This window comes from Chryseobacterium sp. CS3K3.1 (genome assembly GCF_059515165.1).
Map to the genome: position 1 here is coordinate 1 of NZ_JCAKRV010000011.1, position 57,306 is coordinate 57,306.

Consider the following 57,306-nt stretch of genomic DNA (forward strand, 5'->3'; position numbering starts at 1 on the left):
TTTTATCTCCGATAAAACTTAATAATGCTAATAAAGGCTTTGAATGAAACCGGTAATTGCGAAGTAATCTTGCTGAAAATCTTTAATTTTCTTGCGTCTTAAAAAGCAGCATAATTTTATCTTCTTTGCGCCTTTGCGTTGTCCAATTAAGAATATGAATAGAAAAAGCCTCCAGAAATAGATTCCAGAGGCTTGATAGTATATTTTAAATAGGGTTATTCTTCCAGTTCTTCTTTCTTTTCTTCTTCTTTTTCAGGGAAGATAACGGATAAAAGAACAGAGATCACCAATACACCTCCTACGATTCCTAATGAAACCGGAGACGGAATATGAATCCATGGCGCAATAAGCATCTTAACTCCAATGAAGGACAGGATAATCGCCAATCCGTATGGAAGTTTGCTGAACATATGAATAAAGTTTGCCAGCAGGAAGTATAATGATCTTAATCCTAAAATTGCAAAGATATTCGATGTATAAAGGATAAAAGGGTCATTTGAGATTGCAAAGATCGCCGGGATGGAATCTACAGCGAAAAGAACGTCCGTAAATTCAATAACTCCTACTACCACTAAAAGAGGAGTTGCCATTTTAATTCCGTTCTGAATGGTAAAGAATTTATCTCCATCATAATTGTCTGAAACTTTCCAGAAACTTTTGATCAGCTTTGCTCCTGCCGTATTGCTGTAATCTTCATCGTCATCATCGTCACCGTCACCCCAGGATTTGATTCCTGCATAGACAAGGAATAATCCGAATAAGGTCATGACTACGTTGATTTTCACTGCTTCACCGAAGATATTCATTTCAGGAAGATAGGTAAGATTAATCAGTCCTACTCCTGCAAAGATGAATATAGCTCTGAAGATCAGCGCTCCGATAATCCCCCAGAAAAGGACTTTGTGATGAAGATGTTTCGGAACTTTAAAGAACCCGAAAACGAGGATAAATACAAATAAATTATCCACAGACAAGGCTTTTTCAATCCAATAGGCAGCCTGATACTGTGTAAATTTCTCTACTGCCAAAGCATGGCTTTCAGGGCTTCCGTCGGTATTGAATACCCAATATACCACCCCTGAAAAAACCATGGAAAGCGAAATCCATACGATAGACCAGATGGTAGCTTCTTTGGAAGAGACTTCATGACTTTTTTTATTAAATACCCCTAAGTCCAGGAGCAGCATGATAACGACCGTTACTGCGAATCCCCACACCAGACCAGGGTGCAGTTCTAAAATACTTTGATGTTCCACTTGAGTTATGTTATTATATGATAAAAGCAATAGATGCACAGAGTACAAATATTGCTATTTTATTTATCTTTTGATTGACAATTGATTATAGATAATTCATCTGCACTGTCTGGATCGTCTGCTCCAGCTTTTTATCTGCTGTAGGATCTCCGATCGCATTGAATTTCCATTCTCCGTTTCTCTTGTAGAAAACCCCCATTACCATGGCAACATGTCCACTGAAAGATGCGTCATTCGCAATATCATATTTTGCAAAAACCTCTCTTACATTGGTAGGAGATCCTTCATAAATACGGATAGAAGCAAAAGGAATAGTCCCGAAATCCTGACCCCTGTAGCTGTTCAAAACCATTGCCACATGCTCAACATTCGGTTCCAGCTGGCTGAAATCTACCGTGATTACTTCATTATCCAATCCGTCATCTCCGTTTACGTCACCGGTAAGGTCGTCTCCGCTGTGTCTTACAGATCCGTTTCTGGATTTAAGATTTCCGAAATAGATTACTTCTGTAACGTTTTTGTTTGAATCATATAAAATACAGCTTCCGTCTAAGTCTACTGCTTCTTTCTTTGTTCCGAAAAATCCTTTCTTTTCGATTGCTCCCCAGTTGATTCCTACACAAGCCTGGGAAAGCTCAGCTCCATTTTCTTTTTTAAGGTTAATTCTCTGACCTTTTTGTAAGTTGATAGCCATCTTTCTATGTTTAGTTGTTATTTACTTTTTTGCAAAAAAGGTAATCTTCTTTGCTTTTCAAATTTCGTTCTAGTTATTATTCAAATTCAAATTAAGCATTGCCCGCAGAATATTCGTTTCTTCGTCGAAGTCAAATATCTTGCTCATAATATCCATATTTTCGAGGTTTTTAATATAATCTTTCAGAACTCCTTCCACTTCAGCTGGCAAAGTACGCTTTCTTTCGTTCATACTATGTTCCAGCTGCTCGTTTTTGCTTCTCAGCTGATCAATAATGGAACTCTGGTTAGACTGATTTTCGGAAATATCCAGCTTATCCAGTTCTTTGTCGAAAAGATACAATTTCTTTTCGTCTACACTGAAAATAAAATAATCATCAGACTGAAAGATTTTAAAAAGTTCATAATCGTGGGTTCCGATAAGGTAACCACATACGAAACGAACTTTAAATCCCTGTATATTAAGCCTTCCCAACAGTTTCCTTTCAATGGAATATTCTTTATACTGATAGGAAGGAAAAGGATCAGGTTTCAGCAGTGTTTCATCTGCCTCCGATCTGTAAAATTCCTGGGCATATTTTTTATGAAAGTACAGTACATTGTCCCAATTGGCCGTAAAACGATCTTCCGTCAGGTCTTTATACACTGTTTTCAAGTGCTGCGAAAAGACACCGCTGTACATTTTTCTGTCGGTCTCAAAACTATCTACCCTTCTTTCTTCAAAACCTGAAATATATTTACTGTTGATGTTAATTTCATTGATGACCGCCAGCATGTCATTTTCCTTCTGTTTTTTAATTTTAGTCAGAAGTTCTATAAGGCTGTCGGTATACTGCAGGTGGAAAAGTTCCAGTTTATTATAATCTAAAGCCGTATTTTCCTGGAACAGATTGTGGATAATATCCGTTTTGATGTAAATAGATATAATATCAATATGTTCAAAAAAATTAGCGAGAAGCTTAAGCTTTGTTAACCTTCTTTTGCTTTGCGACAATATGGTTGCTGCATCATCCCCCACCTTGGTATCCTATAAATTAACCTCTGACATTTGCTTTTAGTTCGTGCTCCAATGTCTGAAGATCCTGATCCAGTTTTCTTCTGTTGTCAGCTCCCTGTTTCTGGATTTGTTTCACTTCATTCAATGTATTGATCAGCATTGATGTTGTTTCTCTCAATGTTTCCACCGATACGATAGTCTGCTCGTTGGCTCTGGCAACATTCACTGAATTCTGGCCAAGACGTTCTGCATTCTTTCTTAAAATCTCTTCTGTAGTAGAAGATACTTTTTGCTGGATTTCAATATTCTGCTGCTGTCTGTACATCGCTACCGCAAGGGAAAGCTGGTTTTTCCAAACCGGAAGTGTAGTGGTAAGAATCGTCTGTGCTTTTTCAGCGATAGAAACGTTGTTGTTCTGTACCAGTCTGATCTGAGGAAGTGACTGCATCATAATCACACGAACCACTTTAAGATCAGCCATTCTCCTGTCTAGCCTTGCAATGAAATCTCTTTTATCTGCAATCTGATAATCCTGATAAATCTGCGGATTAGCTTCCATCTGAGCAAGCTCGCCTGCCGCTCTTTCCATTCTGATATTACCTGCAATGACAAGCTCTTCAATCTGCTTGATAGAATTCACATTGCTTTCAAAAATAGTCTGAAGTACAGCGTTATCTTTTGTAGAGGTGATAATTCCAGCATTTACTTTATAAGAAATCTGCTCGATATTGTTGATGATCTTATCGTATTTTGCAAAAAGATTTTCTACCTGAGTCATAACCTTTTTCATGAATGGCAATTTGCTCAGGAAGCTTTTCACTTTATTTCCGTTAAGCTCTTCTACATCTACATAGTTAAGCTCTACCAAAAGGTCGTTGATAAGCCCACCAACTTCTCCTGAGTTTGATCTTCTTACATTTCCTAAGAAGCTGTCACTCTGGTTGGTTAATGTTTTCTGAAGCTCTGCCCCGAAATTCACGATGGAACCAGGGTTGGTCTCGTCAATAGAGTTCGCAAGAACTTCATATTTCTGACGTTCTTCTGACTGCAGCTGTGTCAGATTTACATTTCCCTCTCTGTCCACAAGAACTGCCGGTGCCGCATTCTGAGCGGGCTGAGCCGGAGTTGGGGGAACCATTGGAGTCGGTTCAAAGGTTTTAAGGGGTTCTATTGATCCTAGCGGATCTATGGGGTGATTTTCCTGATTGTCCATGATTACTTCTGATAAATTGATACAAATTTCTCAAGGCCGTCTCGCTGTCCTGCACCTACAGCCTCAAATTTCCATTCTCCGTTTCTGTTGTAGATTCTTCCGAATTCTACAGCAGTTTCGATTGAGAAATCTTCGTCCAATTCGTATTTTAAGATTTCTTCATTCGTATCTGAATTAAAAATTCTGATGAAAGAATTTCTTACCTGTCCAAAGTTTTGTTTTCTTGAATCTGCTTCGTGAATTGTTACTACTACCGTAATTTCTTTAATAGCACTGTCAATTTTAGTAAGATCAATTTTGATCTGCTCATCGTCACCTGATCCTTCTCCTGTAAGGTTATCGCCTGTGTGGATTACAGATTTGTCCGGAGACTCAAGGTTGTTATAGAAAATAAAGTGATTATCTGAAACCAATTTTTTGTCGTCCCCAAGCAAAAACAAAGACGCATCAAGGTCGAAAGCTGTTCCTGTAGAAGTATTATTGATATCCCATCCTAAACCTACAGTAAATTTAGGTGCGTTAATGTTTTCTCTTTGTCCTTTTTGTAAGTTAATAGCCATAATATAATTCCGTTTGTGTTAAAGTATTGATGTTATTTTCGTATTCTTTTATTAAATGATAATTGTTACTGATCGCCAGCTCTAAAAGCAGGTCCATCTGTTCCTTTTTTACTTGAGACGTAAGATAATCAAAATTACTTGATTCCAGGCCTAAAATATATTTTACAATCCTTGTATTGAACTGAAAATTTTCTTTATTCATCACTTCTGCAACATGATTTACATTTTTTACAGCATAGTAGTTGAAAAAGTTTTCAATTTTCGGGTCAAGGTCAAAATTCATCAGTTCTGCATAATACAGGAACATAAAGTCTGCCTCAACATTATATTCATTAAGGATTCTGTTGACTGTATATTCATGACTTCCCGTGATTTTGATATCGTCTATAAAAATACAAAGTTTTCCTCTCAAAAAATCCTTATCGATATAATAAGTATCATTGGCGATCAGATTTTTGCGGTCTTCAAAATTAAGATTCCCGTAATCTGTGATATATGTATGATTACGATTGATTTTCGATAGAATACTTGACTTTTTTCCTTTTTGAAACAAATAAAAATCAAGATGCTTCTTAAAGTAAAAACATAAGAAATTAGAGGCCGTAGGAATCGCCATATAAGGACTTGGAAGCACTACAATCTCTTTATCCGTCTCTAAAAGTGCTTCGTTGCCGGAAATAAATCCGTCAAATAATTCTCTTGCAAATTTTTCAGCATACGACTTATCGCCATACTTGAAATAACTGTATTCCGCAGGTGAGAACGTAAACTCGTCTGCCGAATGAATGTGGTGTAAGCTGTATCTTTTATTCATGTTTATTTTTAGTGTTTAAGTAAATGGGCACTGAAGCCAAAGTTCTTTGCTCCCTGATAATCTGCCACCGGATTATCTCCGATATGCAGGATCTGATTCATCGCCAAATCCTGATCTTTAATATTATTCTTCACTTCCTGAAAAATAAGCGGATTCGGTTTGGAACAGTTGATTTCATCAGAATAAATATGGAAATCTATGTACTGATCCAGGTTTTCGTGAATCAGGAATTTCCTCATTGTTTTTCCTTTGATAAATCCAGTGTTGCTTAGAATATTTATGGTCTTTCCCTGATTTTTAATATCCTCAAAAAAATCGTGAATATTTTCAAAAATCACCACTGGCTTGTATTCCAGAAACAATTCTTCACTTTTGTTGTAAAATTCATTGAGTTTTTCTTTATTCAATTGTTTTACATCAACATCCAGCGAACCGAGAATCATCAGATAGATCTCAAAAGTATCGATATTACCACCTGTTACTTCGTTGATGGTATTGCAAAGGTCATCATAATACTTTACTGTTTTCGCAACCTGTTCTATAGGCTTATCTACGTTAAAAAATGAGGAGAACAGCTCAACTCTTTTTGCTTTAAATTCAGGATGAGATTTGATTAAAGTGAGCCACAGGTCAAAGGAAAAATGACAGTGGTTATGGATGTCGATATCTGTTTTCAATAGGTTTTAAGTTAAAAGTTTTTATTTAGCTTCCTGAAAAAGATTTAAAATTTTCTAATCATCAAAAAGTGTTCACGATACTATTCTTCCCAAAGATAAAATATTTATCATAAAAGCATTACGTTCAAGTTCTGTTTTAAGATATTTTTATGAAATTCTATGGATTTAAAAGATTCTCAGAAGATGATTTCAAAAGTGTTTAATATCCGTTCACGAAAAAATATTTTCAAAAATTCTTTGAAAATCAAAAAAAAATTATAATTTCGCAACCGATTAACAATCAACAATGTCAACAAAAATGATAAATATTATAACGTTAAGCAATCCTGTCAGAGCTGTGTTCTTTGGCAGCACTGAATATTTATCTGAATAGTTCTATAGATTTTTTATACCAAAAAATATATTGAAGACCTGTCTATTCAGATAGGTCTTTTTTGCTGCCCTATTTTCAGACTTTAACAAATCCAAAAACTTCTGTTGTTTGTTAAGATCTCTGAAAATTTCACTTTGATACGAAATACGAAAATGTTTTACCGGCTTTATAAGATCGGAGTGTATTTTGTGCTCAATTTTTTCAGAATATTTTCCAAACACAGATCTAAAAATCAACAATTAAAATCAAACAAAATGAAATACAACACACGAAATATAGGGATTATAGCACACGTAGATGCAGGAAAAACAACGTTATCAGAAAGGCTTTTGTATTACACAGGACTTATTCATAAAATCGGTAATGTAGATGATGGAAATACCACCATGGATAAAGACATCCAGGAAAGAAACAGAGGAATTACCATTTCATCGGCTGCAGTTTCCACACAATGGAAAAAAGATAACAATGTTTATAATATCAACATTATTGATACGCCGGGACACATTGATTTTGCAGTAGAAGTAGAACGCTCTCTAAGAGTTCTGGACAGTGTAATCGCAGTTTTCTGCGCTTCATCAGGAGTTCAGCCACAGACTGAAAATGTTTGGTTCCAGGCTGAAAAACACGGCACATCCAAAATCTGTTTCATCAATAAGATGGACAGAATCGGGGCAGACTTCTTTGCGGTTCTCAATGAGATAAAAACCAAACTGAATGCTGTTCCATTGACCATTCAGATTCCGATTGGAGCTGAAAACGATTTTGAAGGTGTTATTGATCTTATCAAAATGAAAGCCTTATACTGGACGGATGAAAATGGAGAAACCATTATGGAAAAGGAAATTCCTGCTGTTTCTATGACAGAAGCCCATGAATATAGAGTTAAATTAATGGAAACTCTTGCAGAGAATGATGAGATGTTCTTTGAAATTTTTATGGATACTGAACAAACAGTCACTGTTGAAATGCTCTCAGAAGCGATACAAAGAGTCTGCAGATCCGGATCTGCCGTTCCTGTTTTATGTGGTTCAGCCTTTAAAAATAAGGGAATCCAGCCTCTTCTTGATGCTGTCGTAACTTATCTTCCGGCACCGGATCAGCTTGCTGACCTACAGGGAAGAGATCCTCAAACGGAAGAAACGGTAACAATGGAAAGAAATGAGGAAGCACCTTTCTGGACTTGTTTTCAAAGTGGTGATTGATAAACATATGGGAAGACTGGCTATGCTTCGTGTCTATTCCGGAAAAATCACATCCGGAGATACGATACTGAATGTAAGAACGGGTGAAAGCTTCAGGATTTCGAGAATTTTACAGATGCAGTCGGATAAAACATTATCAATGGACGAAGCTAAAGCAGGAGATATTGTTGCTTTGACAGGAATAAAAGATGCCAAGACCGGTGATTCTCTATCTTCTCTAGAAAAGCCGATATTACTGGAAGCCATTACCATTCCGACTCCTGTGATCAGAGTTGCTATCGAGCCGAAAACCAATGGTGATGAGAAGTCTTTCGGTTTGGTATTGGCCAAAATACAGGAAGAAGATCCTTCTTTGGTGGTTGAAAGAGATCCGCAGACCGGAGAGACTTTATTGAGTGGATTGGGAGAGCTTCATCTCGAAGTTACCCTAGAGAAAATCCGTCTGAATCATGGTATTGAAATCAATCAGGGGAAACCTAAAGTTTCTTATCGTGAGATCTTAACGGAAACTAAAGTTCACCGAGAAAAGTTTTCCAAACAAAACGGAGGAAGCGGCCAGTTCGCTGATATCACGTTTGAGATTGGCCCGGGAAATGATAATGGATTGGAATTTATCAATATGATCAAAGGTGGAGTTATTCCGACTGAATTTATTCCTTCTGTTGAAAAAGGATTCAGAGAAGCTATGGAGTATGGACCTTTGAACGGATATCCTCTGGAAAACATGAAGATCACCCTTCTTGACGGTTCCTTCCACGCTCAGGATTCTGCAGCATTTGATTTTGAGATTGCAGCAAGAGAAGGATTCAAAGCTGCAGCAAAAGGATGTAGCCCTAAGCTGATGGAGCCTGTCATGCAGATAGAAATTCAAAGTATTGAGGAATATACAGGTGCTGTCACTGCGGATATCAACAGAAGAAGAGGAATTATTACTTCTATTGATGAAAAATCCGGAAGAAAGATTTTTGCAGCGGAAGTTCCGTTAGCCTCAACGTTCGGGTACATTTCAGATCTGAGAACATTGACAAGCGGAAGAGCTTCCATCAGTATGAAATTATCACGCTATGCTTTAGTGCCTGATTTTATCGCCAATACATTAATAACCTAAACAAGCAAGGACTGTAGATTTTTTCTTACAGTCCTTGTCTTGTTTGTGAATGGTCAATTGTCAATTCGATGTGCTGTCAATTTTTTTTTACTATAAAAATTCACCATTCACTTGCGAAGCAAAATTCACTCATTGACCTCTTCCTATTTTTCCGGCATCACCTTATAGGTAGGATCTTCCTGAATATTAACTTCCACTACTGCTTCTGCATTTTTTAATACTTTTCTGCAATCTTCACTGAGATGACGCAGATATATCGTTTTATTCTGCTGCTTATAACGTTTGGACAATTTATCCAGCGCATCAATAGCACTCATATCTACAATACGGCTTTCTTTAAAATCTATAACCACCTGATCCGGGTCATTCACAGGATCAAATTTATCTGTAAACGCTGTTACTGAACCAAAAAATAAAGGCCCATATATTTCATAGTACTTCACCCCGTTTTCATCCACATGTTTTCTCGCTCTGATTCTTTTAGCATTATCCCAGGCAAAAACCAATGCTGAAATGATCACCCCAACCAACACTGCTAGAGCAAGGTTGTGTAAAATAACAGTAATCAGTGCTACAGTAACGCCTACAAAAATGTCCGATTTCGGCATTTTATTCACAATCCTGATTGATACCCACTGGAAAGTGCTGATAGCAACCATCATCATCACTCCTACCAGAGCAGCCATAGGAATTTTCTCTATGACAGGTGCACCAACAAGAATAATTATCAAAATAAGCAGTGATGCTACAATTCCTGATAGTCTTGCTCTGGAGCCTGCATTAAGATTTACCAATGTCTGTGCTACCATTGCACAACCACCCATTCCACCAAAAAAGCCGTTGGTAATATTAGCCAATCCCTGAGCGACAGACTCTTTATTGGCACTTCCCTTGCTATTCGTGATTTCATCTACCATCGATAATGTCAGAAGAGATTCAATAAGACCGACCCCGGCCATAATTAAAGCATATGGAAAAATAATCTGTAAAGTTTCCAGAGAAAAAGGGACCTTCGGAATATGAAAATCCGGAAGATTTCCACTGATATGAGCAATATCTGCAACCGTTTTTGTTGGAATATTAAATCCGAGAACTACTGAAAATACGATGATAATAGCTACCAGAGAGGCAGGAACCACTTTTGTGATTTTTGGAAAAAAGTAAACGATAGCAATTGTAAGGGCAGTTAAGCCAGCCATAATGTACAAAGGCATTCCCTGCAGCCAACTTACTCCGCCATTACTGTCTGTGATTTTGAACTGTTCAACCTGTGCCATGAAAATAATAATAGCCAATCCGTTCAGAAATCCGTACATAACAGGCTGTGGAATCAGTCTCACAAATTTTCCAAGTTTAAAGATTCCTACCATCATCTGAAAGATTCCGGCAAGTGCAACGGTAGCAAAAAGATATTCTATCCCATGAGATTGTATCAAAGCAATCAGTACAACGATCGTTGCTCCTGCTCCACCGGAAACCATTCCAGGACGACCTCCTAAAACTGCGGTTACAAGTCCCATCATAAATGCAGCATACAGCCCTGTAAGCGGAGACAAACCAGCCAGAATAGCAAATGAGAGAGATTCAGGAATCATAGTCATTGCTACCGTAAAGCCAGCCAGCAGTTCGTTCTTATAATTGATTTTCTTCGAAAAGTCGAATAAGCTTATAGTATTTTTCATTGATATGCAAATGTATGGACTGTGTAAATGGTATACAATTTTTTCTTTTTATGATTTTTTCATGATTACAGTTATCACTTTAAACAATTTACATATCGACTTTTATAATATGTTAATTTTACTTAAAATAAATAGATAAAGTATGATTTTTACATTTCTAGCTGTTTTTACTTCTTATTTTTGTTTACATTTGAAAACGAATAAGCGATTATTTGGTACTAATTAAAAAATTCGATGCGCAAAAAGCTGTTTATCAACACATCAACAGCCGCAGCTCACAGAATTCTATCAAAACCTTAATAGGTTATATATTATTTTACACAAATGGCAGGAAGAGAGTTTGAAAGAGAAGAAGAAAAGACCCCATTGAAAATAAAGAATATATCCAAATTATATTAAGGTGATCCCTACCCGCCTGTTTTACAATATTTGGTAAGCTATAATGCGTTTCTAAGATAGAGTCTTACGAAAGGTATTTTTTAATCATAATTTCTTTTCTTTACCAATTTCAAGCTATCGTCAGCTATTTACCACCACACAAAATAATACACATCACCTATTTTCGTTTTTTATATATAAGTTTAAACAAAAGAATAATATTCAGTAAAAATGTTATATAAAGAAATCCATATTGGGAAATTTATTAAGGAGAGAGTTGATGAAAACGAAATAACAGTAGAGAGAATATGCAAATTTTTAGGCAAAGATGAGGAAACTGTTGAGATGATGTACGACAGCAGCTCAATGGATACTGATCTTCTTTTAAGATGGAGCAAATTACTGGAATATGATTTTTTCAGACTCTACAGTTCACATTTAATTTTATACGCACCGCCTTCTGCAATTAACAAAAACAGCCAAAAGTCTGAAAAGACGCCTTATTTCAGGAAAAACATTTACACTCAGGAAATCAAAGATTTTATCATGAAAAGGATTATTTCCGGTGAAATGACCCAAAGCGAAGTTATCAAGGAATATTCAATTCCAAAAAGTACGCTTCACAGATGGCTTCAGAAGAGCGATAATGCCAACTGATAAAGAGATAAAACATGCGCCCAAATTACAAAAGAATTTATCAGGATATGCTAAAGATGGAATATCCTGAAAAGCTGAAAGATCCGAAAATCAAAGAACTTCTTGAAAAGCTTCACACCAGTGATGATGTACTTAAATTCAATGAAAAACTGTTCAAGCAGTCCAGAGAAAATCAGAAACTGAAAACCTATGACAGGCAGACGATGTTAAAACTGCTTCAGTATCAGAAAAAACATGGCCACTCAACAAGCTATATGTCAAGGAAATATAAAATAAGCCGGACTACGCTTTCCAAATGGAAAGGAATGTTTGAGAAAGAGCTTGAAGATACAATGAAAAGTGCCGGTACATAATCTACCGGCATTTTTTAAAGGTAATAATAAGGAAAAAACCGGCTGTCGTTGGCCGGAGTCGAACCGGATAACCTTGCCGGTATAACCGGCTTCGCTATTCCTCCCGTCATTATAGTACGATGAATTTTTTCCTAACGACACTTCAAAATGGTAATATAAAGAAGCTGGAAGTGGGCAGAAGAAAGGGGTTAAAGCCTGAAAATCTATCTGACTTTATAGAAAATTACGATACAAAGATCTTTCAACGTCCCACTTCCGGCTTCTTGTATGATAAAACAAGGCGAAAAACGAATAATGTAGTCGTGCTCTAACCAGCTGAGCTACTCTTCCTATATAAACTGTGTTTTTTGTTGTGGAAGAGACGGGACTCGAACCCGTGACCCCGTCGTGATGAGCGAAGTAACATTTTTCTACGGCACTTGTTTGTTTTTATTTTTCTTCTTCAGCAATATATGTTTTGACAATAGGATGAATCCGGGCATCTTCAGAATAATAGCTTAAACCAAACCCACGCCATCCGGAGGACCAATAGAGAATCATTTCTTTCAGATAAGGAATGTATTTGGTTTCATCATACTTAAAGTTTTCATTGAATATTTGTTGTACCTCATCAATAAGTTCCGGATAAAACCTCTTATCTTCCTCATCATATATATCTGTATAAATATCAAGATGATCTCTTAGTTCATATAGTAAGTAAGTTCTGAAATCCCAACCCAGAATAACAACATCCGAACCACTAACGCTTACTACAGGATTCCATTTTAAATTGTTGTTTTCTACAACACAAGCTGAATCCCTGACAGGTAATAATTGGGGAAGCTTTGAAAACCATTCGTCAAAAATTTCTTTTTTTCTCTCCAAAGATTTAGGCTTTATTCCCCAGGATTTCAACCAAACATGATTGACACTCATAATATCATCCCACATCCATTTGTAAACAGAATTTATCTGACCGATAATTTCTGTTTCATTCTCTAACCAATTATAAAAGAAAGTACATTCTTCTGCAATCAGTGTCCCTTCATCTTCATATTCAACAATTTCTTTTTTGTCAATTGCATGAAGAATCTTTAGAAATTCTCTGTGTTCAGACGTAAAGCTCACCTCATATTTTCTTTCAACCTGATCAATCTGTTCTTCAGAAAGCCCTTGCCATTTGGCACCGTAAAATCCTTTAGGACAATTTTCATCATTTACAGACCACAGTTTTTCTGTGCGTTCTTTGACCCAGTATAAAAATTCAGTCAGATTACTTGGTATATGCATGGTTATTCATTTTAAAATAAAAAAGAGGCAGGATTCGAAAAGACTTGTACAAGATCACTTTAATGACCTTCTGGAGTCGAACCAAATTAAACCGAAGCAGGTCTTTTCTACGGCACTCTTTTACAAATCAAGGTAATATTTTTCAGAATCTTCCGTGCATTTGCTCTACCTGCTGAGCTACCTCTCCTTTTCGGGGGAGAAGGCAGGATTCGAACCTGCGACCCAATGTTTACTCAATCTCGAAGTATGATTCTAAGACGACACTTGATTTTTATGTTTATTCATAGTTATTAGTTTCTTATACAAATTTATATTCTTGCTGCGCATTCTTTTTATGCAGTTGTTTTTCTATTAAAAACCAAGCAATGAATAATAAGAGTAATTGATGTTCAATTGGAAGTTGACGATGAAACTCTTATCAACGGCATTGGTTGCTACCGGGCAATCTGGTGAAAGACTCTGTCAGTTTGGAATCGGAGGAGGTCTTTCTAACGGCACCAGTATTATTAACACTGCAAAATTATATTGTGAGTACGCAATCTTTTTACGTAGTTGATTTTTATTGAGAAAATAATGATGAAATAATTTCAAAAAGTTTAAAAATCCCTAAAATCGGAAGTAAAATAATGAATCCGATCAATAAAAAGATTCCTATTTTACTTAAAAAATCTGTTTTGTTTTCTGAATAACTGCCTTTCTCTCTTGTTTTGATTTTGAAAACAGGAATCTGTTTTGTGATTTTAAGACTATGTTGTTCAAGTTCAGTGATTACTTTCAATGCATATTCATCAAGCAGTTTTTTATCTCCTCTGAAAACAATATCTTTTAAAATGGCATTTCCAGAATTGCTTAAAGACTTTCTGTAAATCTCTACTGCATTTTCCATTTCATTATTCTCTGGTTTAGAAAGAATCCAAAATTTACCTGCTTCATCAAGAAATCCTGCTTCAAAATAAATCTGTCCTAATCTTCTTCTTAGGGAAAGGTCATTAGGAAACTGATTAATCATATTTCTTAATCTGTCGCATGCTTTTTTCTTTTGTCCTTCTTTAAGATCATGTTCAATTCTATATAATAAATTTCCCATAATTCATATTAAAAATAAATTAGTTCCCATTACAATAAATTAATTTTATCATTTAAATCTGGCATTATTTTCTTCGCTATTTCTATTAATTCTTGATTATTATTTTTTAATTTCTCTTGATCTAAAATTTTAATTAAAAACCATTCAAGATCATTAGTTATTTTTAAAAAATCAATTATCATTTCTGCTGTTTTATCCCCATCAAATTGAACAATAGTATTATAATACAATTCTAAGTTGTCACTGATATGTCCGCTAATGTTATTGCGGATAATACTCATTTTATTATCATAGCTATATCTATTTTTGAAAGCTTTTATTGAGTTATTTATACATTTAAAATCTTCAATTATAGATATTGTTAAACCACTGGAAACTTCATTAAGAAATTGTCTATATTTATTATATGTTTTAAATGTTTCAAAAATTGTTAAATATGCATTTTTAATACAGTATATTTTTTCCCAATTATTGGAAGCATTATATAAAAACTTACTTGTAACTGTTAAATCAAGATTAGAAATAGCAATTAATGAAGCAATATCATTTATCTTTTTAATAAAGTCAAATCCTTTAAGATCATCTTCACTAAATCTTATATTTAAACGCACTTTAGTATCTTCAGTTATGCTATTCGATTTTTGAATGACATCTAAAAGATTGGTAAATACTTGAATTGACTTATCTGCTGAATCATTAAAACTTTTGTTCATAATCTAATTATTAATAAAGTTATATTTTTATTTTAAAAGCAGTGCCTGTTACAGCACTACTTTCTGAATCATTTTTACTGCAGACTTTTTGTCTTCCAACGCGTTCAGTACATCAAAAATTTTGTCTGACCAACCCGCAATAAGATGTACATCATTTTTTCTAATATCAAGCGGCTGTGTACCATAACCCGCAAGGTCAAAAATATACAATTTTGCATTGGGAGCGATCGCTTTGTATCTGTTCCACAGGTTTTCAAAAGAGTTTCTGTTTCCACTGCTGTCCCACAGCTGGGTATCGGTGAAAAGCATTACCTTATCCACCTGTTCTCCTCTTTTGATCAGATCTTCGATCACCAGATAACCATTGGTGGAATATCCTACTTCACCTTCACGTTTATAGAATGCATCCACGTTCCTTAAAATACCATTTTTTGGCATGGGAACTCTTAGCCAACGGTCACCAAAGATACCTGTCACCACATTTTTACATTGCGACTGCAGGATCATAGACATCAGCAAACCGATATCATACAGTAAAATCTTACTTTTACCGGAAACCGCTTTCTGCATGGAACCCGATACATCGGCTGCAATTACCACTGAAGTATCAAAACCAAAACCTTTGATATTTTTAGCACTTACCACTACAGCATCTTCCAATGCTTCCAATACTGATGACAGGTATGGAGAATCTATTGTTTTCAGTTCTCTGTAAGCCGCCAGGAATCGGAATGGGAGCTGTTTCGAGTTGGAGACGGCTCTTTCATCAGAAAGATACCTGCAGACTTTATTCATTGCATCTGGTGATACACCTGCTTCCAGGATATTTCTCAGGTTTCTCATCGTTGCCATATACCCCAATTTGTTACTGAAGATCAGTTCTTCCCATTTGTTTTTGAAAGCCAGTTTTCTTTCTGCATCATTAGCAAACTTTGTCTGGCCCAGAACGGAAAGTTCAACTTCCCATGTATAAGGCGTTTCCAGTGTATTGTTGGCAATTTTGTTGAAAACTGCTTGTTGGTTTTCATCCTTAGCTTTCGGGTGAATCAGAAATAATGCATCTTTCAGGGTTACTTCTGCTTTTCTGTTGTATTTGGCAAACTGATATTCATCAAATTTATTGAATGATTTTACCAATCCTTTCTGAATCTGCTTGGATAGTTTGTTCAGCTTCTTTGTATCGGTTCTTTTATTGGCAAGCTGGTAGTACGCCAGCAATTCTGTGATTTCATCCGCTCTCTGCACGACTCCATCTACGGTTTTGCTTACAAGGTCTGTACCGGAAATCTGCTTTGCCAGTTCAGTTGTCAAAACCAATGGAATAGATCTTAAGTACATATCTTTTCTTGCATATACGGCCAGCTTTGCCACAAATTCAGGATCATTTTTTTTGATCAGAGACTGTATTCTTTCCAATCTGTCATTTCCCTTCTCATAGTTGGCATCTGACAGCCCTGTTGTAACAACAGCACTATACAATTCTTCTGCAGGTGTCATCGCATAGGCTCTGGCACCTTCGTAGTTTGGTACTACTTTAGTTTCTTTTTTTAAAAAATTAAATTTCATGGTTACTGTTTTTATTGTTAACATGGAAAGGATTGATACTTCCTCTCTGATTTCTGATGCAAAGTAAAAACAGTATTACGCAACCTTTTTGCGTAGAATATTTTTATTTGATTTTTTTTTTAATTTTTAAAATGATTCTCGCAGATTATGCAAGATTACGCAGATTTTAAGTTTTGGATAAAGCCGAATGAATGAGATTGTTATAAGGCGGCTAAAGCCCATCCCTGATGGTTGAGAAATAAAACCGCATTCATCATTCATCATTCATCATTCATCATTCATCATTCATCATTCATCATTCATCATTATAAAATCCTTCTATCACTCGTTTTCATTAAAGAAATCATCTGTATTCCATTTTTCACTAAGGCTTTTCTAGCTTTGCTATGATTAAAAATTAAGCTATGATTAAAGGAATATATGAAACCCATATTCAGGTGAGCAATCTGGAAAATGCAATACAATTTTATACAGAAGTGCTGGGATTGAAACTTGCGCATAGAGATGAAACCAGGCCCATTGCTTTTTTATGGGTTGGAGAAGGGAAAGAATTTATGCTCGGATTATGGGAGCAGAAGGAGAATTTTCAGACCAGACATTTTGCTTTTTCCTGCAGTAAGGAAGATATTTTGAATTATTCTGTAGAGTTTCTTGAAAAAAAGAATTTAAAACCTTACAACTTTCTGAAAAACGGAAGTGCAGAGCCTATGGTATTTGCATGGATGCCTGCACTGGCTGTTTATTTTAATGATCCCGATGGAAACCAGCTTGAGTTTATTTCTGTTCTGGACGGAGAAGGGAGACCGGAATCAGGTGTACTCAGCTATGAAGAATGGATGCAACAGACTGGCCAATAATAGAATTTTTACAATACAGAGGCGTAGGATTTTTATGCCTCTGTATTATCAGCAAAATAACCAAATAAACATCAGCAGCATTTAAGCATTGACCAGTTTTTTCACTGCCAGGACATGTTTACAGGGACCTCTCTCACCCTGATATTTACTGAACCATTCGCAGGTACAGCGCGCACGCTCATTTTCAATGATAACTGTGTGATGCACACCCGTTCCTTTTACTCTAGCTTCTGTTCTTGTTTTATGATGATTTAAAATTTCTACTTTTCCGTCTTCAATCAATCTTTCAGCATTTTTTATCCGGGGATTGAGTCCGATAATACGGCTTAATTTAAAAGGAAGCCTGCGATAGAAAAATTCCCTGTCATCAAGATCGTAACCGAGTAATCCCATTGCAGCAAGCCTGCCGGTACTATTTTCAACTTTGTCAAAACTGATATTCTCTTCCAGAGCAAGTGTGGCAGGATTAAGGGACTGGTTGGCATAGGCATATTTATCCAAGGCATCAATCCATTCGTCGGGAACATCCGAAATCAGGCTATCTAACACTGCGCCTTCCCCTGAGAAACCTCTCCAGCATTCTCTAGATAAAGAAAAACTGAAACGGATATTCCCCATACTGAGCTGCCATGTTACGGAATGCATATTGGCATGTGCAAATACCTTCATAGAATCAATATAAGGAAGAAGAGGCTCTAAAAGACGAAGCCTGTGAATTCCTCCTATGCAAACAGAATCTGTAGATTGTACCGGAGAAAAGATGGGTTTATTTCCGCGTACAATCAAGTAATAATCTGACTTTACCACTCCTTTCGGCATTCCTCTAAACAATTGCTGCGTCTGGATTCTATTGAAAGTGTAGCGTTTCACTGATTCTGATAAATAGACCTGAACAGTCCCCAATCCTTTGATCCATTTTACAGGCAATGGAACTTTTCTTTCTATTATTTTATTTTCTTCCTGATAAAGCCCAACTTCTTTTTGCCCTACAGAAAGCATAATTTTTCCATTCGGACGGATACTTCCCAAAGCATTTATCATAGGCTGATTGAAATCCACATTTGTTGTTCCGCTTTCAAGAAACTCACCATCCAATCCATCAGGCATTACATCTACTCTTGCATACACTCCTGCACAATGGGAAAAACCTTCAAACCTTACTCTTTCATTTCCTGCTGTCACTATAGGATCTTTAAGGTGTGCCATCTGAAGCGGCGACAGATTAAAACTGGATTTCACAATGTTGGAAAGTGTGATCAGACATCGGGCCAAAATAAAGGGCTGCCCTACATTTCCCCAAAAGAAACAGGGGGCATCAGTATTTTTATATACCTCATTGTATTTGGCGAGGAACAGCTCTTCAAGCGCACCTGTCCTAACTAAAGAGGATGCACCTGAATAGTTGTAAATAAACGTATCTTCCATGATCTATTTTTTCAGGAGTAGATTACAGATTTTTTTAAGGCTGGAGTTTTCTTTCCAGTGGTTTAATTTTTCAAGTATTTCTTTAGGAACCAATGAATGATTCAATGCCAATACTTCATGGTAAATTTCCAGAATTCTTTTCAGATTGGTAACCGGTTCTTCCATTTGAAGTACAATATTGGTAATCAATTCCTCGAGAGCAGAGTTATGATTTTTACTCACATTCAGCATGTGATGCTGCATAAGATCTGTCAATCTTTTCACCGGTGCCCACTCCAGTTTTTCGTGCAGACCAATCACTCTTCCCAGCCTTGCGTTATCCATCATCTGACAGGAAACATGTTCAAGCCAGATTTCAGCAGCAGTTCCTCGGATGGTTTTATCACCATCCAGGAAAATAGTCCCAAGAAACAGATAACCAATTTCATCCAGAGGTTTCTTGATCTGATACAGTGTATTAGCAGTATTCAAAACAAGGTTTCTTTCAAAAACTTCTGCAATTCCTGAATAGAAAAGACAGTACTTGATTACTTTCGCCAGAGCATTGGCAGGCGTATTGGGAAAGCACAGCATCAGTGCAGGAATTTCATTAAGCTCTTTCTGCTCTGCTACAAAATATTCCAGGAACAAAGGTTCTTTTCTTTTTTCAAGATGATATTTTGGAATCGTAATATTCAGCTCTACCGGATAGTATGAGTTTTTCTTATTGTCAATGGTCTTCCATTGGTAAGCCCCTGAAAAGAATTCCACAGGAATATTTTCATATCCGAAACTTCTGAATTCTTCAAAAACAGTGTCAGGTGAACGTGTAATTCCGGCTGTCATCCACCATGAAGGGTGTATAAACTTGCCTTCCGGTTTTTCATTTTTACCAAAGAAGAAAAGCAGTAATTCTCTATATTCCCCTTTTAGTCTTTTCTCTGTTTCTGCAATAGCTTCTGAAGTATCATCCAAAGCGCAGCGCTGCAGGGCCAGCTGGATATCCAGATGATGAGGCTCTGTATTATTATTCTGATAATTCTCCAATCTCTCAACGAGAGTCACAGGGGAAATCCAGCATGGTGCATGGGTGATAGGAAATAACAGAGGCAGTTTATCCCCGGATTTTATTTTTTCAACAGCATATACAGCAATCTCTTTAAAAGCCTGTCTTGCAGGACAATCTGCTCCAACATCTTCTATGGGACCTAATTTCTTCTGATAATTGGAGTAAGACTCTCTTGTCATTTCTTCCTCCCTTGTTTTCTGGTATATTTTTTCCAGATTCTTTAGCTGAACCGGATATTTTTCCATTAAAGCCAGCCCATAATTGATAATAGCATTGCACAGCAAAACATTCAGATAAGGAACTTCCCATTTTGCAATGGTTTTACAGGCCTTTAAAAATACAGGTTCCATCAGTTTCACTGAATCTTCATCCACATCTCCGGCAAACCTGATAAACCCCGTCAAAGCAATATCACAATGATAGCTATACGGATCGTCCATTGCCAAAGGCAGATAGAACATCAGATCTTCAAAATTCTGAAGTACCTGCACTGCATTTTCATCTGTAGCCAGCAATCGTTTTTCCGAAGCTATAGCTTCCAGTTCCGGCTGTTTTTCTTCAATATATTTTACTAAAAACGGACGTACATTCGTCAATATATTATCTGAATAGTGAGAAAGTGCCTCAATCATATTTTCTGAAGCCGGTATGTATTTAAGAATGATCTTTGCTGCTTTTGACTGTATGCCATCATCTTTACTGACAAACGCTGTACTTAAAGCCACTCCGAGCATATCCGGATCTACCTTCTTTCTCTGAAATATTTTTTCAGTAAGTCCCAGACTGGAAACCACCACTGTTTTTACTTCTGAGCTCAGCAAATTCGGAAGGTAATGCGAAAATTCTTCATTTTTAAATTCAGCAGCCCCAACAATTTTTTTCAGGTGGGATAATATTGTATTCACGGCTTTTGACTGTGAAGAAACAAGTCCTGCAAGCAGTTCATCCTGCAGATCAGCTAATTCTTCTTCCGTTGGTTTTAATGATGTAAAAGCATCCATAAACCAGCCCGTGACATTTTTATTAAAGTTTCTGTTGGAAGCCAGAAGGCATTCTTTCAGGAATCTTTTCCTTTCTATTTTCTTCTCAGCAATGAGCTTTTGAACAATGGGAAACCATTCTTTACGGAAGGGTAAAGATTTGGAAGGAAATTCACATAAATACCAGAAATGTGTATTAAGTGTTTCAGGATAACGGTCAAGATCAGCCGGATAATTACTCAGGTGATGTCCCAATAATTCAGGTTTGGGCTGTACATATCCTTTCTCTGACCATCCTAAAATATCTTTATAATTGAAGGCTGTAAATTCTGCTTCAACCGATTCATTGATAAAGTCTGAAAACCAGTCCGGGCATCCCCATTCCAATATCTGCTCGGTCTGTTCTGCATTACGGAAAAGGCTCCAGTAATTTTTACCAAAATTCTTTTTGTCCATACATACAAAAGAAGCTATATCTATAATGGAATGCTGGTTCACAGATCCTGCCGTGTGGTAGGAGTTTTTAGTCATTACAATTTTACTGATCTCACGGTCCATTTTCTTGATAGAGGGTATCAGTGTTTTCCTTTCTTCAATGCTAAGCTCTTTTAGAAAGGGAATAATCTCATGTACTTTTTCCTCATTAAGGATCTCATAAAGTCTTTCTTTCATGGGCTTTAATTTGATGTATAAATTTGTTTCAGGTTATTCATTTTTTTCCATTCTTCAGGCAGTTTGATAAGAGCTTTCTCTGGTTCAAACCCATTATACTTTAACAGTTCATGATAGAGCCCGTAGTTTTTGTTATTAAAAACCGTTCTCCCAGCTGCTGAAAGAATGGAGGTCAGCAGTTTTCCTTTATATTTTTTAAAATGGTTTGAAGACCGTTTGTTAAAAAGGGTCTCAAAAGCCGTAACACAGGGAGTTTCATATTTATTAAACAGTCCCGGAGACAGAAATAAATAAGGCCTCTCCATGAAAAGTAAATTCATCTTCATTTCAACATTTAAAACTTTTTCAAATCCTTCACTACAACATTAATACACAGTATTTTATAACAGCAGTTTTTTCCTGTGAAAACAAAGTCTTTAAAACAGGAAGTCCTATATAAAATTGTCATCAGTCCATCATCTTAAAGATCCGGACAAAAATTGAATAAATTATTTAATAAAAAATGTTTTCAGGGATGTAACTTTTAAAGAATCCGATAGCAAAATCAAATGATATCTTGTCTATCCGGATTTTTTTTGTACTGATGACCTGCTTTGCAGCCAAACAACAGTTTAAATATTTTACATCAAAACTTTCATTACCAAACATCAATTTATTCTCATTGGCTAAAATAAAAAAAAATGACTGACAGACAGTAAATTATCCCATAAAAGTGATTTTTTTAACAAATATTAAGTTAATAAAACAATAGTTGGTAAAGCTCTCAGCACAATAAAAATAATTCCCTGTTTAAAGATATAAAATTAAAAAAATTAGCTAAAAGCTCTATATCCTGATATTTACACAACATTTGGTGTCTTATTTTTAGTATTGATGATGGCTTACAACAAAATTATTCTACCGTACCGATACGTTAATTTTTTTTAAAATAATAAAAACAGGATTGTAATTCCCTAAATTTTATATATTTGCAAAACAAAATACTTGACAACTCAAATACTTTTCAATGATAAGCACAGAATTATTACTTTTAATAAACATCAATAAGCTACAGTCTGTAATTGCCAGAAAATTTGATTCTCTGAGTGTTCATGGCCTGGGATTCAATGACTTTGTTATTCTTTATGTGCTCTATTCTTCCTCTGAGAGCAGAATGAGGAGAATAGATCTTGCTGAAAAAATAGGTCTTACGGCATCAGGAGTCACCCGGTTATTGAATCCATTGGAAAAAATCGGACTGGTATCCAGAGAAAGCAACGAAAGAGATGCCCGCGTAAGTTATGTGGTCATCACGCCTAACGGCAAAAAGATATTTGAAGAAGCTAAGCTAAGCGCTGAGAATATTACTAAAGAAATTCTTTCTTCCAAAAAAAATAAATCGCTGCGCATGGTCAATGAACTTTTATTTGATTTGGGAGGAAATATACAATAATGAAAAGATGAAAAATGCATTAAAGAAACAGCTAAGAGAAAAGGCAAAAGACCATACAACAACAATGGGAGTTCTTGCTGTTACCAACAAATTAAATGGTAAACAATATGTTCAGGCTTCGTTACATCTGGAAGCGCTGGTGAATAAGATGAAATTTCTGCTAAACGGAGGCATGTTTACAAATCCTCAGTTACAGAAGGAATGGACAGAATCGGGAAGTGATTCTTTTACCTTTGAGTTTGCCGTTGTTGTTCCGGATCAGAACAATGAATTTATCAATTATCGTAAAGAAATTCAAAAGGCTGAACAGTCTTATATTTCCGGACTCACTACAGAATTATATTAAAGTGATGGCAAAAAAATATCTATCTCCTACTTTTGAGGCAGGTAAACATCTGTTTACTAAAAATATACAAGGGGCCATTATTAATCTTAATCTCATCAGATTAAAGAAGGAAGCAGATTATTCTGAATATCCGGATCTGAAGCCCAATGAAAAATCAAGCGGTTGGGATGCCTATCTTACCTATATCAGGGAAACCGAACCTTATTTAAAGGAAAGCGGCGGAGAAATTTTATTTATGGGAAAAGGAGATCAGTTTCTGATAGGTCCTGAAAGTGAATATTGGGATCTGTGCCTCTTAATCAAACAAAAAAGTGTTAATGATTTTTTCGGTTTCGAAAAAAATGAAGCTTATATGAAAATCGTGGGTCATAGAATGGCTGCAGTAGAGGACTCAAGGCTTTTACCATTGGAAGAAATAGTATTAAATACACAAAGGGATTAAATGAAAACAGTCAATATGAATGAGGTGGAATTATGCTACGAGGTCTTTGGTGAGAAAAATCCGGATACCATTGTATTAATTTCCGGATTGGGAAGTCAGATGATCCGTTGGGATATTACATTCTGTGATCTGTTGGTTGAAAAAGGATTCAGGGTTATTCGGTTTGATAACAGAGATTCGGGGAGTTCCGTTTTTAATGCAAAAAATGAAATACCTTCTGATAAAAGCATTGAAGAGATTTTTGCAATGCTCAGTAAAGAAGGGATTTCTTATTCTTTAATGGATATGGCGAATGATGTTATTGGTCTTCTTAATCATTTAAATATTGAAAAAGCTCATATTGCAGGACGTTCCATGGGAGGAATTATTGCACAGCTTTTAGGTTCCTATTATCCTGAAGAGTCTTATCATTGACGATCATCATGTCTACTTCTATGAATCCTTCTCTTACCAAACCTGATCCGGAAGTGATGGCTATGATGACACAGGTGTCTGCTGATCCTGTTCTTCAGAAGGAAGAGTATCTAAGAGAAAAGATCCGTTTTGCAAAGAAAATATCGGGCTCGGGATATATTTTTGATTCGAATCAGGAAAAAGCTTTGCTTGAAGAGGAACTTATACGTTCCAGAACCAAAAACGGAATTATCCGGCAGCTTTTAGCAATGGGTTCCTTTCAGTATAATCCTGAAGTGCTGAAGAAAATAACGGCTCCGGCTTTAATCATTCATGGAACAGACGATCTGATATTTCATCCTGATTGTGGAAAAGATATTGCGGATTCTATTCCCAATGCCGAATGGCTTCTTATTGAAGGAATGGGACATTCTATTCCGAGGGAGCTTTATGGCTTCATCATTGCAAGAATCTTTAATTTAACAAAATAAAAAAAGACTGCCTCATCATTTTGAGACAGTCTTCATTTTTAAATATCTGTTTCAATTTCAGTATTTAATAATTCTTCAGGCACCAATGCAGAATCTTTGCAATGTTTTTGGCATCATCTACTCCTCTGTGGTGGGTACCTTCTAAAGTCATACCCAATTCACCCAAAGCTCTGTTCATTCCTACACTTTTCCTGATTGTAGGATGAATTTCACCAAATAATGTCTTCACATTAATGTGGTCATCACTCATGGGATAATCTGTGTAGAATCTTCTTGCCTGATTCTGAAGCATATTCAGATCGTAGTTTCCATAGCTCGCCCATGTCAGTTCTTCCGAATCATATTCTGCTCTCAGGATATCGAAAGCATCATCCAGCATAATACCTTCATGATCCAGCATATTTTGGGTAATTGTAGTCAATTCCGTACAGAACGGACTAACTTTTGAATGCTGGGGTTTGATTAAAATTCCTTCATTTTTAGAGATCTTACCGGTTTTTGCATTCATGATGCATACCCCTATTTCGATGATCTCGCTTTCCTGACCTCTTGGCGGCCGGTTTTCCCAACATGTTGCTTCAAGGTCTACTATTAATATATTTTCTGTTGTTTTCACTTGTTTAAAATTTAACTGTTAAAGATTGGAAGAGGGATGCAGAAGAGCAAAGTTTTAATAGTGTCTCATTTACTTCCAGCCTCCAGCATCAGTCTTCCAGCCTATTTGTCATTTACAGAATCTTACTTAAAATTCTGGCTGTATTATAAGCATCATCTGCTCCGCTGTGATGAGTGCCTTCAAAATCCATATTCAAATAACTTAAGGCTCTTTTAAGTCCTATTTGTTTATGCAGTCTGAAATGTCTTTTAAATTCATGCATCACATTCATATAGTTTTCTGAAAAAGGATTGGTTATCCCGAGCCAGTCACATTGTTCTATGATCTGCTCTCCGTCAAAGTTTCCATATCCTGCCCAGGTAAGCGGTACAGAATGGTATTGATCCCTGATTAGTTCACAGGCTTCTTCGAAATAAATTCCTTTTTCTTCTATCAGTTGCGGCGTAATTCCTGTCAGTTGTGTACAGAATCTGTTGATTTCTGACCGTTCCGGAATGACATAGATGCTTTGTTTCCGGGAAATTGCTTTTGATGTTAAGTTTAATTTGCAAATTCCTATTTCTATAATATCGACCTGTTGCCCAATGGGAATTCTGTCGTTTTCCCAGCATGTAGCTTCCAGATCGATAATGATTATCTCATTGGTTGTTTTCATGATCTTTTTAGAAATTAGAAGCTAGAGGTTAGAATTTAGTTAGGTTTATACTTCTCATATCCTCAAGCTTCATTTTCATTGTTAATTCCTGGGAGCAAATGGAGGTGTCCATTTTTTCCTCTTCATTATTTCTTTGACTTCCTCGTAGGAAACCGGGTAAAAATTGTGGCAGTCTACCCCAACGTCAAAACTCAGTACCATCTCATCATCCGGCAATGTTCCGTGCGAGTGACCGTATAATTGCCAGACCCCACGGTGGGAACCATTCCAGGTACGCATGGCGTAATGGAAAAGAATGATTTTCTGCTTACCGTTATTTTGATCCGGTTCATCAATTCTCAGTTCGTGGTAATCTCTGATGGAAGCAAATCGTTTAGGATAAGTGAGGGCCGCTCCTTCATGATTGCCTTTGATCAGATGGATATTACCATTTAAGCGATCTAAAATCTCTTTTGTAAAATCCGGTTTTCCTAAACTCATGTCTCCTAAATGGTAGACTGTATCACCGGGCTCAACTTTCTCATTCCATCTTTTAATAAGTTCTTCATTCATATGGTCCAGAGATTCAAAAGGCCGCTCTGAAAATTTTATAATATTCTCATGACCAAAATGATGGTCTGCTGTAAAAAATATATTGGGTTTCATTTTTTTAATTGTTTTTTTAACTACAAATTCCTTCTGTCATTCTGAATGAAACGAAGTGGAATGAAGAATCTCTAGTACTTTAAACAGATTCTTCCTTCGTCAGAATGACACATTCAATGTTTAACTTAGTAGTTTTTGTTTTAATAATTATTTTTAATTAATTCTTGCGAAACGCTTTATAAAAAGCAGTTTCTATTTCTTCCTGATCACTTTCCGTATATCTTCTCGAAAAGTGAATAGGAATGGCTTCTTTCACCTGACATTCATTCATAATTTTTCCTGATGCTGAAGCAAAACTATGATAGTTGATCTTTGCAAATTCCTGATCAGAGTCCTTGTAGAATGTTTCGATATACACCAAATCCGCTCTTCCGAAAACCGTTTTTATTTTGTCATAATTGTCCTCGGCTACTGCATGATCCATGATAACACCCAATTTGTAACCTTCATTAAGGGTTAATAAGTGGAACAGATCTGTTGCTTTGTAAACATTCCCTTCGATTTCAATCTCTTTCTCTGTATCCTTATTTTCAAATGCAGTCTTCAGCTCACCAATCCACTTCCCTTTTTTGAAATCTGAAGCATTTTCACTGAAGCTTACCGTGTCTTTTTCTTTAAACAAATAAGCAATAGAATCTGTTTTGTGATCCAGAATAGCAAAGTCAACGTTGACATATTCATCTTCAAACAGGAAATTCTGAGTGTTGATCAATTCCAGATTCCATTGTGGTGGACGGAGGGTGTAAACATTAATTTCTTCTTTTGAAATAATTTCACGGATTTCATATTCGATGGCTTTTTCATCAATCAAATTCCATGTGTAAGATTTTAATCTTGCTTCAACCTGTAGATGGATATTTTTCGGTCCGCAAATCACTACTTTTTCACCACTTCCGATCTGATGTCTGAAAATTCCATCGAAATTTGAAAAGTGATCAATATGGGTATGACTGATGAATACTGCCGATACGGCCTGTACTTCTTTCACGGTCAGCAAACTTGCTTCACCACAATCACATAAATAATGTTTTCCTGAGTTCGGAACTTTAATTAATATACTGATGTCTTCTTTTAAAAGACTTTTTATTTCTGCCTGTAACATAGTTTTTTTCTTTTTAAAACCATAAACATTTTTCATTCTGAAAGAATCTAAATTTCATTTTTCCGTTTTTGGTTGTTGAGATTCCTAACTGCTTAATGAAAATCAAAGATTTTCTAAAATGGTTTTTACGGCTAAGTTTATACATAAAAAAGTTTCGGTAAAAAATTACCGAAACTATACTTTAAGAGTCATCAACTCTTCTTTTATAAAATCAATGACTAAAGAATTCAACTTTTTGTTGATCCTTTTCTGCTCTTCTTTTTCAATAGCCATAAAAGCTGCCGGGAAGTCTTTATCGAAGTCTTCTAAAATATCCTGCGCAAAAAGGCCAATCACTTTACCTATCATTTTAGGCTCGAATTCACCGATTTTGCTCACCACATTATTCAATCTGTTGGCTGTAGCATATTTTTGGATTTCCTCCCAGATCTCCTGAGCTTTTTCGCTGAAGTGAACCTGTTTCTGAACAGTTTTCGCTTGTTTTTTAACCATTTTTGATTTTTCTACCCATTTTTCATTCTTGTTTTTCAGAATGATTCTTGCGCCGTTCCCAAAGTATTTGGTCTTCAAAGTTTTTACAATGGTACCTTCACACCTATTGTTCTCTAATTCAGGTAGTCCAAGCCATGCCGGAATTTTTGAATTGAAAACATTAGGGAATTTCAAAGCTTCTTCAAGACTTCCCTGAAACAAAATTTTAGCATAGAAAAATCCTGTCTCTTCAAAAATCTGATTGACAAGGTCTGTATCCAAATAGGTAACTCCATTCAGTTTAATATCGAAAGCGTAAAATTCGTTGTAAGGGGCATATTCAATACCTTTCTGTACTTTCACAGCATCTTTTACGGATTCTACTTCTTTATGTTGGTAACCTCCACCGAACAATTCACCGTAGATCACTACAGTTTCAACATCCAGGTGGATGGTTTTTACTTTTTGAAACACTTCTATTACATTTTTTCTGTAGCGTTCCAAAATCTGATGGGCATTGAAAAATTTCTCATCTTTTTCGATGAAAGCAGTTCTCTTCGCGATTTTAATTTCCTTTCCGTCGGTAAAGAAAGAGAAATTAGCGCCGTGAACTTTTTCCTGTACGATGAAAACCTCATCCCCAAAACCCTGCATCCTGATCTGTTCGATCACGCGGGCCTGGTAAGCATTTTCTATAGCATTATATGTTTTAAAAATCATTTTGTTTAGTTTTTAATCATTTCTGATTCGTTTTTCTGCATCTGGGTAATATGTCTTTGGGCATGGAGTGACAGAAAATAAATATATTCATATACATTAATTTTCCCCAGGTCATTCACTGTCATTGTCGTTTTATACAAGAGTCCTTCCCCATTTTTCATGACTTCAAGATAGTTTAAACATTGAAGGTATTGTTGGCTTATTAAGCTTCGGATTTCATTCAAACCCAATTCTCCTTTCGGCTCCATATGTTCTGGTCTTATCCATTCAAAAGCACCATATTCACCTACTTTGTCAAAATTTTCTTTATTGAAACTGTAGTTTTTTATTTCAGATTCAAGATTGAGATGTAAAGAATTTTTCATTGCTTTTATGAATCCTTTTTCAATAAGGATCATCAGATAAAAATTCGTAAGATAAATGTGCTCTAAAATCTGATGAATCGTCCAGCCTCCGTTTGAAGACTGATGATTCAACCTTTTTTTATCTTTTTGAAACCATCCGTCTACATTATCAAATGTGAGCTTCAGATGTGCTTTTATATCTTCAATAAATCTAAAAATTTCCATTACAATTCTTTAAAGTTTTGCAGCAGGCTTAGGATATTTTCCTTTCCTACCGGATTCATGGAGTGGCAATAGAATTCCGGAAGGTCCAGATAATTGTCCATGCAATATTCTATAAGCCATTTGGCACAGTCGTATCCTGTTTTCTCAACAAATTCCTGAGAATTCTGTTTCAAATAGTGCTCGTCTGCAAGATCATGGTCAAAAGATATCATTTCCGGAAGTCCTTTTTCCAAGATCCTGTTGACAAACTGTTCGTAATTCCGAACAATGTGCCAGTCACTTCTGAGGAAAATATCCTGGTTCGTATAATGATAAGCCTCGATCGGATATCTTATATCATCCAGAAATAATAATCTTTTTGTTTTTTCCATGATTTAATTTTTATAAACTCTTTAAACTTCCAGCTCCTCACATCCTGCTTCCATCTTTCTTACACCATCATATCAGCACAATTGGAACTGGCGAAAGCAAAAGGCTTTGCTTTAAACACATATCCCATTCCCAGAATATATCCCATGGCATCTTTTAATGCTACGTTGGATTTAAAATCCGGGTCGGTATTAATGTCTGCGTGTACCTCCATTTCCACACCATAAGCATCCAGCACAGAACAGATTGCGTATGCAATTTCAACGGATTTGTTGACTTCATTCAGCATTCGCTCCTTGATACTGATACTCTGTATTTCTCTTTCTTTTCTGATAAAGGTAAACGCTCCTTTTCCCTCACGAATAAACACTACAGCCGTAGCATAACTGATGGCATCTCCGTATACGTGGGAGTCTGATCCCACACATACTTTCAGACGGTGTCCGTTGGCCTGTTCGCGAATGATGGCTTCTTCTACCAGCTGTGTGATAGAGTGCTGGAAAATTTTTCCACTCATATTCTGCCATGTTTGTTGTTGCGTTTCCATTTTTTCTACATGTTTTAAATTTTGTTTTAAATTAATTTGTGAATTGTGAATCGTCAATTAGTTTTCACTGTCAATATTTTTAAATTCATTTGCAAAGCAAAATTCACTATTGACTATTCACTTTACACTCCGAACCGGACTTGAACCGAAACCATCAGTTTTGGAGACTGAGATGCTATCATTACACCATCAGAGTAAAATTGTTGATTCATTAGGACTCGAACCTAAACTCCAAGAATCAAAATCTTGTGTGCTGCCATTACACTATGAATCAATTTTATAATTGATAAATGTTGATTGATAATTGATGAAGTGCTCAGCAATCATTGATCATTAATCTCTTATCATTTATGTTTTTGTACGGGAAGAGGGACTCGACCCCCCAAAAGCCTGATCCTAAATCAAGAGTGTCTGCCATTCCACCATTCCCGCAGTTTTTTTAAGTAATGAGTAATATTTTCTATTTTCATTATTACTCATTGTTCATTACTTATTACTCATATTCTGTACCTCTCCCCAGATTCGAACTGGGACTTTACGGGGTTTAAAGCCGTTTTCTCTGCCAATTGGAATAGAGAGGTGTTGTTTTATCAGTAATGAGTAATATGAAAATCTATGATTATTACTTATTGCTCATTACTGATGTCATGCTAGGTTTGAGAAAGCTCTGTCTGTTTATAAATTATGCCTGCTAGTATTTGTAAAGATCTTCTGCTCTCGACAAACCTTTCTCATTTCCTAATGTATTTTGTTTACAAAAGTAAAAGGCTGTCTGTTTTTATTGACTAAAGATCTTCTGCGCTCGACAGTCCTTTTTTCTCTTTTCTTTTTTTTGTGTGAATGGTAACTGGCCAATTTTTTCAATAAAATCTGAACTTTCATGGTATTAAATCAATTCAATATTGACCAGTTATTCACATCCAGTACTCTATAAGGGAATCGAACCCTTGTTTTCTGCTCGAAAGGCAGGCGTCCTCACCGTTAGACGAATAGAGCATTATCCACAAACCAGGAATCGAACCTGGACAACAAGAGTACATTTCCTGCATGCTTCCATTACATTATCTGTGGTTGGTGGAAGTAGTAGGATTCGAACCTACTCAGCAATGAAGCAACAGATTTACAGTCTGCCCCGACTCTCCAACTTCGGCGTACTTCCGGATTTTTTTGAGCAATTAGTCATGATTCATAAGTAATTCCTCATTTTCCTGTTAAAAAGAAAAGGTCTGTCTTTATATTGAATGTTTGGTTAAAGATCTTCTGCGCTCGACAGCCTTTTTCTTTTATTAATAAAGGATATTCTTTGCTATAGACGATAAAAGATCATTGATAAAAGATTCTTATATTTCCTATAGTTTTTACTTTGAGATGGCTATGGGATTCAAACCCACTCAGTTGACACAACGGTTTTGCAGACCGTCCCGACTCTTCTACTTCGGCGAACCATCAGATTAAAAAATAAAGTCTGTCTTCATTTATTTGATAAAGAACTTCTGCGCCTGACAAACTTTATTTTACCTAAAAATTTATAAATGATATTCTTTAACTTTTAATTCATCCGGAGAGAAGAAAAGCCTGTCTGTATTTTTCGTGTTTGGCGTAAGATCTTCTGCTCTCGACAAACTTTACTTTTTCTCCTGAAACAATTAACAATTAGTTACCTGCGATTCTGGAAAGACTCGAACTTTCAACTTCCGGTTTAACAGACCGGTGCTCTGCCATTGAGCTACAAAATCATTGTAATTCCGGAAGGACTCGAACCTTCAACCTCCGGTGTATCAGACCGGCACTCTAACCACTTGAGCTACGAAATCATTTGTATTCCATAAGGGGATCGAACCCTTGTCGTCCGGTAGAAAGCCGGATGCACTTACCACTATGCTAATGGAACCAATTGTCTGGAAAGCAAGATTCGAACTTGCGACCTCCCGCGTCCAAGACGGGTAAACAACCACCGTTATCTTTCCAGCTTTGAGGCTCACTTCTGTTTCTTTTCCGGGAGACAGCCGGATGGGAAATTTTCCATGAACCTTTTGAGATTCCGAGAGGACTCGAACCTCTAACCCTGGGTTTAGAAAACCCATGCTCTGTCCGGTTGAGCTACGGAACCATTTTTGTAATCCCAGAAAGATTTGAACTTTCAGCCCCCGGTTTAAAAGACCGGTGCTCTAACCGATTGAGCTATGAGATTGTTTTAAAGCCGTGAATAGTCAATTATCAATTCGATTCGCTTGTCAATTTTAAAATTCACATTCTTTGTAATCTCAGAAGGACTCGAACCTTCAACCTTCGGTGTCGTAAACCAACGCTCTATCCAATTGAGCTATGAGATTTTCTTCTTTGGGTATCTCCGGGGATCGAACCCTGTTCTCCGGTTCCACAGACCGGCGCTTTACCAAATAAGCTAAAGAAACCATAAAAAAAGCGCCTCTTTTCGGGAGGCGCTTCATATATTTAAACGTAAGAGATCATTAGCTGACCCACGTATATAAGCACCTTTTATCCACAATTTCACTTTCAAGAATACATGCAACACCTGTCGGTTCCTGTCCGAATAGTCTTGAATATTGATTGAATATGTTGTGTAACTGTTTCATTTTATTTTTGTTTGTTTCTAAATTATTTTTAACTGAATCCTGAAAACCTGTTGCTTTCAATTTTCGGTTGCAAAGTAAATATGAATTTTTGGAATCCGCAAATAAATTTTCAAATTAAAATACTGATAATCAATTTGTTACGCACCATTTTTAGCATAAAGAATTTCTGTCCGCAATATTTTGCAGATATCTTAATTACCTAAATGACTGTCTCTCACCGGGTTGCTTATCACTCTATTTTATCGTATTAAAGTTTCATTGTTAATTAAAAATTTTTCATGTTTATGGTTATTTTTTTTCATTCTAAATAATTTCTGACCTAAAAAACAAAAAACGCCTCGGTTTTCCGAGGCGTTTCTGTTGTATTTTGATTAATTTTTTACGGGTTTACAGTAAATAATTTCCAAAGTCAGCACATTTCGCCTCATTCCATATCACCTCATCATATCCGAATAATCCTTTGTTAGAAGGACTTTCGCATAGTTCTGCATTGATATGTGCTCTTTGTATTGTCATAATTTTCTGCTGCAAAGATAAATCTTTTTTAATATTATTTTATAATATTCACAATTTCGGGAAAGTTTTCAGTGCACAGAGGCGCAAAATAATATCAAAAAAACGGCTATAAGGCGCAGGGATTTTATCTGTGATAAAATTGAACACTTTTTTATTTTTTATGACGACTACTACAAGTTTACACCATTGTCATTCTGACGAAGGAAGAATCTCATGTAAAGCTTAGATTCTTCATTTCACTGCGTTACATTCAGAATGACAGAGGATAGCAGGATTAATGTAAATTGTATATAAATAACTTTTTTATTATATACTTGCTGAAAATCTTTGCGCTTTTGCAACAAAACAGAATTGCCATGCTATCTTCAACGCAAAGTTTTATTTCAGGAGTTTCTTATTTTAGGGAGCTAAGGGGAATCAATTAAGAATTGATTTAATGAAGCAAACGTTTTATTTAATTTTTAAATTATTCAATCTTTAAATATTTAATTTCTAAACATTTTATTTCTTGCTGTTTTGAATCTCGAAATGTCCTTTAGAATTACGTCATCACCGGGATTAAAATATTTCAGTTCATTGACAATTTCTGAGCGTGTATCTACTTTTTCCGCGATAATTTCATAGGCTATATTTCTGATTGCGGCCTGTAATTCCGGATCTTTTTTGAATTCATACTTCATGGCTTCCAGGTAAGTGATCTTTTTATGATCCGGAGTTTTCTCATACAAATCCTTTATTTCTGATTCCAGCTTTTTAACATCAAAAATATTGGCAAAATAATTATTCAGACAGTTGAAGGCATCTTTATCCTCTTCCCATCCCTTCAACAATATTTTCTGCGCTTCCTCCGGCTTTTCCATTTTCTTACGGTATACCAAAGAAGCTTTCACCATCTGATTATTTCCGGTATAATCATCTGCAACGATCTGATAATAATAATGGGCATTTTTAAGATCGTTTATTTCTTTGTAAAGATCGCCCACTTTTTCTTTCTGCTCCATTTCTTTATAAAGCTCAATAGCTTTTTTATGCTGTTTTGCCTTTTCATAGCAAACCGCGGCATCGGATTTATTATTCAGTTTTTTAAGATATACTACCGCTGCTTCATTATAAAGCCCTCCATTTTCCAGTGTTTTTGCACCTCTGTAATTATCCTGCAGCAGGTTCATATAGACTCTTGCTGCCTTTTTGTAATCTTTTTCGGCAATGTATTTTTCGGCAAGCTCTTCATATTTACTGCGAATTCTGTCGAAAAGTGAATTTTCCAGATAGAAACTGCCGCTTCTGCTTCCTTTTCTTCCTGCGGAATTTCTGTTGTTCTGCTCTTTATCTTTTAAAGAAGTGATCACCAGAAGAATAATGAAGGCAACCACCAGGAAAATGGCTAATGTACCCATCACACTCCAGAAGCTTTCATGGAATAACTGGGCAACAATTCCGACAACCTTAAACATCGCCAGCAACACGAATGCTGCCATGAATTTGTCTATAAATTTCTGTCTATTCATCATCATCGGATTTTAAAATGGTTTTATCTTCCCTGAAAAGACGATAAAGGAGCAACAACACACAAATTACCAGAACCCACACAAACCAGTTGTATCCAAACATTTTGACCAGCGGATAAAATAAGTACACAAGCATGGCTACAAGGATAGCAATTAAAATAACCTTCACCCAGACAGGGACATTATCACCACCCACATTCAAAGATTTATTTTTAAACAGGAAAGAATACAATCCTACTCCCGCAATCATCAGAATCACCATATACAGGATGTCCGAGACAGGAGCCTTTTTCTCCAATAGTGTACCTTCCGTACCTATTGCCGTTACTTTAGCTTTGTCAATGGACGCCGAAGACGGATCCATCATATCTAACGTCCCGTAAAGTTTACCTAATGAATCAGCCATTAAAGCCTTTCTCTTTTTCAGAAGATATTTTACAACATCACCATTCACAGGCTTTCCTTTGGTGTATTGCTTTAAAGAATCTGAAATTTTACGTTTCAGGTTTTCTGTTTTCTGTTCTAAGTGTTTTGTAATTTTTTTGGTGTAAATGATTTTAAGAGAATCTCTGCTCTGTTTTTCTTTATTGACAAGCTTTTCAATATCCTTTCCAATTTCGCCGATCTCTCTGCCGCCGGCTTTTTTATAATTCTCCTTATCTTTTTTTGTTTTGGATTCTATGATTCCGGCGCGAATAAGTTCCTGGGATAATCCTTTTCTCTCCCGATGATACATTGAATCTATCTTCAGATCAATTTCAGAGGTTCCGGACTGGAAAGCAATCATATCTGAGGGAGCTTTTACCGCATTGCCAGCTATTTTTCCTGAAGAAGGCATGTTTTCTTCCTGTACAGAATTACTTTTATCAGAGGGCAAGGCAATCCTTAACACAATCGCTGCAATAATGAGCGCCCAGAATACTCTGCGGAAATTTTTTGTTCCTGCACTTTCATTCTTTCCATTGGTGCCCCGACCAAATAATACTTCCAGCCATGTAAATTTAGCAAAACCATCTCCCCGGGAAGTTCCCATAACATCAAGAGAAACACCTAGTTCTACTGCGCGTTCGGGATACTTTTCAATATACTGTAAATATTTTTCTATTTCTTTTTTGTTCCCTGCCATTACTTTTTTAAGGTCAAACGGCAGGTTCTTCATCCATTCTTCTTCGGTTTGTTTGGGCTGTAATGCTTCCAGAACCTGTTCATCATCCACTTCAACCGTATAGCTTTCTATTTTTTGAGGGATTGAAACACCATTCAATGGTTTTCTAATGGTTTCTTTGATCGTTTCCGGCTGTTGGATCAGAGAAAGCCAGTCGATTTCTTCAGACAGTTTTACCAGTCCGAATTCAGGGTGCATAATCAGAAACCGGGAATCAAGCTGAGCCCAGTCTTCGGTGTTTATTTTAGGATAAAAGATGGTATTTTCCGGAATGAAAAGTCTGTCGTCCACACTTTGAAAGTACGCGTTTCTGCCTATTTCCTGTGGGGCATGATCTTTAAAAACAAGAAAACAACCATACAGCACATTGGGATGATCAGCCGGAACAGCAAAAGACTGTACCTGATTTAAATGAATCCCCAGCGTTTCCATTTCCTGAAGCCACACCACTGGCGAAGAGCCTCTGATCAGAAGTCCTTTTTTAGGATAGCTGTTTTTCGGGAAAGGTTTTATTCTAAGCTCCATAATCCACAATCTGTTCTATAAACGGTTTTAAAAACCTGTCACACATATCATCCATTGTTCTTACTTTCAACAGGGCATGTTCCGGAAGATAATATTCTGATCCTCCAAATTCTGTATAAGTAGCCAGCGAGAGAAATCCTCCCAATGTAGAAGGAATGAAGAATTCTTCAATACTCTTGTTACTGCTCCGGAAAGTCAGCATTCCCCTTGAATCGGTAATAATTTCGCTTCCATCAGGAAATGTAAATTTATTTTTATTCTGCTCTGCAAAGATTCTGATATCATATTTATTCTTAGAAAAGTTCAGGGTATTTTCAGAAGCACTGTATAATTCATTTCCGGAAACGACCAGATTTTCATGCTGATTAATTCCGATTTTATTGAAATTATTGATGATCTTCAATCCGCTTCCTTTAAGCTTGGCGACTTCGGCTTCGGCTTTTATATTATTTTTTTCAAATTCTTTCTCTTTTCCGGTAATAGGTTCTACGGAAATATTTCCATCAATATTAATTTTGTAATGGGTAACATTATCAGGATGATGGAGATAAAAATTCCGTCCGAAATAGATCAGCTGAAAATATTCCGGAATATTCAGTCCTGTCAGGTTTTGGTCGGAATACTCTCCTGTATTAAGATTTAGCTTTGAAATCAGTTTCTGATCAGACTGATACTGACATAAAATAAAGTGCTGCTGCCTGTTTTTTGACAAAGCAAACTGTCCTTTGGGTTTTATGGAAATTTTATCAAACAACACTTCACAGCCATGATGGGTTTTATAATAATCATAGGAATGTCTGTCATAATAGTTATCGGAAAGATAAGTCTTCAGCAATTGTTTTTTTGAACTCAGAATGAAAAACTCTCCGTCATATAGAAACTTAGCAATTTTATTAACGGGTGTGGGGAACAAGATCGGATAGTTTTGCGGAAGATCTGTTTTCTTTCCATTAAAATGTTGAACGGATTGTTTTTGCTGCGGCGGATTAGCCCACAGTTCCTGCAATGGAAGTTTTATTTTCTGGATATGCTTTCTTGCTCCTTTGTGATGTTTGTAAAAATTGATTTCACCATCTGAGGCTGTCGTTACCAAAAACTTCAGCTGGTCCCTGTTCTGATGTACAACCCGCTGAATCTTCTCATCAGCCATGTTATCCTGATGGGTAATGAAGAAAACTTCAATATCCTTTTCTGAGTGATTTTCATTAAAAAACTTCTCCAGTGCTTCTGAAACTTCCAGAACAGCACTTACCTGATTAAGATTTTCCACTACTTCTTCCACTTTGTTCAGCGCAATCGGAGTAGCTGCCTGTCCTAAAGCGAAGATTTTACATTCAGAATGGGCTTTGGGATGTTTGATAACCGCTATTGCCGAGGCATACGCTAATACTTTTGGAGTGCCCCAGTTTCTGAGGGAAGTATCAATCAGGATAATTCTTTCAAAAATATTTTCTTCAGGCGGAATTTCTCTTTGCATATACAATGCCTCGTTATTCGCAACACGATTCATAAAGACATCATCTTCGTTGGCAAATTCGGAAAGAAGCATCCGGTGGAAATCACCTTTGTTGGTCATATCAGAAATTCCTCCGATAGGCTGCTCACCGGGAGAAAGATGGCGCATTGGAATTTTCAGCCCGCTCCATATTCTTTTGATCAGGCTTCCTATCTGAAAGGTCTTTGGCTCATCAGTCAATTCTTTGATAAAATCTTTATCCGTATCTGCTGTTGTCTCTTCTTGTACTACCTCATCATCCAGTTCCGGCTCATCAACCAGGCCTTTCATGGCGTCAATGACAGACTGTACTGTAGGAAATTTTTCATTCAGATTCAAAGCACTCAGATCTTTGTTTAAAGCTATTGAACCTTCGTCTTGTTTTTCTGCACTGATCGCTAGTTCCTGCGGTCGTTTATAATAGATCTTTAAATAAATATCCGCATGAAGAGAGGCCACCCTGTTATGACTATTGCTGAACAAAGTCTGGAGCAATACAATTCTGTTCTGTTTCTCCTTATAAACTTTGGGTAGTGATTTTATTTTTTCAAGGAATTCAATTTGCTTTTCCGCGTTGAACTCAAAATCTTCACCGCTATAAAACTCAGCTGTACGTCTTAGCGGGCCTGCAAAGTCCGTATATCCATCCTGCATCGCATACAAAACCATAAGCAATGCCCCGAACGGAGGCCATCCCTGCGGCTGAAGCTCTTTCAGGATCTCCATTAGATAAGGCCTGTAAGCAATGGCTCCTACTCCGGGAATGGAGAGGAGATTGTTTTCATGATAACCGGAATCACCGGGAACATCTTCATCAGTTTTCCATTCCCAGAAATAATTTTCATAGGACTGGAAATAAGCCTTTAATTCCATTCTCTTGATTTTTCTGTCAGGCGGAATGAGCTTACGGATAATGGACGGAAGTCTGTTTCTTTTATGGAAAGATAATTCCCATTTCCATCCCACAGCAGCCATCCTTCCTCTTGATTATATTTTTGCTGCAACAGTGTGCTTAAGTTTTTAAATTCAAAATCCAGACCTGCAGGCAATAAATGTCTGTCCTTCGTCCAGTAGGTCTTTCCGGGAAAGCTCAATAATGGAGTTCCCATAAACAGGGCTTTATCCCCCATAACGGTCCATTTTATTTTTTCAAGCTTAAACTTCGGTAACGCAGCGATACTTTCTTTAATATCGGCAATGTTGCTCAGCAAAGCGATAACCGGATGTTCTTCATTGCTTTCTTTTAGTTGTATCCGAACCTGTTCATGAATCCCAAAATAGTTTTGGTTTGAAGGTGGAAAACTAAGCTGCAATGCTTTGTCTATCGGAATCCAGAGCAAAGCTGTCCGCATTTTTTTACTCGGAACCAAAGCCTCTTTTCTGAATAAAAGCCCATCACGAAGTTCATAGAGAATAAAGTCCGGCAATTGTTGTAGCTCCGGAGCTGCTGCCTGTTCATCGGTAAAGCCTTTCAGCCAGACCGTATCTCCATCCATGGCAATCAGAATATTTTTCCAGTCTCTGATGGAACCCAAAAAATCTTTATCAGAACGGGGAAGTTCTGCCCGGAATTCTTTTAAACGCTTTGAAGAATCTTCTGCCATAAGCTTTCAATTTCCTGCTGAATATATTGTTTCTGTTCCGGATTTCTGATCCAGTCGCAACGGGTCTGCAGATATCTCAGTTTATCTTTAATCACATTTTGCTCTTCAAAGCTCAGCATTCCGCCATCCCATTTCTCCACCAGAATTTTTACATCTTTCATGACTTCTTCAGGGTTGGGAGTTTTGTTCTGCATAGCCTGAGGATGGGAATCCGGATGATTATCTTTCTCAATCGTTCTGTTGATAATTCCTTCCAGAATTTCAATCTGTTCTTCTGTATCCCAGATATGTTTCAAAACCCATAGATCGGAAAGTACAGCTTCTTTTCTTCCGCAGATGAGTGCACTTGCAGCAATCAGATTCTGAAGCTTCACCGCTCTACGGTCGGAAATAGCAATACCTGTATTTCTAAGGTTCATAATGGTATTCAGGTAGACTTCATAGATGGGTTTCAGATCTATTGTTCTGCACAGCTTCTGAAGTTGTCTGATCTCATCAGCATGAATTTCCGGAATTTCCGTTTCTTCTTCATTTTCCAGCTTTCTCCCTGCCAAAAGTACTTGCTGTAAGAGTTCAGGATTCACATAGTCTACATTGATTCTTACCAGAAAACGGTCAAATAATGCATTCAGTGCTTCATCTTCCGGAAGGACATTACTTGCTCCCACAAATATCAGTGCAGGTAAGTGCTTTGTTTCTTTTCCTCTTTTAAAAATCTTCTCATTGAGCGCCATCAAAAGGGAGTTCAGAATAGCAGAATTGGCATTGAAGATCTCATCCAGGAAAACCATGGAAGCCTCAGGCATCATTCCTTCCGTATTGGTTAGAAGTTCCCCTTCTTTCAGTTTTCTGATATCAAAAGGTCCGAAAATCTCGTTAGGTTCTGTAAAACGGGTTAATAAATATTCAAAGTTTTTTCCGTCTTTCACGGTTTTGGCCAGGGTTCTGACAATGGCTGATTTTGCAGTACCCGGAGGACCGTATAAAAAGGCATTTTCTCTTGCCAAAAGGCAGATCCCCAACAGATCTACGACATCATTTTTGCCTACAAAAGTTTCTTTTACGTAGTTTAGAACTGTATTAAGCTGATTTATATTCTGGTTCATTGACTTAAAAAATTAAAATTTCCACCATTTTTTCTTTTGGGGTTTCTGTTCTTCTTTGCTTTCTGCCTGTTCGTTTCTTTTGCTGAATGAAAAGGCCATTCTCTGATAAGGATCTTTGATATCAAAGTACAATTGAGATCCGTCATCAAGAGTAAGTACATCCATGATCTTATTTCCATCCCTGACCAGACTTTGTGAAACATCCTGTTTATTGAAATGATGCCTGATCAGATCCCTTTCGTCGGAAATTCTTGTAATAATATAGGGGGAAGCTTTGGTTCCGTCCCCTGTTTTTTCAAGGCATTCAAAAATGAGCTGTGCTATTGTCATTTCAATACTTCGTCCTTTATCTTCGTCCAGTTCTTTGTATGCAAAATATTTATAAATATGAGCTCTCGGACTCAGCAAAATATTGATGTTTACATATTGTATAACCTCTTCAAACTTTCCTTCATTGAGTAAATCCTGCATGTTTTCAATATCTTCCGAATAGGGATCATATTCAGGATCATTGATTACCAGCTTACGGCATTTCAGGAACGTTTCTTTGGTGGGGTCCGCTAAAAATTCAAATACTTTCTCATACGTTTTCATTATTGTCTTCGGTTATAGTTTTTAGTTCTCGCCAGAATGCATCTTTATGCATTCCAAATTCGGCAATCAGTTGTTTATTGATAAACGGAATTTCTGCCAGTTTATCATCTTTTTTTTCAACAATTCTTTCCAGATATAGTTTTCTGTAGGTATTGTCTTTCAGTTCTTCAGGCCAATTTACGTTTTTCAGATCAAGATCATATCCTATTCCGGAATAGTGAAACTGTGTCAGGATATTTTCCAGCATAGGGATTAAAGCATCTTCGGGATCCACAGTATGTAAAGCAGCCAGTACCTGTGGCAAAAATCTGAGTGACATATCTGCGGATAAGATGGAAGGAATATCCCGTGTTCCTTTGAATCCGGGAATAAGATTTTCAATATCCTTTTCGGTATTTTCTCTGATGAGATAAAGCTGTGCGCTGTGATAGAGAATCTTGGCGGCCCATACGGCTGTCTGTTTGTTACAGATTAACCGGTCTGATAAAAATTCAAGTCTTTCTTTTTCGAATTCTGTTTCAAAATAATCTCCTGCATCCGCCTCTTCCTGAGGGGAGATTTGCTGTAAGCTTGAAAAAAGAGTGATACATTCTTCCTTACGAAGCAAAAAGATCGTGTCTAAAAACGGTGACTTGGTTTCCATGATCTAACAAAAATAAAATTATTTCGGTGAGAATAAAATTTTTGTGGGAAAGATTCTTGTTAAATATGGATTCTTTGAAGTAATTATAAGGTTGGAAAGCGCAAATGCGCAAAAGGTTATAAGCATTATGCTGTTTTTAAGGTGCAAGAAAATCAAAGATTTTCAGTAAGGTAAATCTTACCATCTAAACCTATAAGGTTTGAAATTACGTATTCATTACTATTAAGATCAATTTGTCGCTAAAGCGCCTCGCAATGACTTACTGTGATACAATTTCAATGATATTATTTTCAGGATCAAGGATGACGCTTTCATAATAGCCGTCCCCGGTGGTACGCGGTTCTCCAGCCACTTTATATCCATCTTTTCTCAGTATTTCTGTAAGTTCGTCTACTTTTTGTTTATTGTCTACAGAAAATGCGAGATGAATAATTCCATACTGCTGGGATTCATAAGAGTTTTCAGTTTCTCTGATATCCGGTCTGGTCATAATTTCAAGACGACAGCCGCTCTCAAAACTTAAAAAATAGGATTGAAAATTTTTAACAGGATTATGGTATTTTTCATTGGAGACCGCTCCGAAATATTTCTGATAAAATGCTCTGGATGTTTCAAGATTTCTCACCCAAATAGCAATATGTTCAATTGTCATAGTTTCAATTTTTACGGTTTAACTGATGCAAAAATAACCGCCTACCTTTAACGATACCCGCTCCACATTATTCTTTTATTGTCCTGTATTTACCAGGTTAGGTTTTGGATTATACGAAGGTCTTTATTAAAAATATTATTTAAAGCATTTATTAATAACATCTTATACATTTTATTAATAAAACGTCGTTTCATTGTTTCCATTTTCGTAATTACAGAAACAAACTAAAAGTTATTATCTTTGTCGCATTCAAAAAAAGTATTATGAGTATTCACATCAGTGCAAAAAAAGGAGAAATTGCCAAAGTCGTATTGCAGCCGGGGGATCCGCTTCGTGCACAGTATATTGCTGAAAATTATTTAGAAAATGCTAAACTGGTAAGCAAAACCAGAGGTATTTTTTATTATACAGGTCTTTATAAAGGAAAGGAAATCACTGTAGGAGCAAGTGGAATGGGTTTTCCAAGTATCGGAATTTATTCTTTTGAGTTGTTTACAGAATATGAAGTAGATACGATCATCAGAATCGGGACTTGTGGTGCTTACAATACAGATCTTCAACTTTTTGATATTTTAAATATTGACAAAGCTGCCAGCGAAAGTACGTACGCCAAATATGCATGGGGAATTGAAGAAGACATCCTTTCTCACCAGGGGAATATCTTTAACACCATCAACGAAACGGCTAAAGATTTATCATTGAATGCTAAAGCCATCAATATCCACAGTAGTGATATTTTCTACAGAAAAGATCCTGCTACTCCTGAAATTGCTACAAAATACAACTGTCCTGCAGTAGAAATGGAAGCTTTCGGTTTATTTGCCAATGCTCAGCATTTAGGAAAAAATGCAGCAACAATTCTTACCGTAACGGATATTATCCCGACTCACGAAAAAATCTCTGCTGACGAAAGAGAAACAGCTTTGAATCCTATGATGGAACTGGCTTTGGAATCTGCGATAAAGAGTTTATAAGAATCAATATACTATAAGAAAAGAGCTTTACTTTATCAGTAGAGCTCTTTTTTATAGTCTGAAAAAATTTCTGGCAGTTTCTGTAGTCTCATCTGCCACTTCAGAAATGCTGATCTTCTTAAGATGGGCAATGGTTTGTGCTACATAAGGTAAGAATGAAGGTTCATTCCGCCTGTTCTGTATTCTCGCCATATTCTTCGGAAGCATAAATGGCGCATCCGTTTCAATCATCATTCTATCGAGAGGTACATATTTTATGACGTCTTCCAGATGTTTAAATCTTTTGTCATCACTTATGGCTCCGGTAAATCCTAAATAAAATCCTTTATCAAGATATGTTTTTGCTTCCTCTAATGTTCCGGTAAAGCAATGTACAACAGCTTCGGGTAATCTGGTAAGGTATTCATCTGTAATGTCATTAAATCTTTTAAATGCGGATCTTTCATGAAGAAAAAGCGGTTTATTGATTTCTATCGCGAGCTCCAGCTGGGCCTTATAACATTTTTCCTGAATAGGTCTGGGAGAAAAATCACGGTCAAAGTCAAGGCCGCACTCTCCTACGGAAACCACATGATCCTGCTTTAATAATTGCCTGAGTTCACTAATACTTTGTCCATTAAAAGATTGGGCATCATGGGGATGAATTCCGGCTGTTGAAAATAAAATTTCGGGATATTCTTCTGCGATTTCCGCAGACTCTCTGCTTCCACGTATGCTGGTTCCGGTGAGAATCATATGTTCAACACCCTCGTCCAAAGCGCGGTTGATAATTTCTTCGTGTTCATTATAGAACTGTTTATTGGTCAGATTAATGCCAATATCAATGTAAGTGTTCATTGTTTTTTACTTTTTATTTGATGTTAATTTCTAAATATAAAATGGAAACTGATTGATTCGCAGCTTCTGTTTTATATCTGCAAAACTAGACGTATGGTACGCAATCTTTTTACGCAGTTAAAAAGAAGAAAAGTAAAAAGGCAAAATACTTTATGATTAAAAAATCTGCTTATCTGCGGGAGTTTTTATTTTCCACGGATTTCACAGATGGTGCAGATGTTTGTGGATACTCTATTCGTTGATAAATTTTTCAAGAAAGCCGATCAGCTTTGTTCCGCCGTGGCTCCAGCGGATTCCATGACCTTCTTTTTCCCTGACTTCATAGACCAGCTCATGTTTGTAATGGAAGAAAACATTCCACCAGGTTTTATTGTCAAGAATTTCATGGATTTTTGCCATTACTTTTTCCTGCTTCTGTTGGTTATTTCCTTTTATTTCGCCCCAGAAATCGTCATCCATTCTTCCAATATGCTTTTCCCAGGCTCTTTGTGCAATGGTAATTTCATTATTGAAAGGTTCCAGACAGGCATTAATCAGCATGTTTTTCAACGGTGGAATTCCATTTTCATTGCGGATGCTTGCAGAGGTTAATCTTTGTCCTAAAATATTCAGCCAATGTTCAAAAGGAACAGCTTCCATCGATGCGGCTTTTACCTCATCTGAACCATTACTTTCAAGAATAGCAATAAATTTCCCAAAACTTTCCTGCCTGTCAATGATTATTTCTTCATTAAAATAAGGCAGCTGCCATTCTAAAGTATTTTGCTTAAATCTATGAATATTTTCCTCCAGAGTTTCCAGGTGTTCTTCTGCTAAAAGAGCTTTGTATTTACTTTTCCATTCTTCTGAAAACAGTGGAATATAAGGTTCAAACATATTCATACTTACTTCGTTGTGATAAGATTAACAGAAAGATTTTCTTCACTGATCAGATAACCAATCAGATTGAACCATTCTTTGCAGTGATCGAGAATCCAGGCATCTGAGGAAATAACGATGGCTGAACTTTTCGCCAGAAATTTATCAGGATTAAACTGAAGATCAGCTTCCCAGTTGAGTTGATTCTGCCCGGCATATTCAAGAACAAGCTGTTTGATTCTTCCACTGTTGGAAACCGGCTGATCAAAAATCCATACAAGTTTCTGAATATGATTTTTCCTGTAAAAAGAAGCAATCAACTCAATGGCTCTTAGGGTTTGATTAACTCTTTTATAAGTTCCATGCACGCCTGAAAGGTCACGGATACAGCCATCCAATCCTTCAAAAACATAAGCTTCAGAAAGCAGACTTTCCAATAAAATAATAACATTGAAACCATCAAGATATATTGTTTTCTCTTTTAAATCCGAAATATCAACATGCTTCAACTGTCTGTTGTGAAGCTGTACATCGGATGCCGACATTCCTCTCAAAGCTTGTATCTGTCGGGATTTCAGACGGTACCTGTTACCAACGAGATCCGAAGCCGCTTTTTCCGGGTAATCTCTGCTCAGCAGGTACTGCATGTCTTCAACGGCCAGTTTCAGCTTACTGATCTGTTTCTCTGAACCGAATAAGGTATCATCACCTGTATTTTTTCCACGGTTTCTGTTATTCATACTCAAAAATAGAGTTTTTGGTGGATGTTAGAAACCACCCCGTCAAAAATTCTTTGAATTTTTGACACCCCTCCAAAGGATGGGAATTTCACACCTTTGATTGTTAAATTTGTCAATGATATCATTTTTCTCATTCTGAATTGGGATCTGTTATATTTTCTACAACAAAAGAGATATTTTATACAACGCCGTGATATTTATTAGGAATAAGTTTGCAAAGACTTAAAAAATACCTTTATGAATACACTGAAAAAATTATGTTATTTGTCTGCAGCGGTGCTGTTATCAGCGTCTTTCGTTTCATGCTCAAGTGATGATAATGAAATCATTATTGAACAGCAGACTCCCTCACAAGTACTGTCTTCTACGCCATGGGAAACTACAGGAGCCAAAGATAAAAGTGGAAATAATGTAGCCCTTACTGATGCCAGCGTGGCAGGATATGTAGGTTTTGCTTATTTCAAAGCAGATGGAAAGTTTGCGATTTATAATCTCACTGACGTTTTAAGATCTATGGGAACATGGTCTGTAGATGCACAGGGAAAAACAAGAACTATTGCTGCATTAAACCCGGATGGAACCACTATTTTCACCCGTGATGTTGAAATTCTTGTGTTGAACAGAAATGAATTCACCTACAGAATCCGTCCTAATTCCAGTGATCCGTCTGTGTATTATGACATTATCCATACGAAAACTTCTCACGCTGAGCCAACGAACGGGCAGCTTACTTTAGCTTCTACTCCATGGGAAACAACAGGTGCCAGGGATAAAAGCGGAAATAATGTTGCTCTTACTGATGCCAGTGTAGCCGGGTATGTAGGATATTCTTACTTCAAAGCTAACGGAACTTTTAAAATTTTCGGTTTAAATGATGTACTGCGATCTGAAGGAACATGGTCTATTTCTCCCGACGGAAAAAAGAGAACGCTTACGACTCCAACTTTTACGCGTGTTGTGGATATTCTGCTTCTGAACGAAACAACATTTACTTACAGAATTACCCCAGATGCGGCTAACCCAGCTGTATTTTACGATATTATCCATACAAAGGTCAACCATAAGGAGCCTTTGTAATGATTATTTTTTTTATAATAAGGAAGAACCTGCTCAGTAACGGGCAGGTTTTTATATGTTTTAATTAAAGGAATGATACCATTTGTAATTCATTATCTGTATTCTTCCCACCATTTTTTCCAGTTTATTTTTCCCAGCTGATCCAGATTTACTTTTTCCCCGATCATCGGAAGGGTAACCGGGATATTGTTTTCTTCAGCATGTTTTGAAGCCAGCTCTAAAGGTTCGTACCAGGTATGCTGTGCAAGCTTGAATTTGGAATTGTGTACCGGAATAAAGTTTTGGGCTTTTAATTCTTTTATTTCTTTCATCAGCTGGTCCGGCAATGTATGAATATAAGGCCACTTTTCGTTATACTGCCCATTTTCCATTACTGCCAGATCAAATGGCCCGAATTTCTCTCCGATTTCTGTAAAATGATTCCCATAACCGCTGTCACCGCCTAAAAACAGATTTTTGGAAGGTGTTTTTAAAACGAAGGAGGTCCAGAGCGAGATATTACGGTTCAGTAATCTTCCTGAAAAGTGTCTTGCCGGAGTAAGCGTGATTCTGAAGCCTTCTGCAATATCTATACTTTCCCACCAGTTCTTTTCAATGATTGTATCAAATGTCCAGCCCCAATATTCAAAATGCTGTCCGGTTCCCAGTCCGCAAATGACTTTTCCTACTTTATCCTTTAATTGCTGAACGGTTTTATAATCCAGATGATCCCAATGATCATGCGAAATAAGAAGGAAGTCAATCTCGGGCATATGTTCCGGTTTGTAATAATCGGATCCCTGAAAAGCTTTTATTGAACCCGGCATGGGAGAAGCATTTCCACTGAAAACAGGATCTATTAAGAATGTCTTTCCATCAACTTGCATGAAATAGGAACTATGTCCAAACCATATCAGCACATTTTCATCCGGTTGAAGATTTTTAAGATCAGTCTCTACAAAAGGGAGCGCTGTTTTGGGTGATGTGTTTTCTATTTTGCACAGGCTTTGAAGGAGTAATTTCGTCATACTTTCTCCTTCTAACAGTGCCGGGGTTGTCAATATGTTCTGAAACCGGCCGTTAAGATAATTGGGCAGTGTACTGAAATATTCTTTTCTTTTTTCATCGGGAAACTGTCCCAACTGCTTTTTTAAACTTTTCATTTATTTTATTTTAAATCCAGCCCGGTTTCTAAAGGTATACTCTTTATCTTATTGGGGTGTGAAATTTTACTATAAAATAAATATAAGCATAAGATTCTGAGCTGTGAAAATAAAATGAAGAGGATGTTGAAATTTTAATTCTTTATGATTTAATGAAAACTATTCTTAAAAAATCCATTTAACCAGTCCAAGCACAAAGATTCCTAATACTATGCAACCTATTATCATTACAGCAAAAGTCTGCACAAATTCTGTCCAATACTTTTTTTTATCGAAAGTAAAATCACTGGGGTTGATATAATAGACGTCATATACCAAAGGATCTATGCGCAAATCCGGCCGAAAATGTACAATTCCCTGAATATATCTTCTTCGTAAAGCTTTTAAATTTCCGATATAATAGCTGTAACCGGCATCAGTTCCGTCAAAATCTACGTCTGCTGCCGAACCATTGTACTTTACATTTAATATATACATCTTGTTTCGTGGGCTGATACTTACATCATATACATCGGAAAGGTTATATTTTTCCAGATCATGATAAAGAATTTGATCTATCGTTCCATCGGCTCTTTCGTAATGAATTCCCTGATCATCAACCTGTATCTTTCGGACTACTCTTTTTCTGATTCTCCGCTGGTAAAGAAAAAAACGGTATAAACCAAAAGCAAGAGCCGGATAGTATAGTATTGCGACAACAATAAATATGACCGGTTTATCACTCATCACAACGGGCAATCCCAATGCCAGCAGGAATGCCACCAACAATAAAAGTACCCCAAAAGTTCTGGTTATCCAGGTCATGAACCACCATGTTTCAGATGTTAATGGCAAAAAATCTTTTCTTGTATCCTCTTGCATACCCTCAAGATACGAAAAAAGTAAATAACCTCAAGTAAAGAGGGACGCTGGAAGAGGGAGGCAGAAGGTTACTGTTAGTCTGATAATTTCTGGCAGTTATTGTTAAATCCATGAAATTCCTATAAAAAATGATAAATTAAGAAGTTTTTTATGATCTCAATACCTTTCCTCTTACTGCTTCCGGTTTCCAAACTACTTAATCAGATTAAATAATACAAAAGAGCCACAGCAGCACCATGACTCTTTTACCAAATTGAAAATAAGATATAATTAAATTGAAACTATGAAATCGTATAGGTCTTTTCTGTAGTGGTATTGTAGGTATCGGAAATCACATTGTCTACAAACCTCCACTCTGCAGTAGAACTTCCGGTGGTAAATTTCACATGCAGATATCCTCTTTTATAAAGATTGGCATATTCCAGGTCATCAATCAATAGTGAAAATGCCTGAGCCAGTTCTATTGCTTTTGCAGGATCCGAAGTGATTCCCAGATATCCTTCAAGGCCAGGAGAAGAAACGGAACTGCAGGCAAGCTCTGTCCCGATAAATTTACCCTGGGCATCGGTAAGCTTTCCTAACCATGCATTGTGGGTATCTCCGGCCAGTACCACTACATTTTTTCCTGCAAGAACAGAATAAAGCTGTTCTCTTTCCATGAAATATCCATCCCATGCATCCAGATTGTACGGTAAAGTCGTTGTGATTCTTGCAATTTCCTGCGGTGTCAATGTAGGATCCTGTTGTTGATGTCTTGTTTTAAGAATAATCAACTGAGTGATGGTATTCTGAAGCGCCTGCATAGTAGCCGGCTGTGCACTTCCATACTGTTTAATTTCCGCAAGAATCTGATTCAACAGCATCAAAAGCTCTGCAGGAACCATCATTTTCGTCATTAAAATCTGTTGTCCAAGCACTTTCCATTTGGCTGTATCACCATTGATCTGGGCATTCAGCCATGACATCTGCTCGTTTCCGATCAGTTTTCTGCTGGTGCTTAAGAAATCTGTTTTAAACTGTGTCTGATTAAAACTTCCTGTATTATCAAGATAATCCGAATATTCCATTTGTTTATCCCTTGCAATCACCCTTGTATCCATCATGTAAAGGGAAACGATATTCCCGAAGCTGAAACTTCTGTAAATTCTCATATCTTTCCCTGTTTTAAGAGGAATGTATTCGCTGTAAGCCTGAAATGCAGCCATTTTTCTTGCCTGAAAATCTCCTTCGTTCGGCTGATGATTTTCTGCTCCTGTTTTATAGGTATCATTGGCAAACTCATGATCGTCCCAGACACAAATGAAAGGCTTTTTCTGGTGAAGAAGCTGAAGGTTTTTATCTCCTCTGTACTGCCTGTATCGTTCCCTGTAATCGCTGAGGTTAAGAATTTCCTTCGCCGGCTGATGGGCTCTTCCCAACTGATTGGTGTAGGGGTTTGTTCCGTATTGTCCGGGAGCATATTCATAAATATAGTCTCCAAGGTGTACGACAACATCTGCTTCAGATTTTGCAATCGCACCATACACATTGAAAAGTCCTGCAGGAAAGTTGGAACAAGATACGACAGCCATTTTAACTTCACTTACAGCATCTGATTTTGAAGGTAAAGTAAGGGTTTCTCCTGTTACGCTGACTTCCTTAGTTGTACTGTTATAGAATCTGTAGTAATATTTTGTGTTGGAAGAAATATTCTGTACATCTACCGCTACAGTAAAATCATTTACCAGTGCAGCATTTGCCTGACCTCTTCTTACTACTTCTGAAAAATTGCTGTTTTTACTGATTTCCCATGTAATCTCTGCATCTGTTCCTTTTGAATACCGGGTCCAGATAATAATTCCTGTTGCGCTTGGATCAAAACTTGCTACCCCGGATTCAAAACCTCCGTTTTTAAGATCATCGGGGGCATTTCCGTTTTCAGTAAAATCATCGCTGCAGCTTTCAATTAAAGGAGCTAAGAAAATTCCTCCGGCTGCCAATAGTGAATTTTTAAGAAATCTTCTTCTGTTGAGTGGGTTGTTGTTTTCCATCATTACTTTTTTTGCAAAGCAACGGTATCCGGAGAAGACGGCTGTTAACTGTGTTTTAAATATATTTTATGATTTTTTAAACAAATGTTTAATGTTATGCATAGGAAATTGTTATGATATGTATCGCTGTAATGAGCAAACACAAAAAGGAAACCTTTCCGGCTTCCTTTTTCAACAAGTTCCATAGAAGAAACTTTGTTTTCATCAAATATATTATTTATGGTCTTATTTTATTCTCCTAATTCCAGCTGGTTTCTGACCAAATTAAAATATTCTCCTTTTTTGGATACTAATTCCTGGTGGTTACCCTGCTCTACAACTTCGCCCTTTTTCAAAACAATGATATTGTCTGCACTTTTTACTGTGGATAAACGGTGTGCAATGATAACAACGGTTCTTCCTTTAAAAAATTCCTGTAAATTATCATGTATAATTTTTTCATTTTCTGCATCCAGCGCAGAAGTAGCTTCATCAAAGAAAATAAAATCCGGATTTTTATATACAGCCCTTGCAATAAGAATACGTTGTTTCTGCCCTCCGCTCAGATCATCTCCTGCGGCTCCTATTTTGGTGTCAAATCCTAAAGGAAGACTTTGAATCATTTCGTATATATTGGCTAATTTACAGGCACTGATCAATAATTTTTCATCTGCGTCTTCCTGCATGGCAATATTCTCCCTTATGGTTCCGCTGAATATGTATGAGTCCTGAAGAACAACTCCACAATTGCTTCTCCACCAATCATGATTGATCTGAAACAGCTCTTCTTGCCCGATGTTCAGATCTCCTTCTGAAGAAGGATAAAATCCCAGAAGAAGTTTGGATAATGTGGTTTTTCCACTTCCGCTTTCTCCAACTATGGCAAGAACTTTCCCGTTAGGAATTTTAAAATTGATATTTTTTAAAACATAGGGCTGATGTCCCCCCGGATATTTGAACCATACATTATTTAAACTAATATCCTTACTCAGCAGAGCCTGATTTCCCTCTTTTAAATTAAGGTTTTCATCGGTTTGCTGTAGAATTTCCTGAACTCTTTTATACACTAAACTTGAATCCTGAAATGAGCGGAAAAACGCGACCAGATTTTCTATGGGTGCGGAAGCAATACCTATAATATATCCTATACTCAGCATCTCACCAACCGTCATTTTCCCAAGTGATACCCAATACACGCAAAAAAAGGTAGTTGAAAATATAAATAACTGTTTAATAATGCTGGTAACATTGGTTTGATAAATATCCAGGATAAGACTTTTTACTTTGGTCTTATATATCTTTTTCTGCAGCTCTTCCCACTTTGATATTCTTGAAATATGAGCATTACTAATTTTAACGGAAACCATTCCGGTAATCATCTCAACAAGATGATTTTTGCTTTCTGAATTTAATTTAAAGGCATAATAATCTATAATCCTTCTTTTATTATGAAACAAGTAAATCCATACAGTGGAAAAAACAGCAATTCCCAGAAACCCTAATGCTATATACTGGTTATATATTAAAAGCCTTATTACGAGTACAATCAGTAAAAAAACTGATAAAATATTCGATAGCAATTGTCTGGTTAACAACTGTTCTATTTTTGACTGTTCTTCTATTTTCTGTAATAGGTCTGTGTATAATCTGTTTTCGAAAAAAGAGACCGGAAGTCTGACTGTTTTCTGCAGCAAGTCATTCAGCATTTTAATGCTTACCTGTGAGCTAAAGTGTACTCCTACAAAATTCTGAAGGATATTGATGAGTATCTGCCCTCCATACAAAAGCATCTGAAATCCAAAAATTCCAATGATCACTTTTCCTTCTTTCGACTTCATTCCTTCGTCAAACATCTTCTGAATCAGCTGAGGAAAGATATAGGAAATAACGGAACTTATCGTAATTAAAAAAATCAGCAGTCCAATTTTGAAATTTTGTTTTTCTAAAACTGAACGAATATAGCTTTTGAAAATTTTTAAATCCTGCTGTTCAAAAGGAGGTTTAAACTCAACAAACTCTTCCTTCGGGATTAATTGTAGCCCAATCCCTTCGTTATCTGTGGACGAAATCCAAAGCTTTACAAACTGCTCTTTTTTAAGCTTTAGTCTGCCATATTTGGGATCTGAGATATAATAAAAATTATTTTTGATTTTATAGAGTACAACAAAATGCTCCTGCTCCCAATGTAAAATGCAGGGTAAATGAACATCCTCGTTCAGTGTAGACAAAGGAACCTTAAAGGGAGTTGTATGAAAATACAGCTTTTTACCGGCATCATTAATATCTGCCAGAGTAACCCCGGAGCGGGTAACTTCAGTAAGGTTTCTCAGATATACCAGATCACAATCTTTGCCGTAATATTTTAGAATAATCTTAAGGCAAACCGGACCGCAATCCATCTGTTCTATTTGGGAATAAAAGGGGAATTTGTTGAACACAATAATAAGTTAAATTGTTATGCCTAGTGTTTTTAGCTTTTTAGTAAATTCTTCGTCATTAACTAATTGCTGGTTATTGGATATTTTATCTAAATAATTTTCTACTATAATTTTTACTAATTTTTGCGGAGAACTTTTGATATGAGAAAAATTCTCATTCAGATAATCTAAAAAATCTTCATCTTCAATTTTGTCGATACAGCGCATGGCTATAAGTAAATTTTCCTGATCGCCTGAAAATTCATTTTGCTTTAGCAGGGTGTTAAAGATCTGCTGAAATATCAGTCTTGTTTTTTTCTCATCCTGCGAAGATTTAAGAATGGCGATATAAGAGTTGTTTATAATATGTTTTAACATTCCCTGCTTATCAATAAGGGGAAGATCTTCAGCCAGATTTTTGCAGTTCTCGTTTTCATGTTGGTTAAACATGAAAAAAGCCAATATCTTCATAACTTCTGTCTTGTACCGCTCTTCATTTTGAGTACGTGCAAAAATTCTGATTTTATTAAGTGATTGTTCTCCAATAATTATGGCAAAATAAGGAAACGTGTTACTCTGAACTAAAGCACTTTCAATAGCCCTGTCAATATTTTCCTCTGCCAGTACAAAATCATTTTCCACGTAATTTTTATACGCAAGCAAAGCATAGTCTAAGCTTATCATCCCCTGATGAATAGGCTCTATGAAATAGGTATTCATACTTTGCATTTTTGAATAAAGGTAATTTCCTAAGGTAGTATTCCCTGTACGAAAAGCAGAAAGTGATTTTTCAGACAGATTCATATAGTAAAACAATCCTGCCTGGATATCTTCCGGAATATCTTTTCTAAATTCTTCAATCAGATTTTCGAAAATATGTCTTGGTTTTTTCACCTCATATTCCCTGAATTCTACTGTTTTTATTTTGTCTAAAATTATTGTTTCCATACATCATCTATTAAGAAAGCACAGCTTGTTCATTAATATATCTTTGAAGAAGAATTCTGTCGTCAATATTAAATTTGAAGGAAGGACACGCCGGGATATTATCATACCAGTTTTTCGGACATGCTCCACCACACAGAGGAAGGAATTTACAGCTTTTGCACCATGAGTTGTTGTCCGGTATTTCATTAAACCAGTTTCTCATGACAACATTTTTGCTGTCTACATCTTTATCTTTCGCAATGTTTCCGGCATAAAACTCAGAGTTATCATATTTTGGAGTGTACGGGATTTCCCAGCATGTGGAGACATTTCCAAAAGCGTCAAATACTTCTGAGGTCTGGCTTACTACCATACAAGGTTTAGTAACTCTTTCAGGAATAATCTGTGTTTTAAATTTTGCTTTTGATTGCAGAAGCTTCATATAAACTTCTATTTCAAGCTCAGCAAATTCTTCTTTTGACACGCCTTTAATAGTAGCTTTGTTATCACCCCAGTCGTGGATAGGAGCAAGATAGAAACTTACGTGCTGAAGGATTCCTTCTGCTTCCAGATAATCAATAAAATCTATCACATTGTAGCTGTTTTCTTTATCTACATTACATCTGATATTGAAACTTGCTTCTTTTTGATATAATTCGGAATTAACAATTTCTTTGATATTTTTAATGATAATATCAAAACTGTTAGAACCATTTTTCAGATATCTTCTCTTATCATGGAATTCCTGAGTTCCGTCAATTGTGATCTGATATTCTGTAACCCTGTAATTTTTTACCAGTTTTTCAAAAAGAGAATATTTAAGGCTTAAAGCATTTGTAATAATTCTTGAAGAATATTTTAAATTTTTCTCTTCACAAAGGCTGATTAAACGGGTGGATAAATTAGAGATAGCCGAAAGACCTGTTAACGGCTCTCCTCCATACCATGTAATACTCAAATGTTCCAGATCGTTTGACAAACTTTCCATTTTAGTAATAATTCTGTCATAGGTAAGATCTAAAACTTCTTTTGACATACTTTTGTTAGTATGCAACTGACCGCAATAGTGACATCCCAGCTGGCAGTTTCCTGAAGGCTGAATCACATAAGAAAGTGTTTTCAGATCCTGATGATCTACAGACATGATGTTGTCTGAAAGGATTTCTCTTAACTCATCTTCAAACTCAGGTACATAAAATTCATTTTTTATCAGGTTGATAAAAATTTCTTCGGGAATCTGAGTGGTTTCAAGATTACATATTTTTTCATATAACCCTTTTTTCACTTCAATGGATGTTCCGGAACGGGTAGAAAAAAGAATGACATGATCATCTAAAATTTCCTCGTTTTCTATGGTATGGATATATCTTGATAATTTGTATTTCATAATTATTTTATTTTACTATTAAATAGAGTAGCACGAATGCTACTCTACTTTTTACTTTAGTTGTAACTCCAACATTCGTTACCACTGCAAGTTTGTGTACCTCCGAATCCCCAGCAGTCATTCTGACTTGTGCACGTTGCTGCTAGCTCTAAAGGTAACTTACCTCCCTTGATTGTCTTTACTGAACTTTCGCTCATTCCCTGTAGCTTATTTTCAGTGATTTTTTTAGACAATTCAAACAATTTTTTGTTTTTCATCACAATAAATCTTAGGTTAATTTTTTCTCTTGTAAAGTTTTAATTCCACACAAGACCCTGCAGAACATAAATTTGTGGAATCAGAGTTCTATTAGTTATAACTCCAGCAGCTGTTACCACTGCAAGTAGCTGTACCTCCGAATCCCCAGCAGCTGTTCTGACTTGTACAGTCTGCTGCTAATTCCAAAGGAAGTCTACCTCCTTTGATTGTCTTTACTGAATTCTCGCTCATTCCCTGTAGCTTGTTTTCAGTAATTTTTTTAGACAATTCAAACAATTTTTTGTTTTTCATGACAATAAATTTTCATGGTTAATAATTCTCCTGAACAGTTTTAATTCCACACAGGACTATACAGAATACAAATTTCTTTATGAAAAGCTCCAGCAATTAGGATCTACGTGCAGATCCGGCCTGCACCAACTACAGGTACATTGGCTACAATGGTAAGCGAGTAAGCCACCGGTAATAAATACAAGGCCTTCTTTTTGCAGTTTTTTCATTTTGACATTTGTGATTTTCTGAGAAATCATTTTAAGCTTTTTGTTTTTCATAGAAGTAAGTTTTTTATGTTTATTACGAATCTTAACTCTATAAAAATTAATCAAGCCTATGTGGGCGAATTATTGGTCAAAATAAGCCCAACAACTGTTTAATGCACATGGACTGGTTCCATAACCCCAACATGCATTTGCACCGAAACATGCACAGTCTGATATAATCTCTTTTTGTATTCCTCCCTTAATAACTTCAACTGATTCTCTTTTCATTCCTGGGATTTTGTTCTCAGTAATTTTTTTAGACAATTCAAACAGCTTTTTGTTTTTCATCACAATAAGTTTTCATGGTTAATAGTTTGCTGAAAAGTTCCGGCTTCAGAGAAGGCTCAGTAAAAATTTTTATGAAAAGCTCCAACAATCATTCGTCGAGCAGATAAACGGACCACAGTATGAATTACAATCAGGATGTCCATAGCAATCTCCAGTAATATCCTTTCCTGCGTAGATTGTTAAAACCTCTTGTTTTTCTAATTTTT

General features: G+C 36.5%; 57 protein-coding genes and 13 tRNA genes (1 of these 70 only partly in view). 12 read left to right on the plus strand and 58 right to left on the minus strand.

The features are described from left to right. Positions 1-215: 215 nt before the first annotated feature. The 7 genes from AC5YGI_RS11815 to AC5YGI_RS11845 form a co-directional block, all read right to left on the minus strand. The gene (locus AC5YGI_RS11815; RefSeq protein ID WP_496168438.1) at positions 216-1,256 is read right to left on the minus strand and encodes a TerC/Alx family metal homeostasis membrane protein; all 1,041 of its coding nucleotides are present in this window, start codon (positions 1,254-1,256) and stop codon (positions 216-218) included. An 85-nt stretch (positions 1,257-1,341) separates the two neighbouring features. After that, positions 1,342-1,950 carry a TerD family protein gene (locus AC5YGI_RS11820; protein WP_047428248.1) on the minus strand — a complete coding sequence of 203 codons (609 nt, stop codon included), beginning with the start codon at positions 1,948-1,950 and terminating at the stop codon, positions 1,342-1,344. A 69-nt stretch (positions 1,951-2,019) separates the two neighbouring features. After that, the gene (locus tag AC5YGI_RS11825) at positions 2,020-2,967 is read right to left on the minus strand and encodes a hypothetical protein (RefSeq protein WP_110009575.1); all 948 of its coding nucleotides are present in this window, start codon (positions 2,965-2,967) and stop codon (positions 2,020-2,022) included. Between the two features lie 16 nt (positions 2,968-2,983). Beyond that, a complete protein-coding gene (locus tag AC5YGI_RS11830) occupies positions 2,984-4,159 on the minus strand; it encodes a toxic anion resistance protein (RefSeq protein ID WP_496168440.1) in 1,176 nt (391 codons plus the stop codon). Positions 4,160-4,161: 2 nt separating this feature from the next. Then, entirely contained in the window at positions 4,162-4,719 is a 558-nt protein-coding gene (locus tag AC5YGI_RS11835; protein WP_062675525.1) for a TerD family protein, read from the minus strand. Next, positions 4,709-5,533 carry a phosphoribosyltransferase family protein gene (locus AC5YGI_RS11840; RefSeq protein ID WP_446106710.1) on the minus strand — a complete coding sequence of 275 codons (825 nt, stop codon included), beginning with the start codon at positions 5,531-5,533 and terminating at the stop codon, positions 4,709-4,711. The genes AC5YGI_RS11835 and AC5YGI_RS11840 overlap by 11 nt, the downstream gene beginning before the upstream one ends. 8 nt (positions 5,534-5,541) lie before the next feature. Continuing rightward, positions 5,542-6,210: an HAD family hydrolase gene (locus AC5YGI_RS11845; RefSeq protein WP_330745323.1), complete on the minus strand. Its 669-nt coding sequence runs from the start codon at positions 6,208-6,210 to the stop codon at positions 5,542-5,544. 627 nt (positions 6,211-6,837) lie between these two features. On the opposite strand from AC5YGI_RS11845, the gene AC5YGI_RS11850 reads away from it, so the two are divergent. Beyond that, on the plus strand, positions 6,838-7,788 hold the full coding sequence (locus tag AC5YGI_RS11850) for a GTP-binding protein (protein WP_496168442.1): 951 nt from the start codon (positions 6,838-6,840) through the stop codon (positions 7,786-7,788). After that, entirely contained in the window at positions 7,745-8,896 is a 1,152-nt protein-coding gene (locus AC5YGI_RS11855; protein ID WP_496168444.1) for an EF-Tu/IF-2/RF-3 family GTPase, read from the plus strand. The genes AC5YGI_RS11850 and AC5YGI_RS11855 overlap by 44 nt, the downstream gene beginning before the upstream one ends. 143 nt (positions 8,897-9,039) lie before the next feature. On the opposite strand, the gene AC5YGI_RS11860 is transcribed toward AC5YGI_RS11855, so the two are convergent. Continuing rightward, positions 9,040-10,578 carry a SulP family inorganic anion transporter gene (locus AC5YGI_RS11860; RefSeq protein WP_454511472.1) on the minus strand — a complete coding sequence of 513 codons (1,539 nt, stop codon included), beginning with the start codon at positions 10,576-10,578 and terminating at the stop codon, positions 9,040-9,042. Positions 10,579-11,187: 609 nt separating this feature from the next. On the opposite strand from AC5YGI_RS11860, the gene AC5YGI_RS11865 reads away from it, so the two are divergent. Both AC5YGI_RS11865 and AC5YGI_RS11870 read left to right on the plus strand, forming a co-directional pair. Then, positions 11,188-11,613 (plus strand): transposase, encoded by a 426-nt coding sequence (locus AC5YGI_RS11865; protein WP_110009579.1) that lies wholly within the window; start codon positions 11,188-11,190, stop codon positions 11,611-11,613. Between the two features lie 14 nt (positions 11,614-11,627). Beyond that, a complete protein-coding gene (locus AC5YGI_RS11870) occupies positions 11,628-11,966 on the plus strand; it encodes a hypothetical protein (RefSeq protein ID WP_110009580.1) in 339 nt (112 codons plus the stop codon). Positions 11,967-12,395: 429 nt separating this feature from the next. Here AC5YGI_RS11870 and AC5YGI_RS11875 read toward each other — a convergent pair whose 3' ends face one another. The 4 genes from AC5YGI_RS11875 to AC5YGI_RS11890 all read right to left on the minus strand — a co-directional run bounded on the left by AC5YGI_RS11875 (position 12,396) and on the right by AC5YGI_RS11890 (position 16,601). Continuing rightward, positions 12,396-13,235 (minus strand): hypothetical protein, encoded by an 840-nt coding sequence (locus AC5YGI_RS11875; RefSeq protein ID WP_496168445.1) that lies wholly within the window; start codon positions 13,233-13,235, stop codon positions 12,396-12,398. Positions 13,236-13,794: 559 nt separating this feature from the next. Continuing rightward, positions 13,795-14,322, minus strand: a complete 528-nt coding sequence (locus tag AC5YGI_RS11880) for a DUF6584 family protein (protein ID WP_496168446.1) — start codon at positions 14,320-14,322, stop codon at positions 13,795-13,797. A gap of 29 nt (positions 14,323-14,351) precedes the next feature. Next, positions 14,352-15,035, minus strand: a complete 684-nt coding sequence (locus AC5YGI_RS11885; protein WP_496168447.1) for a hypothetical protein — start codon at positions 15,033-15,035, stop codon at positions 14,352-14,354. Positions 15,036-15,083: 48 nt separating this feature from the next. Beyond that, on the minus strand, positions 15,084-16,601 hold the full coding sequence (locus tag AC5YGI_RS11890; protein ID WP_330745318.1) for a TROVE domain-containing protein: 1,518 nt from the start codon (positions 16,599-16,601) through the stop codon (positions 15,084-15,086). Positions 16,602-17,005: 404 nt separating this feature from the next. Between AC5YGI_RS11890 and AC5YGI_RS11895 the strand changes: the two genes are divergently transcribed. Then, positions 17,006-17,458 (plus strand): VOC family protein, encoded by a 453-nt coding sequence (locus AC5YGI_RS11895; RefSeq protein WP_496168449.1) that lies wholly within the window; start codon positions 17,006-17,008, stop codon positions 17,456-17,458. Between the two features lie 81 nt (positions 17,459-17,539). On the opposite strand, the gene AC5YGI_RS11900 is transcribed toward AC5YGI_RS11895, so the two are convergent. From AC5YGI_RS11900 to AC5YGI_RS11910, 3 genes are read right to left on the minus strand one after another with little or no spacing between them, the layout of a single operon-like run. Beyond that, on the minus strand, positions 17,540-18,883 hold the full coding sequence (locus AC5YGI_RS11900; protein ID WP_496168450.1) for an SWIM zinc finger family protein: 1,344 nt from the start codon (positions 18,881-18,883) through the stop codon (positions 17,540-17,542). A 3-nt stretch (positions 18,884-18,886) separates the two neighbouring features. Further along, positions 18,887-21,583, minus strand: coding sequence for a DUF6493 family protein (locus AC5YGI_RS11905; protein ID WP_496168451.1), 2,697 nt, complete (start codon positions 21,581-21,583; stop codon positions 18,887-18,889). Positions 21,584-21,588: 5 nt separating this feature from the next. Next, positions 21,589-21,909 carry a hypothetical protein gene (locus AC5YGI_RS11910; protein ID WP_496168452.1) on the minus strand — a complete coding sequence of 107 codons (321 nt, stop codon included), beginning with the start codon at positions 21,907-21,909 and terminating at the stop codon, positions 21,589-21,591. 680 nt (positions 21,910-22,589) lie between these two features. On the opposite strand from AC5YGI_RS11910, the gene AC5YGI_RS11915 reads away from it, so the two are divergent. Genes AC5YGI_RS11915 through AC5YGI_RS11935 form a run of 5 tightly spaced genes read left to right on the plus strand, consistent with a single transcriptional unit; the run spans position 22,590 to position 24,687 of the window. Continuing rightward, entirely contained in the window at positions 22,590-23,015 is a 426-nt protein-coding gene (locus AC5YGI_RS11915) for a MarR family winged helix-turn-helix transcriptional regulator (protein ID WP_496168453.1), read from the plus strand. A gap of 7 nt (positions 23,016-23,022) precedes the next feature. Beyond that, the gene (locus AC5YGI_RS11920) at positions 23,023-23,361 is read left to right on the plus strand and encodes a GIY-YIG nuclease family protein (RefSeq protein WP_496168454.1); all 339 of its coding nucleotides are present in this window, start codon (positions 23,023-23,025) and stop codon (positions 23,359-23,361) included. A 4-nt stretch (positions 23,362-23,365) separates the two neighbouring features. Then, positions 23,366-23,803: a DUF1330 domain-containing protein gene (locus AC5YGI_RS11925; protein WP_496168455.1), complete on the plus strand. Its 438-nt coding sequence runs from the start codon at positions 23,366-23,368 to the stop codon at positions 23,801-23,803. Next, the gene (locus AC5YGI_RS11930; protein ID WP_496168456.1) at positions 23,804-24,217 is read left to right on the plus strand and encodes an alpha/beta fold hydrolase; all 414 of its coding nucleotides are present in this window, start codon (positions 23,804-23,806) and stop codon (positions 24,215-24,217) included. It abuts the gene before it with no gap. Between the two features lie 8 nt (positions 24,218-24,225). Beyond that, entirely contained in the window at positions 24,226-24,687 is a 462-nt protein-coding gene (locus AC5YGI_RS11935) for an alpha/beta fold hydrolase (protein WP_496168457.1), read from the plus strand. A gap of 64 nt (positions 24,688-24,751) precedes the next feature. Here the strand turns inward: AC5YGI_RS11935 and AC5YGI_RS11940 are convergent, their stop codons facing one another. From AC5YGI_RS11940 to AC5YGI_RS12090, 31 genes are all read right to left on the minus strand, one after another. Next, positions 24,752-25,303, minus strand: coding sequence for a 3'-5' exonuclease (locus AC5YGI_RS11940; RefSeq protein WP_202843595.1), 552 nt, complete (start codon positions 25,301-25,303; stop codon positions 24,752-24,754). 112 nt (positions 25,304-25,415) lie between these two features. Next, positions 25,416-25,958 carry a 3'-5' exonuclease gene (locus tag AC5YGI_RS11945; protein ID WP_496168458.1) on the minus strand — a complete coding sequence of 181 codons (543 nt, stop codon included), beginning with the start codon at positions 25,956-25,958 and terminating at the stop codon, positions 25,416-25,418. An 81-nt stretch (positions 25,959-26,039) separates the two neighbouring features. After that, positions 26,040-26,603, minus strand: coding sequence for a metallophosphoesterase family protein (locus AC5YGI_RS11950; protein WP_446106724.1), 564 nt, complete (start codon positions 26,601-26,603; stop codon positions 26,040-26,042). 157 nt (positions 26,604-26,760) lie between these two features. Beyond that, positions 26,761-27,705, minus strand: a complete 945-nt coding sequence (locus AC5YGI_RS11955) for an MBL fold metallo-hydrolase (RefSeq protein ID WP_496168459.1) — start codon at positions 27,703-27,705, stop codon at positions 26,761-26,763. A gap of 174 nt (positions 27,706-27,879) precedes the next feature. After that, a complete protein-coding gene (locus tag AC5YGI_RS11960; protein ID WP_496168460.1) occupies positions 27,880-28,896 on the minus strand; it encodes an RNA ligase, Rnl2 family in 1,017 nt (338 codons plus the stop codon). A gap of 5 nt (positions 28,897-28,901) precedes the next feature. Next, positions 28,902-29,465, minus strand: coding sequence for a DinB family protein (locus AC5YGI_RS11965; RefSeq protein ID WP_496168461.1), 564 nt, complete (start codon positions 29,463-29,465; stop codon positions 28,902-28,904). After that, on the minus strand, positions 29,465-29,836 hold the full coding sequence (locus AC5YGI_RS11970; RefSeq protein ID WP_454511486.1) for a cyclic-phosphate processing receiver domain-containing protein: 372 nt from the start codon (positions 29,834-29,836) through the stop codon (positions 29,465-29,467). The genes AC5YGI_RS11965 and AC5YGI_RS11970 overlap by 1 nt, the downstream gene beginning before the upstream one ends. 59 nt (positions 29,837-29,895) lie before the next feature. Beyond that, a complete protein-coding gene (locus AC5YGI_RS11975; protein ID WP_110009655.1) occupies positions 29,896-30,381 on the minus strand; it encodes a ribonuclease H-like YkuK family protein in 486 nt (161 codons plus the stop codon). A gap of 203 nt (positions 30,382-30,584) precedes the next feature. Beyond that, a tRNA-Gln gene (locus AC5YGI_RS11980) sits at positions 30,585-30,655 on the minus strand. 85 nt (positions 30,656-30,740) lie between these two features. Beyond that, positions 30,741-30,813: transfer RNA gene (locus AC5YGI_RS11985), tRNA-Leu, on the minus strand. Between the two features lie 492 nt (positions 30,814-31,305). After that, positions 31,306-31,377, minus strand: a tRNA-Glu gene (locus tag AC5YGI_RS11990). A 76-nt stretch (positions 31,378-31,453) separates the two neighbouring features. Continuing rightward, positions 31,454-31,540 (minus strand) — tRNA-Tyr (locus AC5YGI_RS11995). Between the two features lie 207 nt (positions 31,541-31,747). Further along, positions 31,748-31,829: transfer RNA gene (locus AC5YGI_RS12000), tRNA-Cys, on the minus strand. 216 nt (positions 31,830-32,045) lie between these two features. Next, positions 32,046-32,117 (minus strand) — tRNA-Asn (locus tag AC5YGI_RS12005). Between the two features lie 4 nt (positions 32,118-32,121). Next, positions 32,122-32,195 (minus strand) — tRNA-Ile (locus AC5YGI_RS12010). 5 nt (positions 32,196-32,200) lie between these two features. Then, positions 32,201-32,272, minus strand: a tRNA-Glu gene (locus AC5YGI_RS12015). Positions 32,273-32,278: 6 nt separating this feature from the next. Beyond that, positions 32,279-32,350: transfer RNA gene (locus AC5YGI_RS12020), tRNA-Pro, on the minus strand. A 67-nt stretch (positions 32,351-32,417) separates the two neighbouring features. Next, a tRNA-Arg gene (locus AC5YGI_RS12025) sits at positions 32,418-32,491 on the minus strand. A 7-nt stretch (positions 32,492-32,498) separates the two neighbouring features. Beyond that, positions 32,499-32,572, minus strand: a tRNA-Lys gene (locus AC5YGI_RS12030). A 68-nt stretch (positions 32,573-32,640) separates the two neighbouring features. Then, positions 32,641-32,714 (minus strand) — tRNA-Arg (locus tag AC5YGI_RS12035). Positions 32,715-32,722: 8 nt separating this feature from the next. After that, a tRNA-His gene (locus tag AC5YGI_RS12040) sits at positions 32,723-32,790 on the minus strand. Positions 32,791-32,852: 62 nt separating this feature from the next. Continuing rightward, the gene (locus AC5YGI_RS12045) at positions 32,853-32,978 is read right to left on the minus strand and encodes a hypothetical protein (RefSeq protein ID WP_454511487.1); all 126 of its coding nucleotides are present in this window, start codon (positions 32,976-32,978) and stop codon (positions 32,853-32,855) included. Positions 32,979-33,365: 387 nt separating this feature from the next. Then, the gene (locus AC5YGI_RS12050; RefSeq protein ID WP_120233400.1) at positions 33,366-33,494 is read right to left on the minus strand and encodes a penicillin-binding protein; all 129 of its coding nucleotides are present in this window, start codon (positions 33,492-33,494) and stop codon (positions 33,366-33,368) included. A gap of 485 nt (positions 33,495-33,979) precedes the next feature. Next, positions 33,980-35,002, minus strand: a complete 1,023-nt coding sequence (locus tag AC5YGI_RS12055) for a soluble NSF attachment family protein (RefSeq protein ID WP_446106731.1) — start codon at positions 35,000-35,002, stop codon at positions 33,980-33,982. Beyond that, complete coding sequence (locus tag AC5YGI_RS12060; protein ID WP_496168462.1) at positions 34,995-36,692, minus strand: APC family permease; 1,698 nt, start codon at positions 36,690-36,692, stop codon at positions 34,995-34,997. Before AC5YGI_RS12060 ends, AC5YGI_RS12055 begins: the two co-directional genes overlap by 8 nt. Then, the gene (locus AC5YGI_RS12065; RefSeq protein WP_496168463.1) at positions 36,682-39,162 is read right to left on the minus strand and encodes a hypothetical protein; all 2,481 of its coding nucleotides are present in this window, start codon (positions 39,160-39,162) and stop codon (positions 36,682-36,684) included. Before AC5YGI_RS12065 ends, AC5YGI_RS12060 begins: the two co-directional genes overlap by 11 nt. After that, positions 39,051-39,791, minus strand: coding sequence for a hypothetical protein (locus AC5YGI_RS12070; protein WP_496168464.1), 741 nt, complete (start codon positions 39,789-39,791; stop codon positions 39,051-39,053). The genes AC5YGI_RS12065 and AC5YGI_RS12070 overlap by 112 nt, the downstream gene beginning before the upstream one ends. Then, the gene (locus AC5YGI_RS12075; protein ID WP_330745300.1) at positions 39,764-40,897 is read right to left on the minus strand and encodes an AAA family ATPase; all 1,134 of its coding nucleotides are present in this window, start codon (positions 40,895-40,897) and stop codon (positions 39,764-39,766) included. Before AC5YGI_RS12075 ends, AC5YGI_RS12070 begins: the two co-directional genes overlap by 28 nt. Positions 40,898-40,909: 12 nt before the next feature. After that, the gene (locus tag AC5YGI_RS12080) at positions 40,910-41,491 is read right to left on the minus strand and encodes a DUF4919 domain-containing protein (protein WP_496168465.1); all 582 of its coding nucleotides are present in this window, start codon (positions 41,489-41,491) and stop codon (positions 40,910-40,912) included. Next, a complete protein-coding gene (locus AC5YGI_RS12085) occupies positions 41,478-42,137 on the minus strand; it encodes a conflict system bpX4 domain-containing protein (protein WP_496168521.1) in 660 nt (219 codons plus the stop codon). Before AC5YGI_RS12085 ends, AC5YGI_RS12080 begins: the two co-directional genes overlap by 14 nt. A 256-nt stretch (positions 42,138-42,393) precedes the next feature. Continuing rightward, on the minus strand, positions 42,394-42,786 hold the full coding sequence (locus AC5YGI_RS12090) for a VOC family protein (protein WP_496168466.1): 393 nt from the start codon (positions 42,784-42,786) through the stop codon (positions 42,394-42,396). Positions 42,787-43,049: 263 nt separating this feature from the next. Between AC5YGI_RS12090 and deoD the strand changes: the two genes are divergently transcribed. Beyond that, a complete protein-coding gene (gene deoD / locus AC5YGI_RS12095; RefSeq protein ID WP_454511494.1) occupies positions 43,050-43,760 on the plus strand; it encodes a purine-nucleoside phosphorylase in 711 nt (236 codons plus the stop codon). 51 nt (positions 43,761-43,811) lie between these two features. Here the strand turns inward: deoD and AC5YGI_RS12100 are convergent, their stop codons facing one another. From AC5YGI_RS12100 to AC5YGI_RS12110, 3 genes are all read right to left on the minus strand, one after another. After that, positions 43,812-44,597, minus strand: coding sequence for a TatD family hydrolase (locus AC5YGI_RS12100; protein WP_496168467.1), 786 nt, complete (start codon positions 44,595-44,597; stop codon positions 43,812-43,814). A gap of 231 nt (positions 44,598-44,828) precedes the next feature. Next, entirely contained in the window at positions 44,829-45,479 is a 651-nt protein-coding gene (locus AC5YGI_RS12105; protein ID WP_496168468.1) for a tRNase toxin domain-containing protein, read from the minus strand. Positions 45,480-45,481: 2 nt separating this feature from the next. Next, the gene (locus tag AC5YGI_RS12110) at positions 45,482-46,195 is read right to left on the minus strand and encodes a DUF434 domain-containing protein (protein ID WP_496168469.1); all 714 of its coding nucleotides are present in this window, start codon (positions 46,193-46,195) and stop codon (positions 45,482-45,484) included. A 237-nt stretch (positions 46,196-46,432) separates the two neighbouring features. Here AC5YGI_RS12110 and AC5YGI_RS12115 point away from each other — a divergent pair, with 237 nt between their 5' ends. After that, a complete protein-coding gene (locus AC5YGI_RS12115) occupies positions 46,433-47,272 on the plus strand; it encodes a DUF4822 domain-containing protein (RefSeq protein ID WP_496168470.1) in 840 nt (279 codons plus the stop codon). Positions 47,273-47,364: 92 nt separating this feature from the next. Here the strand turns inward: AC5YGI_RS12115 and AC5YGI_RS12120 are convergent, their stop codons facing one another. The 9 genes from AC5YGI_RS12120 to AC5YGI_RS12160 all read right to left on the minus strand — a co-directional run. Then, the gene (locus AC5YGI_RS12120; protein ID WP_496168471.1) at positions 47,365-48,414 is read right to left on the minus strand and encodes an MBL fold metallo-hydrolase; all 1,050 of its coding nucleotides are present in this window, start codon (positions 48,412-48,414) and stop codon (positions 47,365-47,367) included. A 165-nt stretch (positions 48,415-48,579) separates the two neighbouring features. Further along, positions 48,580-49,218, minus strand: coding sequence for a hypothetical protein (locus AC5YGI_RS12125; protein WP_496168472.1), 639 nt, complete (start codon positions 49,216-49,218; stop codon positions 48,580-48,582). A gap of 338 nt (positions 49,219-49,556) precedes the next feature. Further along, positions 49,557-51,308 (minus strand): alkaline phosphatase D family protein, encoded by a 1,752-nt coding sequence (locus tag AC5YGI_RS12130; RefSeq protein ID WP_442879155.1) that lies wholly within the window; start codon positions 51,306-51,308, stop codon positions 49,557-49,559. 227 nt (positions 51,309-51,535) lie between these two features. Continuing rightward, positions 51,536-53,722, minus strand: coding sequence for a peptidase domain-containing ABC transporter (locus AC5YGI_RS12135; RefSeq protein ID WP_496168473.1), 2,187 nt, complete (start codon positions 53,720-53,722; stop codon positions 51,536-51,538). 9 nt (positions 53,723-53,731) lie between these two features. Continuing rightward, entirely contained in the window at positions 53,732-54,649 is a 918-nt protein-coding gene (locus tag AC5YGI_RS12140; protein WP_330745286.1) for a hypothetical protein, read from the minus strand. A gap of 10 nt (positions 54,650-54,659) precedes the next feature. Then, positions 54,660-56,015 carry a radical SAM protein gene (locus tag AC5YGI_RS12145; RefSeq protein ID WP_496168474.1) on the minus strand — a complete coding sequence of 452 codons (1,356 nt, stop codon included), beginning with the start codon at positions 56,013-56,015 and terminating at the stop codon, positions 54,660-54,662. Positions 56,016-56,363: 348 nt separating this feature from the next. Beyond that, positions 56,364-56,564, minus strand: a complete 201-nt coding sequence (locus AC5YGI_RS12150) for a hypothetical protein (protein WP_002983500.1) — start codon at positions 56,562-56,564, stop codon at positions 56,364-56,366. 329 nt (positions 56,565-56,893) lie between these two features. Then, entirely contained in the window at positions 56,894-57,100 is a 207-nt protein-coding gene (locus AC5YGI_RS12155) for an ecotin (RefSeq protein ID WP_330745285.1), read from the minus strand. Positions 57,101-57,169: 69 nt separating this feature from the next. Next, positions 57,170-57,306: the 3' portion of an ecotin gene (locus tag AC5YGI_RS12160; protein ID WP_126358679.1), read on the minus strand. Its footprint extends 55 nt past the window's final position; the window shows 137 of its 192 coding nt (coding positions 56-192); its start codon lies off the right edge, out of view; the stop codon is at positions 57,170-57,172.

What these genes read in the sequence shown, in the direction of transcription:
- AC5YGI_RS11885 (WP_496168447.1), bottom strand. Translation starts at nt 15,035, where the DNA reads ATGAACAAAAGTTTTAATGATTCAGCAGATAAGTCAATTCAAGTATTT.
- AC5YGI_RS12050 (WP_120233400.1), bottom strand. Translation starts at nt 33,494, where the DNA reads ATGACAATACAAAGAGCACATATCAATGCAGAACTATGCGAAAGTCCT.
- AC5YGI_RS11820 (WP_047428248.1), bottom strand. Translation starts at nt 1,950, where the DNA reads ATGGCTATCAACTTACAAAAAGGTCAGAGAATTAACCTTAAAAAAGAA.
- AC5YGI_RS12070 (WP_496168464.1), bottom strand. Translation starts at nt 39,791, where the DNA reads ATGGCAGAAGATTCTTCAAAGCGTTTAAAAGAATTCCGGGCAGAACTT.
- AC5YGI_RS11870 (WP_110009580.1), top strand. Translation starts at nt 11,628, where the DNA reads ATGCGCCCAAATTACAAAAGAATTTATCAGGATATGCTAAAGATGGAA.
- AC5YGI_RS11860 (WP_454511472.1), bottom strand. Translation starts at nt 10,578, where the DNA reads ATGAAAAATACTATAAGCTTATTCGACTTTTCGAAGAAAATCAATTAT.
- AC5YGI_RS11890 (WP_330745318.1), bottom strand. Translation starts at nt 16,601, where the DNA reads ATGAAATTTAATTTTTTAAAAAAAGAAACTAAAGTAGTACCAAACTAC.
- AC5YGI_RS12110 (WP_496168469.1), bottom strand. Translation starts at nt 46,195, where the DNA reads ATGAATAACAGAAACCGTGGAAAAAATACAGGTGATGATACCTTATTC.
- AC5YGI_RS11955 (WP_496168459.1), bottom strand. Translation starts at nt 27,705, where the DNA reads ATGTTACAGGCAGAAATAAAAAGTCTTTTAAAAGAAGACATCAGTATA.
- AC5YGI_RS11925 (WP_496168455.1), top strand. Translation starts at nt 23,366, where the DNA reads ATGGCAAAAAAATATCTATCTCCTACTTTTGAGGCAGGTAAACATCTG.
- AC5YGI_RS12055 (WP_446106731.1), bottom strand. Translation starts at nt 35,002, where the DNA reads ATGAATAGACAGAAATTTATAGACAAATTCATGGCAGCATTCGTGTTG.
- AC5YGI_RS12075 (WP_330745300.1), bottom strand. Translation starts at nt 40,897, where the DNA reads ATGAACCAGAATATAAATCAGCTTAATACAGTTCTAAACTACGTAAAA.
- AC5YGI_RS11945 (WP_496168458.1), bottom strand. Translation starts at nt 25,958, where the DNA reads ATGAAAACAACCAATGAGATAATCATTATCGATCTGGAAGCTACATGC.
- AC5YGI_RS11950 (WP_446106724.1), bottom strand. Translation starts at nt 26,603, where the DNA reads ATGAAACCCAATATATTTTTTACAGCAGACCATCATTTTGGTCATGAG.
- AC5YGI_RS11865 (WP_110009579.1), top strand. Translation starts at nt 11,188, where the DNA reads ATGTTATATAAAGAAATCCATATTGGGAAATTTATTAAGGAGAGAGTT.
- AC5YGI_RS11975 (WP_110009655.1), bottom strand. Translation starts at nt 30,381, where the DNA reads ATGGAAACGCAACAACAAACATGGCAGAATATGAGTGGAAAAATTTTC.
- AC5YGI_RS12060 (WP_496168462.1), bottom strand. Translation starts at nt 36,692, where the DNA reads ATGGAGCTTAGAATAAAACCTTTCCCGAAAAACAGCTATCCTAAAAAA.
- AC5YGI_RS11875 (WP_496168445.1), bottom strand. Translation starts at nt 13,235, where the DNA reads ATGCATATACCAAGTAATCTGACTGAATTTTTATACTGGGTCAAAGAA.
- AC5YGI_RS11835 (WP_062675525.1), bottom strand. Translation starts at nt 4,719, where the DNA reads ATGGCTATTAACTTACAAAAAGGACAAAGAGAAAACATTAACGCACCT.
- deoD (WP_454511494.1), top strand. Translation starts at nt 43,050, where the DNA reads ATGAGTATTCACATCAGTGCAAAAAAAGGAGAAATTGCCAAAGTCGTA.
- AC5YGI_RS11970 (WP_454511486.1), bottom strand. Translation starts at nt 29,836, where the DNA reads ATGGAAAAAACAAAAAGATTATTATTTCTGGATGATATAAGATATCCG.
- AC5YGI_RS11850 (WP_496168442.1), top strand. Translation starts at nt 6,838, where the DNA reads ATGAAATACAACACACGAAATATAGGGATTATAGCACACGTAGATGCA.
- AC5YGI_RS11900 (WP_496168450.1), bottom strand. Translation starts at nt 18,883, where the DNA reads ATGGAAGATACGTTTATTTACAACTATTCAGGTGCATCCTCTTTAGTT.
- AC5YGI_RS12105 (WP_496168468.1), bottom strand. Translation starts at nt 45,479, where the DNA reads ATGAATATGTTTGAACCTTATATTCCACTGTTTTCAGAAGAATGGAAA.
- AC5YGI_RS12130 (WP_442879155.1), bottom strand. Translation starts at nt 51,308, where the DNA reads ATGATGGAAAACAACAACCCACTCAACAGAAGAAGATTTCTTAAAAAT.
- AC5YGI_RS12090 (WP_496168466.1), bottom strand. Translation starts at nt 42,786, where the DNA reads ATGACAATTGAACATATTGCTATTTGGGTGAGAAATCTTGAAACATCC.
- AC5YGI_RS11905 (WP_496168451.1), bottom strand. Translation starts at nt 21,583, where the DNA reads ATGAAAGAAAGACTTTATGAGATCCTTAATGAGGAAAAAGTACATGAG.
- AC5YGI_RS11960 (WP_496168460.1), bottom strand. Translation starts at nt 28,896, where the DNA reads ATGATTTTTAAAACATATAATGCTATAGAAAATGCTTACCAGGCCCGC.
- AC5YGI_RS12125 (WP_496168472.1), bottom strand. Translation starts at nt 49,218, where the DNA reads ATGACCTGGATAACCAGAACTTTTGGGGTACTTTTATTGTTGGTGGCA.
- AC5YGI_RS11935 (WP_496168457.1), top strand. Translation starts at nt 24,226, where the DNA reads ATGTCTACTTCTATGAATCCTTCTCTTACCAAACCTGATCCGGAAGTG.
- AC5YGI_RS11965 (WP_496168461.1), bottom strand. Translation starts at nt 29,465, where the DNA reads ATGGAAATTTTTAGATTTATTGAAGATATAAAAGCACATCTGAAGCTC.
- AC5YGI_RS11840 (WP_446106710.1), bottom strand. Translation starts at nt 5,533, where the DNA reads ATGAATAAAAGATACAGCTTACACCACATTCATTCGGCAGACGAGTTT.
- AC5YGI_RS11910 (WP_496168452.1), bottom strand. Translation starts at nt 21,909, where the DNA reads ATGAAGATGAATTTACTTTTCATGGAGAGGCCTTATTTATTTCTGTCT.
- AC5YGI_RS11830 (WP_496168440.1), bottom strand. Translation starts at nt 4,159, where the DNA reads ATGGACAATCAGGAAAATCACCCCATAGATCCGCTAGGATCAATAGAA.
- AC5YGI_RS11930 (WP_496168456.1), top strand. Translation starts at nt 23,804, where the DNA reads ATGAAAACAGTCAATATGAATGAGGTGGAATTATGCTACGAGGTCTTT.
- AC5YGI_RS12100 (WP_496168467.1), bottom strand. Translation starts at nt 44,597, where the DNA reads ATGAACACTTACATTGATATTGGCATTAATCTGACCAATAAACAGTTC.
- AC5YGI_RS12115 (WP_496168470.1), top strand. Translation starts at nt 46,433, where the DNA reads ATGAATACACTGAAAAAATTATGTTATTTGTCTGCAGCGGTGCTGTTA.
- AC5YGI_RS12145 (WP_496168474.1), bottom strand. Translation starts at nt 56,015, where the DNA reads ATGAAATACAAATTATCAAGATATATCCATACCATAGAAAACGAGGAA.
- AC5YGI_RS12045 (WP_454511487.1), bottom strand. Translation starts at nt 32,978, where the DNA reads ATGAAACAGTTACACAACATATTCAATCAATATTCAAGACTATTCGGA.
- AC5YGI_RS11915 (WP_496168453.1), top strand. Translation starts at nt 22,590, where the DNA reads ATGATAAGCACAGAATTATTACTTTTAATAAACATCAATAAGCTACAG.
- AC5YGI_RS12140 (WP_330745286.1), bottom strand. Translation starts at nt 54,649, where the DNA reads ATGGAAACAATAATTTTAGACAAAATAAAAACAGTAGAATTCAGGGAA.
- AC5YGI_RS11920 (WP_496168454.1), top strand. Translation starts at nt 23,023, where the DNA reads ATGAAAAATGCATTAAAGAAACAGCTAAGAGAAAAGGCAAAAGACCAT.
- AC5YGI_RS12120 (WP_496168471.1), bottom strand. Translation starts at nt 48,414, where the DNA reads ATGAAAAGTTTAAAAAAGCAGTTGGGACAGTTTCCCGATGAAAAAAGA.
- AC5YGI_RS12065 (WP_496168463.1), bottom strand. Translation starts at nt 39,162, where the DNA reads ATGGCTGCTGTGGGATGGAAATGGGAATTATCTTTCCATAAAAGAAAC.
- AC5YGI_RS12080 (WP_496168465.1), bottom strand. Translation starts at nt 41,491, where the DNA reads ATGAAAACGTATGAGAAAGTATTTGAATTTTTAGCGGACCCCACCAAA.
- AC5YGI_RS11855 (WP_496168444.1), top strand. Translation starts at nt 7,745, where the DNA reads ATGAGGAAGCACCTTTCTGGACTTGTTTTCAAAGTGGTGATTGATAAA.
- AC5YGI_RS11895 (WP_496168449.1), top strand. Translation starts at nt 17,006, where the DNA reads ATGATTAAAGGAATATATGAAACCCATATTCAGGTGAGCAATCTGGAA.
- AC5YGI_RS12155 (WP_330745285.1), bottom strand. Translation starts at nt 57,100, where the DNA reads ATGAAAAACAAAAAGCTGTTTGAATTGTCTAAAAAAATTACTGAGAAC.
- AC5YGI_RS11880 (WP_496168446.1), bottom strand. Translation starts at nt 14,322, where the DNA reads ATGGGAAATTTATTATATAGAATTGAACATGATCTTAAAGAAGGACAA.
- AC5YGI_RS12150 (WP_002983500.1), bottom strand. Translation starts at nt 56,564, where the DNA reads ATGAAAAACAAAAAATTGTTTGAATTGTCTAAAAAAATTACTGAAAAC.